Annotated in this window: 51 protein-coding genes and 2 pseudogenes (1 of these 53 running past the window's edge); 20 read left to right on the top strand and 33 right to left on the bottom strand. The window is 60.7% G+C overall.

The annotated features are described in order from the left end of the window. On the bottom strand, window positions 1-9 hold the beginning of the coding sequence (locus tag ACUN9V_RS00265) for a cytochrome b/b6 domain-containing protein (RefSeq protein WP_445509900.1). It extends 909 nt beyond the left edge of the window; 9 of the gene's 918 nt are visible here — the first part of the coding sequence; the start codon lies at window positions 7-9; the stop codon falls past the left edge of the window. Window positions 10-69: 60 nt separating this feature from the next. Beyond that, window positions 70-441, bottom strand: a complete 372-nt coding sequence (locus ACUN9V_RS00260; RefSeq protein ID WP_445509899.1) for a pentapeptide MXKDX repeat protein — start codon at window positions 439-441, stop codon at window positions 70-72. Between the two features lie 189 nt (window positions 442-630). Here ACUN9V_RS00260 and ACUN9V_RS00255 point away from each other — a divergent pair, with 189 nt between their 5' ends. Further along, on the top strand, window positions 631-1341 hold the full coding sequence (locus ACUN9V_RS00255; RefSeq protein WP_445509898.1) for a winged helix-turn-helix domain-containing protein: 711 nt from the start codon (window positions 631-633) through the stop codon (window positions 1339-1341). Window positions 1342-1343: 2 nt separating this feature from the next. Then, a complete protein-coding gene (locus tag ACUN9V_RS00250; protein ID WP_445509897.1) occupies window positions 1344-2813 on the top strand; it encodes an ATP-binding protein in 1470 nt (489 codons plus the stop codon). A gap of 104 nt (window positions 2814-2917) precedes the next feature. On the opposite strand, the gene ACUN9V_RS00245 is transcribed toward ACUN9V_RS00250, so the two are convergent. From ACUN9V_RS00245 to ACUN9V_RS00235, 3 genes and pseudogenes are all read right to left on the bottom strand, one after another. Continuing rightward, entirely contained in the window at window positions 2918-3541 is a 624-nt protein-coding gene (locus tag ACUN9V_RS00245) for a dienelactone hydrolase family protein (protein ID WP_445509896.1), read from the bottom strand. A gap of 205 nt (window positions 3542-3746) precedes the next feature. Further along, window positions 3747-3803 (bottom strand): annotated as a pseudogene (locus tag ACUN9V_RS00240) (hypothetical protein); the annotation flags it as partial. A gap of 133 nt (window positions 3804-3936) precedes the next feature. Continuing rightward, complete coding sequence (locus ACUN9V_RS00235) at window positions 3937-4215, bottom strand: hypothetical protein (protein ID WP_445509895.1); 279 nt, start codon at window positions 4213-4215, stop codon at window positions 3937-3939. A gap of 436 nt (window positions 4216-4651) precedes the next feature. Between ACUN9V_RS00235 and ACUN9V_RS00230 the strand changes: the two genes are divergently transcribed. The 3 genes from ACUN9V_RS00230 to ACUN9V_RS00220 all read left to right on the top strand — a co-directional run bounded on the left by ACUN9V_RS00230 (window position 4652) and on the right by ACUN9V_RS00220 (window position 6911). Next, on the top strand, window positions 4652-5125 hold the full coding sequence (locus ACUN9V_RS00230) for a GAF domain-containing protein (RefSeq protein WP_445509894.1): 474 nt from the start codon (window positions 4652-4654) through the stop codon (window positions 5123-5125). A 158-nt stretch (window positions 5126-5283) separates the two neighbouring features. Continuing rightward, a complete protein-coding gene (locus ACUN9V_RS00225) occupies window positions 5284-6192 on the top strand; it encodes an NAD-dependent epimerase/dehydratase family protein (RefSeq protein ID WP_445509893.1) in 909 nt (302 codons plus the stop codon). Window positions 6193-6320: 128 nt separating this feature from the next. Further along, entirely contained in the window at window positions 6321-6911 is a 591-nt protein-coding gene (locus tag ACUN9V_RS00220; RefSeq protein WP_445509892.1) for an NADPH-dependent FMN reductase, read from the top strand. A 28-nt stretch (window positions 6912-6939) separates the two neighbouring features. Here the strand turns inward: ACUN9V_RS00220 and ACUN9V_RS00215 are convergent, their stop codons facing one another. From ACUN9V_RS00215 to ACUN9V_RS00165, 11 genes are all read right to left on the bottom strand, one after another. Further along, the gene (locus ACUN9V_RS00215; RefSeq protein WP_445509891.1) at window positions 6940-8568 is read right to left on the bottom strand and encodes a hypothetical protein; all 1629 of its coding nucleotides are present in this window, start codon (window positions 8566-8568) and stop codon (window positions 6940-6942) included. Between the two features lie 52 nt (window positions 8569-8620). Further along, on the bottom strand, window positions 8621-11620 hold the full coding sequence (locus tag ACUN9V_RS00210; protein ID WP_445509890.1) for a glycosyltransferase: 3000 nt from the start codon (window positions 11618-11620) through the stop codon (window positions 8621-8623). Window positions 11621-11703: 83 nt separating this feature from the next. After that, entirely contained in the window at window positions 11704-13062 is a 1359-nt protein-coding gene (locus ACUN9V_RS00205) for an undecaprenyl-phosphate glucose phosphotransferase (RefSeq protein ID WP_445509889.1), read from the bottom strand. A 66-nt stretch (window positions 13063-13128) separates the two neighbouring features. Continuing rightward, entirely contained in the window at window positions 13129-13641 is a 513-nt protein-coding gene (locus tag ACUN9V_RS00200) for a glycosyltransferase (RefSeq protein ID WP_445509888.1), read from the bottom strand. Beyond that, entirely contained in the window at window positions 13638-14072 is a 435-nt protein-coding gene (locus ACUN9V_RS00195; protein WP_445509887.1) for an oligosaccharide biosynthesis protein Alg14, read from the bottom strand. The genes ACUN9V_RS00200 and ACUN9V_RS00195 overlap by 4 nt, the downstream gene beginning before the upstream one ends. After that, complete coding sequence (locus ACUN9V_RS00190; RefSeq protein WP_445509886.1) at window positions 14069-15856, bottom strand: hypothetical protein; 1788 nt, start codon at window positions 15854-15856, stop codon at window positions 14069-14071. The genes ACUN9V_RS00195 and ACUN9V_RS00190 overlap by 4 nt, the downstream gene beginning before the upstream one ends. Beyond that, on the bottom strand, window positions 15853-18126 hold the full coding sequence (locus tag ACUN9V_RS00185; RefSeq protein WP_445509885.1) for an alginate lyase family protein: 2274 nt from the start codon (window positions 18124-18126) through the stop codon (window positions 15853-15855). The genes ACUN9V_RS00190 and ACUN9V_RS00185 overlap by 4 nt, the downstream gene beginning before the upstream one ends. Before the next feature lie 151 nt (window positions 18127-18277). Beyond that, window positions 18278-21778, bottom strand: coding sequence for an alginate lyase family protein (locus ACUN9V_RS00180; RefSeq protein WP_445509884.1), 3501 nt, complete (start codon window positions 21776-21778; stop codon window positions 18278-18280). Further along, window positions 21775-23325 carry a hypothetical protein gene (locus ACUN9V_RS00175; protein ID WP_445509883.1) on the bottom strand — a complete coding sequence of 517 codons (1551 nt, stop codon included), beginning with the start codon at window positions 23323-23325 and terminating at the stop codon, window positions 21775-21777. Before ACUN9V_RS00175 ends, ACUN9V_RS00180 begins: the two co-directional genes overlap by 4 nt. Before the next feature lie 101 nt (window positions 23326-23426). Continuing rightward, window positions 23427-25451, bottom strand: coding sequence for an alginate lyase family protein (locus ACUN9V_RS00170; RefSeq protein ID WP_445509882.1), 2025 nt, complete (start codon window positions 25449-25451; stop codon window positions 23427-23429). Between the two features lie 59 nt (window positions 25452-25510). Then, window positions 25511-26374 carry a glycosyltransferase family 2 protein gene (locus ACUN9V_RS00165; protein WP_445509881.1) on the bottom strand — a complete coding sequence of 288 codons (864 nt, stop codon included), beginning with the start codon at window positions 26372-26374 and terminating at the stop codon, window positions 25511-25513. A 299-nt stretch (window positions 26375-26673) separates the two neighbouring features. Between ACUN9V_RS00165 and ACUN9V_RS00160 the strand changes: the two genes are divergently transcribed. From ACUN9V_RS00160 to ACUN9V_RS00150, 3 genes are read left to right on the top strand one after another with little or no spacing between them, the layout of a single operon-like run. Then, entirely contained in the window at window positions 26674-28083 is a 1410-nt protein-coding gene (locus tag ACUN9V_RS00160; protein ID WP_445509880.1) for an O-antigen ligase family protein, read from the top strand. Then, window positions 28080-29306, top strand: a complete 1227-nt coding sequence (locus ACUN9V_RS00155; RefSeq protein WP_445509879.1) for an MFS transporter — start codon at window positions 28080-28082, stop codon at window positions 29304-29306. Before ACUN9V_RS00160 ends, ACUN9V_RS00155 begins: the two co-directional genes overlap by 4 nt. Window positions 29307-29363: 57 nt before the next feature. Further along, window positions 29364-30614 carry an MFS transporter gene (locus ACUN9V_RS00150; RefSeq protein ID WP_445509878.1) on the top strand — a complete coding sequence of 417 codons (1251 nt, stop codon included), beginning with the start codon at window positions 29364-29366 and terminating at the stop codon, window positions 30612-30614. 125 nt (window positions 30615-30739) lie between these two features. Here the strand turns inward: ACUN9V_RS00150 and ACUN9V_RS00145 are convergent, their stop codons facing one another. From ACUN9V_RS00145 to ACUN9V_RS00135, 3 genes are all read right to left on the bottom strand, one after another. After that, window positions 30740-31126: an ester cyclase gene (locus ACUN9V_RS00145; RefSeq protein WP_075562482.1), complete on the bottom strand. Its 387-nt coding sequence runs from the start codon at window positions 31124-31126 to the stop codon at window positions 30740-30742. A gap of 227 nt (window positions 31127-31353) precedes the next feature. After that, window positions 31354-31587 carry a tautomerase family protein gene (locus ACUN9V_RS00140; RefSeq protein WP_075562481.1) on the bottom strand — a complete coding sequence of 78 codons (234 nt, stop codon included), beginning with the start codon at window positions 31585-31587 and terminating at the stop codon, window positions 31354-31356. A gap of 22 nt (window positions 31588-31609) precedes the next feature. Then, complete coding sequence (locus ACUN9V_RS00135; RefSeq protein ID WP_445509877.1) at window positions 31610-32350, bottom strand: SDR family oxidoreductase; 741 nt, start codon at window positions 32348-32350, stop codon at window positions 31610-31612. 167 nt (window positions 32351-32517) lie between these two features. Between ACUN9V_RS00135 and ACUN9V_RS00130 the strand changes: the two genes are divergently transcribed. Then, entirely contained in the window at window positions 32518-32850 is a 333-nt protein-coding gene (locus tag ACUN9V_RS00130) for a LysR family transcriptional regulator (RefSeq protein ID WP_445509876.1), read from the top strand. After that, window positions 32802-33479 (top strand): LysR substrate-binding domain-containing protein, encoded by a 678-nt coding sequence (locus tag ACUN9V_RS00125; RefSeq protein WP_445509875.1) that lies wholly within the window; start codon window positions 32802-32804, stop codon window positions 33477-33479. Before ACUN9V_RS00130 ends, ACUN9V_RS00125 begins: the two co-directional genes overlap by 49 nt. Here the strand turns inward: ACUN9V_RS00125 and tmpT are convergent. Continuing rightward, entirely contained in the window at window positions 33395-34072 is a 678-nt protein-coding gene (tmpT, locus tag ACUN9V_RS00120) for a thiopurine S-methyltransferase (RefSeq protein WP_445509874.1), read from the bottom strand. The two genes, ACUN9V_RS00125 and tmpT, sit on opposite strands and share 85 nt — an antisense overlap. Window positions 34073-34505: 433 nt before the next feature. Between tmpT and ACUN9V_RS00115 the strand changes: the two genes are divergently transcribed. Next, a complete protein-coding gene (locus ACUN9V_RS00115; RefSeq protein WP_075562478.1) occupies window positions 34506-34874 on the top strand; it encodes a hypothetical protein in 369 nt (122 codons plus the stop codon). Between the two features lie 28 nt (window positions 34875-34902). Here the strand turns inward: ACUN9V_RS00115 and ACUN9V_RS00110 are convergent, their stop codons facing one another. Together ACUN9V_RS00110 and ACUN9V_RS00105 are read right to left on the bottom strand one after the other, a co-directional pair. Then, window positions 34903-36603 carry a mechanosensitive ion channel family protein gene (locus tag ACUN9V_RS00110; protein WP_445509873.1) on the bottom strand — a complete coding sequence of 567 codons (1701 nt, stop codon included), beginning with the start codon at window positions 36601-36603 and terminating at the stop codon, window positions 34903-34905. A 112-nt stretch (window positions 36604-36715) separates the two neighbouring features. Continuing rightward, a complete protein-coding gene (locus ACUN9V_RS00105) occupies window positions 36716-36856 on the bottom strand; it encodes a DUF2256 domain-containing protein (RefSeq protein ID WP_445509872.1) in 141 nt (46 codons plus the stop codon). 179 nt (window positions 36857-37035) lie between these two features. Here ACUN9V_RS00105 and ACUN9V_RS00100 point away from each other — a divergent pair, with 179 nt between their 5' ends. Next, entirely contained in the window at window positions 37036-37464 is a 429-nt protein-coding gene (locus tag ACUN9V_RS00100) for a DUF2231 domain-containing protein (RefSeq protein ID WP_439285979.1), read from the top strand. Window positions 37465-37487: 23 nt separating this feature from the next. Beyond that, the gene (locus ACUN9V_RS00095) at window positions 37488-38993 is read left to right on the top strand and encodes a PQQ-dependent sugar dehydrogenase (protein WP_445510350.1); all 1506 of its coding nucleotides are present in this window, start codon (window positions 37488-37490) and stop codon (window positions 38991-38993) included. A gap of 99 nt (window positions 38994-39092) precedes the next feature. Here the strand turns inward: ACUN9V_RS00095 and ACUN9V_RS00090 are convergent, their stop codons facing one another. After that, a complete protein-coding gene (locus ACUN9V_RS00090; protein WP_445509871.1) occupies window positions 39093-40805 on the bottom strand; it encodes an FAD-binding oxidoreductase in 1713 nt (570 codons plus the stop codon). Window positions 40806-40833: 28 nt separating this feature from the next. After that, a complete protein-coding gene (locus ACUN9V_RS00085) occupies window positions 40834-41487 on the bottom strand; it encodes a glutathione S-transferase family protein (protein ID WP_445509870.1) in 654 nt (217 codons plus the stop codon). A gap of 143 nt (window positions 41488-41630) precedes the next feature. Between ACUN9V_RS00085 and ACUN9V_RS00080 the strand changes: the two genes are divergently transcribed. Continuing rightward, the gene (locus tag ACUN9V_RS00080) at window positions 41631-42527 is read left to right on the top strand and encodes a LysR family transcriptional regulator (protein WP_445509869.1); all 897 of its coding nucleotides are present in this window, start codon (window positions 41631-41633) and stop codon (window positions 42525-42527) included. Window positions 42528-42661: 134 nt separating this feature from the next. Here ACUN9V_RS00080 and ACUN9V_RS00075 read toward each other — a convergent pair whose 3' ends face one another. Further along, window positions 42662-43867: an MFS transporter gene (locus tag ACUN9V_RS00075; RefSeq protein ID WP_110657164.1), complete on the bottom strand. Its 1206-nt coding sequence runs from the start codon at window positions 43865-43867 to the stop codon at window positions 42662-42664. A gap of 62 nt (window positions 43868-43929) precedes the next feature. Here ACUN9V_RS00075 and ACUN9V_RS00070 point away from each other — a divergent pair, with 62 nt between their 5' ends. After that, window positions 43930-44949 (top strand): AraC family transcriptional regulator, encoded by a 1020-nt coding sequence (locus tag ACUN9V_RS00070; RefSeq protein WP_445509868.1) that lies wholly within the window; start codon window positions 43930-43932, stop codon window positions 44947-44949. 87 nt (window positions 44950-45036) lie between these two features. Here ACUN9V_RS00070 and lldD read toward each other — a convergent pair whose 3' ends face one another. Then, window positions 45037-46233, bottom strand: a complete 1197-nt coding sequence (lldD, locus tag ACUN9V_RS00065) for an FMN-dependent L-lactate dehydrogenase LldD (RefSeq protein ID WP_445509867.1) — start codon at window positions 46231-46233, stop codon at window positions 45037-45039. A 339-nt stretch (window positions 46234-46572) separates the two neighbouring features. On the opposite strand from lldD, the gene ACUN9V_RS00060 reads away from it, so the two are divergent. Further along, window positions 46573-48081, top strand: coding sequence for a DUF2252 domain-containing protein (locus tag ACUN9V_RS00060; RefSeq protein WP_445509866.1), 1509 nt, complete (start codon window positions 46573-46575; stop codon window positions 48079-48081). A gap of 210 nt (window positions 48082-48291) precedes the next feature. Here ACUN9V_RS00060 and ACUN9V_RS00055 read toward each other — a convergent pair whose 3' ends face one another. The 5 genes from ACUN9V_RS00055 to ACUN9V_RS00035 form a co-directional block, all read right to left on the bottom strand. Beyond that, window positions 48292-48768 carry an NYN domain-containing protein gene (locus ACUN9V_RS00055; protein WP_445510349.1) on the bottom strand — a complete coding sequence of 159 codons (477 nt, stop codon included), beginning with the start codon at window positions 48766-48768 and terminating at the stop codon, window positions 48292-48294. Window positions 48769-48875: 107 nt separating this feature from the next. Beyond that, window positions 48876-49907 carry a methionine synthase gene (locus ACUN9V_RS00050; RefSeq protein ID WP_445509865.1) on the bottom strand — a complete coding sequence of 344 codons (1032 nt, stop codon included), beginning with the start codon at window positions 49905-49907 and terminating at the stop codon, window positions 48876-48878. Between the two features lie 80 nt (window positions 49908-49987). Continuing rightward, window positions 49988-50971: a DUF1852 domain-containing protein gene (locus ACUN9V_RS00045; RefSeq protein WP_445509864.1), complete on the bottom strand. Its 984-nt coding sequence runs from the start codon at window positions 50969-50971 to the stop codon at window positions 49988-49990. Between the two features lie 368 nt (window positions 50972-51339). Beyond that, window positions 51340-51609, bottom strand: coding sequence for a RhuM family protein (gene rhuM / locus ACUN9V_RS00040; protein WP_445509863.1), 270 nt, complete (start codon window positions 51607-51609; stop codon window positions 51340-51342). 196 nt (window positions 51610-51805) lie between these two features. Then, a complete protein-coding gene (locus ACUN9V_RS00035) occupies window positions 51806-52615 on the bottom strand; it encodes a sulfite exporter TauE/SafE family protein (protein WP_445509862.1) in 810 nt (269 codons plus the stop codon). Between the two features lie 100 nt (window positions 52616-52715). On the opposite strand from ACUN9V_RS00035, the gene ACUN9V_RS00030 reads away from it, so the two are divergent. Next, window positions 52716-53522: an AraC family transcriptional regulator gene (locus ACUN9V_RS00030; protein WP_445509861.1), complete on the top strand. Its 807-nt coding sequence runs from the start codon at window positions 52716-52718 to the stop codon at window positions 53520-53522. 117 nt (window positions 53523-53639) lie between these two features. On the opposite strand, the gene ACUN9V_RS00025 is transcribed toward ACUN9V_RS00030, so the two are convergent. Next, window positions 53640-54926, bottom strand: a complete 1287-nt coding sequence (locus ACUN9V_RS00025; RefSeq protein WP_445509860.1) for an SLC13 family permease — start codon at window positions 54924-54926, stop codon at window positions 53640-53642. 311 nt (window positions 54927-55237) lie between these two features. Between ACUN9V_RS00025 and ACUN9V_RS00020 the strand changes: the two genes are divergently transcribed. The 3 genes from ACUN9V_RS00020 to ACUN9V_RS00010 all read left to right on the top strand — a co-directional run bounded on the left by ACUN9V_RS00020 (window position 55238) and on the right by ACUN9V_RS00010 (window position 57582). After that, on the top strand, window positions 55238-55558 hold the full coding sequence (locus ACUN9V_RS00020; protein ID WP_445509859.1) for an ArsR/SmtB family transcription factor: 321 nt from the start codon (window positions 55238-55240) through the stop codon (window positions 55556-55558). Between the two features lie 55 nt (window positions 55559-55613). Then, complete coding sequence (locus tag ACUN9V_RS00015) at window positions 55614-56735, top strand: mandelate racemase/muconate lactonizing enzyme family protein (RefSeq protein WP_445509858.1); 1122 nt, start codon at window positions 55614-55616, stop codon at window positions 56733-56735. A gap of 139 nt (window positions 56736-56874) precedes the next feature. Further along, the gene (locus tag ACUN9V_RS00010) at window positions 56875-57582 is read left to right on the top strand and encodes a ketopantoate reductase family protein (protein ID WP_445509857.1); all 708 of its coding nucleotides are present in this window, start codon (window positions 56875-56877) and stop codon (window positions 57580-57582) included. Here ACUN9V_RS00010 and ACUN9V_RS00005 read toward each other — a convergent pair. Beyond that, window positions 57545-57671 (bottom strand): annotated as a pseudogene (locus ACUN9V_RS00005) (IS30 family transposase); the annotation flags it as partial. The gene ACUN9V_RS00010 and the pseudogene ACUN9V_RS00005 sit on opposite strands and share 38 nt — an antisense overlap.

Below are 57671 nucleotides of genomic sequence, written 5' to 3'. Positions count from 1 at the left end.
GGATGGCATGATTCACCTCGCTGTCACGCAGACGGCATCCGGCGGCCGCGGCCGCCGGAAGGCCATGGCTCAATTATCGTGATCCATGCTGTCCTGACCCATGGCGTCGTCGTGGCTCATGCCGTCCTGGCCCATGGCGTCGTCGTGGCTCATGCCGTCCTGGCCCATGGCGTCGTCGTGGCTCATGCCGTCCTGGCTCATGGCGTCGTCGTGGCTCATGCCGTCCTGGCCTATGGCATCGTCGTGGCTCATGCCGTCCTGGCCCATGGCGTCATCGTGGCTCATGCCGTCCTGGCTCATGGCGTCGTCGTGCCCCATGCCGTCCTGGGACATGCTATCGGTCTGTGTTTCCTGAGCACTGGCGAGGCTCGTGAAGAACACGCCACCGCTCAACAACGTGGCACTCAATGCCAGCAGGAACTTCGATTTATTCGCGATCATGACCTTCTCCCTATCCCTTGTCGGTAGCCACCTCGGTAGCGAGGCGGTGATAGCAAGGTAATCGGGGATCTCGGGCCAATCATCACGAAACCATAACGTGCGATTCTCCCGTTCCAGGCGTGACATTCGCGTGATGACTCGGTCGGGCATCTCGGCTATGTTCGGTCCTTTGATCGCTCGGAGCCGCTCATGCCGCGCTCGGTACTCTGTGTGGAGGACGATCCCGATATCGGACGTCTGCTGAAGACCATACTGGCCGAGGCCGGCTACAAGGCCGATTGGGTCAGTACTGGCGAGGAGGCACTATCGCGCTGGACGGAGTCATCGATGGTGATTCTCGATCTGATGTTGCCGGGCATCGACGGCCTTCAGGTCTGCCGTGAGATCCGCCGGGAGGACGCCGCCATACCGCTGATCATGTTGACGGCGCTCGCCGGGACCCGGGAAGTGGTCGAAGGCCTGGAAATCGGCGCCGACGACTACATCACCAAGCCGTTCGATACCGACATTCTGGTGGCGAGGATCCACGCGTTGATGCGTCGCCGGGAAGCGGTCGATGCGCACAGGCGGTCCGACTCTCATCCCGTCGTCGTCATGGATCTGGAGGTCGACGCCACCCATCACCGCGCGACGCTGCATGGGCGCCCGCTCTCCCTGACCGCCAGAGAGTTCGCCCTGCTCGCGTTCTTTTCCCGCCACCCCGGCCGAGGCTTTTCCCGGGGAGAGCTGCTCGACGCCGTGTGGGGCGCGGAGTTCGACGGCTATGATCACACCGTCAACACGCATATCAACCGGCTGCGCAACAAGATCGAGGACGACCCCGCCCACCCGCGTTACATCCTAACCGTGTGGGGCATCGGCTACCGCTTTACCGACCTTCCGGCATCGGCGGCCGAGTGATCATGTGGCCACTTCTCAGAAGAGCCTATCGCAGTCTCTACGCACGCATCGTCTTCATCTATCTGGCCAGCATGATCGCGCTATCCGCGGCGACCGCGCTGATCGCTGTCGATCAATTCGACCAGCTGGGCCGCGAATGGCTGCAACGCTCCCAGATCAACATGGCGAGACAGTTGGCCCAGACCCTTCGAGCACCACTCAGCCAGGGTCTCGACGACGATCGGGTACATACCGCCATCCAGCAGATCATGACCATCAACCCGTCGCTATCGCTATACGTTCTCGATGAAAACGGCCGGGTGGTCGGTGCTTACAGCGAGGGTTCGTGCGGTCTGGGCGAACAGGTCGACCGGGGCGCCATCGCCGAACTGCTCTCGGAGATGCCGATGCTGCCGGTCTACGCGGACATGCCCTGCCAGGATGGCGAGGGCGTGTTTTCCGTAGCCCCGGTGGCCTACGGCCCCGAAGCCACACCGGGCTACCTGTTCGTTCGCTTGGAAGCCAATACCCAGGTTTCGATGGCCAATATCTGGGAGACCAGCGGCATCTCTCGCACGCTGCTAATCGCCACCAGCGTTGCCCTGCTGCTGACTCTGGTGGTGGGGCTTGCGCTGTTTGCGTTGCTGACCCGCCGGTTCACTCGGGTGACGCGCGCCGTGCGCCACTTCGCCCGCGGCGATTACCGTCAGCGCGTGCCCGACCGGATCGACGACGAGATCGGGCGCGTGGGCCGGGCTTTCAACGAGATGGCCGCCACCATCGAGGCGCAGGTGGAGGCGCTGCGTGACAACGACCGTCAGCGCCGGGAACTGGTCGCCAATCTCTCCCACGAATTCCGCACCCCGCTGACGTCGCTGTCCGGCTACACCCGACAACTGCTGCGCACCGCGACCTCGGCCGACAGCCGCGAAAATCTCGACGCCATCCGCCTGAATGTCGATCGACTGACACGCCTGGCCGCGCAGCTTTCGCAGATGTCCCACGCCAATATCTCTGATCGCGCGCTGAGCCTCGAGTCGTTCTCCTTTGCCGAATTGGCCAACGACATCGTCAGCAAATTTCGGCCCAGAGCCGAAGAGAACGACATCGTCCTCACGGTCGAGAACGAGGCAGCCATGGCCCAAGTGGCCGCGGATGTCGAGTTGATCGATCACGCCCTGACCAATCTGGTCGACAATGCCCTGTTCGCCACCAATGCCGGTGGACACGTCACGATCCGTATCCTCAACCTGGATGCCGACACCCTCAAGATCGGCGTTCGCGATACCGGTATCGGCATGAAACCCGAGGAGGTTGCGCTGGTATGCCAGCGCTTCTATCGCACCGCCCATAGCCGCGAGCGCGGTGACGGGACCGGCCTGGGTCTGGCGATCGTCTGCGACGTTCTGAAACGTCACGACTCGAAACTGACACTCGAAAGCAAGCCGGGCCGCGGCTCCTGCATCTGGTTCACGCTGCCGCTGGCGTCATAGACATTCCACGTTCTCGGGACCGCGCGGTGACACATGAGCGCCACTGCCAGCGCCTACAGGGACAGCCACGACCACGCCGGTTGCATCGATAACCGCCGGAACCATCACGCGAGATAACGGCGAAACCAGTCGATCGTCCGTGACCAGGCGAGTTCGGCGGCCTGTTCGTCGTAACGCGGCGTCGAATCGTTATGAAAGCCGTGATTGGCGCCCGCATAGATGTAGGCTTCGTAAACCTTGTCGTTCGCTTTCAATGCCGTCTCGTAGGCGGGCCAGCCTTCGTTGATACGGGTGTCCAGTTCGCCGTAATGGATCAGCAGCGGTGCCTGGATACGCGCCACATCCTCGGGATCCGGCTGACGACCGTAGAACGGCACGGCCGCGCCCAGTTCCGGGTATGCCACGGCAGCCGCATTGGCAACGCCACCGCCATAGCAGAAACCGGTGATGCCGACCTTGCCGGTGGTGGCGTCGTGTGCCATCAGAAATTCGATCGCCGCGAAAAAATCGTTCATCAGCTTTTCGGGATCGACCTGTTGCTGTAGTTCGCGCCCTTCGTCGTCATTGCCCGGATAACCACCGACGGAACTCAAGCCGTCGGGCGCCAGCGCGACGAACCCCGCCTTGGCGACGCGCCGTGCGACATCCTCGATATAAGGGTTGAGACCGCGGTTCTCGTGCGCGACCACCACGCCGGGCACGGGGCCGTTCACGTTGGTCGGGCGCACCAGATACCCTCGAACTTCGTCGTGTCCATTGGGTGAATGGATAGGTGATGTATTCAGGCAGGATGTCGGGATCGGTGAACGCTACCTGCTCGGCCAGCGCATAGTTCGGGCTCAAGGCGGCGAGCATGGAGACCGCCGCCACGCCGCCAACGATCAAGCCAGCCCGGTCGAGAAAATCTCGCCGCGTGATACGGCCATGCGCGTAATAGTCGTAGAGTTCGAGCAGTTCCGGGGGAAAGTCCTTCGCGGTGAGACGGCTCATCGGTTCGATCTCCGGTCGCGCCCCGGCACCGAATGGCGGGGTCAACCTAATCTGGCACAAATTCATGACGGCTTACAGTTTCCGGCGATTTCGACTTGGCTCGACATGATCATGGTGGGCTTCCATCCCGGCGCTAACCTGAAAGTATCTGCCAATTCCAGCCTGCCCGTGTCACGGAGCATTTCCAACGGCGACGCCAGCGGGAGTACGAAAAGCCGTCGTTCTGACCGGGCTGAACTCCCTTCGCCGTGGCGATGTCGCGTACCGTCTGGGCGGCCTGCACGTTGTCATAGTAATTCTGATCCTGGTAGCGCGGATCGTTATGCCGAAAATCGTCTTGCGGACACTCCTCCGCGCGCTTGACCTCGCCAGTCAGAAAACCCCCGCAATCGGTGAAAAAAGACTGACCCATGCCCATGCAACCTAGGCCAAGCGTCGATACCTCAAGTCCTTAATTGCCGAGCCTGCGTTTATGCAATGCCATGGTTGCTGTACTGAATGTCGAGAGGATGGATGGGGGGTTATCTTCAATCCATTGAGAAAGCGACAAGGCCACCATGAAGAGAAGGCCGCCGTGAAGATAAGATTTGCCATCCTCGGACACATGGCCAAACGCGAGCATTCCGTCTACTACGCACGTTCAGAAATTCATCGCCGGCGAGACGATGAACCGGCAGGGCCAGAAAAACCATCTTTAAAAGAACTCGGTCATTTGTAAATTTGAGTTACCGATTTTAATAACACTTGTCTTATTCATCAGCCCCTTACATAGAAAAGATCATGCCTCAGAACATTGCTCTTCTCCTTGATCGGCTCCAGAACCGCGAGGTGACATCGACTGGCAACGCTTGCTGGAAGACGTTATCGCTGCCTTCGATTGTGCTACCGGTACGCTGCATGTCCTGGACAGGCGCACGAACTTGCTCGCCTTGCAGGCACAACAAGGCATTCCGCCATTTTTACTGTCCAAGATGCAGACCATCCCCATCGGCAAAGGCATGGCGGGTATTGCCGCTGAACGCAGGCGACCTGTGGAAATGTGTAACTTGCAAACGGATCAATCCGGGGTGGCACGCCCCGCGGCAAAGGAAACCAAAGTGGAAGGCTCGATGGCGGCGCCAATGATCTTCGAGGGAAATCTATTCGGCACGCTCGGCATCGCCAAGCCTGTTCCTTACGATTTCACGCGAGAGGAGGCGCGCGACCTGATGAAGATAGGTGAAGCCATCAGTCGGCATCTATGTACCCACGCTGTGCCGGCTCGGGACACGCACACGACAGCAAACAACCGGGGCGGGCAGAATGAGGATGCTTCGGCATAACCGGTTCCTTGGCAACGAACCGCCACGAAGATGACGACCCGCCCAAAGATAAGGTATCCCGGTCTGGGATCCATGCCCCGACGCGCGCATGTCCGCCTACCCTCTTTCCGTCTACCCTACAGAGCAGTACAAATTGATCCGATCCTAAGGAGAGCGATATGGTCCTGCGTATTCTGTTTACCGGCGGCAGCGGCAAGGCGGGCCGACATGTCGTGCCCTATCTGCTGGAGCGCGGCCATCGGGTCGTCAACGTCGACCTGACGCCGCTGGACCATCCCGGCGTCGACAACCTCATCGCCGACGTGACCGACAGCGGTCAGATGTTCAATGCATTGAGCAGCTATGCCGACTTGGACGAACTGGAGCCGGGCAACGGTGTCCCGCACTTCGATGCCGTGGTGCATTTCGCCGCGATCCCGCGCATTCTCATCAAGCCGGACAACGAGACATTCCGCGTCAACACGCTTGGCACCTATAACGTCATTGAAGCCGCGGTAAAGCTCGGTATTCCCAAGATCGTCTTTGCCTCCTCCGAGACCACCTACGGCATCTGTTTTGCCGACGGTGTCGTCCAGCCCCAGGTGCTGCCGGTGGACGAGGAACATCCGACCGAGCCGATGGATAGCTATGGCACGTCCAAGGTCGTCAACGAGCGCACCGCACAGGCGTTCCAGAAGCGCTCAGGCTTCGACATCTACGGCCTGCGGATCGGCAATGTCATCGAGCCCCACGAATACGCGGAGAACTTCCCGGCCTACTTCGCCGATCCGTCGCTGCGGCGACGCAATGTGTTCTGCTACATCGATGCGCGTGATCTCGGCCAGATCGTCGACCGTTGCCTTGCGACCGACGGCCTGGGCTATCAGATCTTCAACGCCGGCAACGACGATAACTCCGTCAACCTGACGACCCGGGAGATCATCGAGCGCTTCTATCCCGAGGTACCTGTGAGCCGCGAACTGGGCGAACACGAGGCGCTGTACTCGAACCGCAAGATCCGCGACGTGCTCGGTTTCCGTGAAGCCTATACCTGGCGGCAATATATCGCCGACCCGCAAAGCGAATAGCGTGTAACGAGGCGTTCGCAGCGGGGATAACACGGGCGAGAGGTAAAGCGGTCTCGATGAGCTATCTTGTTCAGGTCACGATGATCTGCTCAGAATAGGTGCACGCCTCCCGAAGAAAGGAGCATTCCATGCCTGACCGAATCCTTGTCTTTTATGGATCCTACCGAGCCGACCGCGCCGGCATTCGGCTCGCCGACTATGCGGTTCGCACGCTTAACGAACAGGGCTTCGACGCCGAACTGATCGATGCGATGCAGATCGACCTGCCGATGCTGGACCGGATGTACAAGGAATACCCCAAGGGCGAGGCGCCGGCGGCGATGGAAACGCTAGCCGGCAAGATCCGCGAAGCGGACGGTTTCGTGTTCGTTGCCGGTGAATACAACTGGGGCGTCCAGCCAGGGCTCAAGAACCTGACCGACCACTTTCTGGAAGAGTGGTTCTGGCGCCCGGCCGGTATCATCAGCTATTCGGCCGGGCGTCTCGGCGGCGCCCACGCCAATCTGGTCTGGCACGGCACGCTGGCCGAGATGGGCATGGTGGTTATCTCCAGCACCGTCGCGGTCGGCCAGATCGGCAACACGCTGGATGAACATGGCACACCGCTCGGCGATACCGGCGCCTCGTTCGAACGCGCTTTCGGCCGGTTTGCCGATGATCTCGCGTGGTGGACTGAGGCAGGCAAACGTCAGCGCGCTCACCGCGACCCGCCGTTCTAATCCGCCCTTCTCTTAAGCCCTTCCGGCTTCATCTCGTCAGTGGAGGCTTGCCGAGGATCTCGCTGAACTCTCCCAGCGTCACGACCAGGCCTGTATATCGGTGAGTCGCGCGGTCCCCACTAAGCTTGGCGTGCTCATCGAGTTCCGCGATCACGCCATCGATTTCCGCGCTGCTACCTTTGAGACCAGCGGCGTGGTGACGAACTTTTTCGTCGACCAACGCCATGAATTCAGCCTCGGCCTCGGGATGGTCCTCGCCAGCTTCGGCTGGCGACAGGGCGCCGTGCACCTCGAATTCCGGCACGCCACGCGCGGCGAGATCCTGCGGCGACAGCGACGAGCGTTGCCGGCGCACAGCGTCGGAAAACCCTTTCTGCGGCGAATCGAACGGAAAATCGATCAGGTCGGGATCGGTCAACGACAACAGGTCGTAGATCAACTTTTCCCCCTCCTGCTGCTCGGGCTTCAGCCGGTGATAAAGATCGAACAGCTGGCGCGAAAGATGCGGCGTGAACAGGGGTTGATCCAGCTGCCGATACCAGTTGAGACCGTAGTGAAATCGGGCGCGTGTATTGATGTAGTGATGATCCAGGGCAATCGGATCGTCGACATCGACACCGACGCTGTCGAAGAAGCCGTAGAATTCGCGTTCGACTTTCTCCGCCTGCTCCCTGGACTCGAAGTGACGTGCGAGATTCTTCGCCCGTTTTTTGAGCGGCTGGATGTGATAGATGCCCGCCCGGAAGTTACCGCCGTGGACGTTGAAGGTGCTGGAAATATTCCGGTTCCGCATCGGCATGCGCACCGGCAGATAGGCGCCGAGCACACCCGACATCCAGGTCATCACGTTGTCGCGTCCCGAGTTTCTACCATTGCGGGAGGCGAAACCGTCGATCGGGAAATCGTAGTGACCCTGTATCTTGCGGACGACCTCGAAGTCTTCGCTGCGCTGCTGGTTGCTGTGGACTCGAACGCTGTCGGGGTTCAGGAACGGTCGCATCAGCGCGAAGTTCATGCGGCTATCGATCCCGCCGGAGAGACCGAGATTGAAGCGATAACCGTGGCTGACCAGCGCCTGAACCCGGCCCTGAACGTCCCGCACGTACTCCATCAGCCCTTCGGCATAATCCAGCCCTTGGCGATCGGCTCGCGTCGGCGACAGCGTCACTTGCGGCAAGCCGCCCGGTGCAATTTCCAGATGTCGACCGGCGGGAATGAAACGCACGCCGTCCACGAGGGTATTCAGTGACAGAGGCTGCCCGCCCCACAGCGACTGATTGCCGGCAAAGAACCCGAGTGTCGCGGCTTCGTGGAATCCGGGTGAAAAGCCGTCGTAGCGGAGCTGTCGCGTCAGCGCCAGCAGCGAGTTGGAGACTGCCCAGTAGGCCCGACCTCGGGAGGCATCGGAGAAGTAATAGACGGTGTCCTGGGCGAGATCGTCGGTCTTGATGACGACCCGTCCGCCTTCGTTTCTCACCAGAATGAAACGGCCCTCGGAAAACTCGCGGACATCCGCTGCCGGATGCCGACGCAAGTAATCGGCGAGGCCCTGACTACCCAGGAGCACGTCGCGTCGATGAAAAACGCTGCCCAGCAGAATATCCGGAATCTCCGAATGCTGGGTCGAGGTCAGTACAAACAATCCCTCGGGATACATGACTACTCCTGTTTACTGTCGCCGGACGGCGAGTCGCCATGCCGACGATGTATCACTGCGGCGGCTCGGAATTGACATCATTGCCGGCGGGCGGCAGCAACGAGGCGGCCTGCTGTTCGGCTCTGACCGCTTCGAGCCTGTCGGCGTGAGCGGTGTAGCCGAACCGCTCGCGCACGTAGGCGTGGGCGATTTCGACCTGCCTGGCGTAGGCCTCCGGGTCGGCCATCAGTGCCTTCACCCGCTGCTGCAGCTGCGCCGGTTCGGCGTAGATCGCGGCTTCGCCGAAGAGCGGCTGGTAATCCCAGGGCAGAAAGACCGGAAGCCCCACCGCCATCGCTTCGAAAATGACGCGACCGAACGCCTCCACCCAGTCGGGGTGGGTGTAGTAGACGAACACGTCGTAGCGGGCCAGAAACTCTCGGGGGTGCTCTGCGCCGAAAGCGGAAACGGACCAGTTCTCCGGTAACTGGCCACCCATCATCAAGGCGACCGTGTCGGCGCCGCCTAGCACGTGCACCTCGAACGCGTCGTCCGTCGGGTAGACCTGAGTCAGCGTCTCGAGGTCCGCCGGCCATTTCAACACGTGATCACGCGACAGCCGGCAGACCCTGATGCGCGAGTGCGGCGCAGGCCGTGAGCCACGTCGCCATTCGTCGACATCGATGATGTTTGGCCAGTCTTCGTCGCTCAGCACGATGTCTTTCAAATCGTCTGCATGATGTTCGACCAGCGCCTTGCGCACCAGCGGCCCGATCGGGTGCCATACGCCGCTGGTCCCGAAGTAGCGCTCGGCGTTTTCGCGACAGCGCGGGATATGGTAGAGCGTGGCGCTCTCGCTGCCGTAGTCCCGGTTGGGCGGCTGGTTGACGATGACCCGAACGGCGCCGGGACGAATCTCGGGCAGCCAGGATTGATAATCCTCCAGCACCCAGGGCTGCCGGATGACGAGGACGTCACAGCTTGCGCTCTCACCGAACACGATGAGCTCCGCCTGACCGGCTTCGATCAGCTCGCGAATCTTGGGTTCCATGCGACGGTCGATGCGCAAGCCGTAACAGGACATCTGCACGATCGCCGTCTTCAGCCCCATGGCGTGATTGGCCTTGATCTCTTCGGCATTGGAAGAGGTCGTTCCGCCCGAGAGCCGAAAATCCGACGCCAGCACGACATCGTAATGACGTGCTTCGGGTTTCCGCGGCCGCATCGACCCCGGCACGAAGAAGTGACGCTGCTGCTTGTCGGGATCGTCGTAAAGATCGACCGGCTTGTCGTACCAGGCTCGATGGGATTCTTCGTAGGCCGCCCTGGCTCCATACTTGTAGCCGTTATAGCCGGAGCCTTTCGAACTGGTCAGGGAATCGGCCGACTGTCGCTGGAACGAGAGCGGCCCGGTATCGAGATGGACCAGTGCCTCCGGATCGAACGCCTTCTTGATCCGGGCCAGATACTCGGAGTCGCCGGCAAAACGGACGGCATCCCAGTAGCCGATCGTCTCGAGCGCCGACTCGCGCCGGAACATCAGTGACGACAGATTGAACTGGATGTAGTAGCCCTTGTTGCCACGACGATGGAATCGCAGATCCTCGAACGCCCGCGCCTGCTGCGAGGTGTTGGCGAACACCGCCGGCGAATCCACCAGATGGCGGGCCTGATGCTCGATCTTGCGCGGGTGCGACCAGTCGTCGGCATCATGACAGGTCACGAAGTCTCCGGTGGCGATCTTCAGGGCGTTGTTACGGGCGACATAAGGTCCGGAGTTCTGCTCGTTGCGAATGACGATCAATCTTTCGAACCGGCTTTCGTACTCCTTGACCCGCTCGAAGGTGCCATCGGTACTGCAGTCGTCGGAAACGATCACCTCCAGATTGGGCCACGTCTGCTTGAGCAGCGACTCCATCGCCTGCTCTACGGTCGCTACCGCATTGAAGACGGGGACGATCACCGTGACCCGCGGGAGCTCGCCGAGCGGATCGGCCATGACCTCGCAGCCGTCGACCGCGATGCGATCGTAGAGCGCATGGCCATCGTCGGGCAGGAAGCGGATCGTCTCGATCGCCGACTGTGCGAGACACTGATTGATGGAGGCGAGCTTGTCGTCACCGTCTTTCAGATTCGCCAGCCCCAGCAGCACGTCACCGTCGAGCCTCGTCGAACGCAGGCTTTCCAGTAATGCCACGGCCTTGTCGCGTTCACCGATGGCTTCCAGACATTCGGCCTCGACCACGGCGATGGCGGACTCGTTGAACAGCTCGAAATCATGAGCGCGATAGCGGCGGATATGCTCGAGGGCCTGACGCTTGGCGCTGACCTCGGTATGGGAGGCATGCCAAAGCGCCAGCTCCCATTCGGCCCACGGCGCCATGAACGCGTTGACGCGATCCTCGGTCAGCAACTGGAGCTCCTGCACGCCGCGCTCCACGAAACCGAGCGTATAGAGATGCACGCGCGCATGAGTCACGCGCTTGCGGGCGTGCTTTTTCTTTTCCTTCAGATCCTGCTTGCGCTCGGCGCGGACCGAGACTTCGCCCGTCGGCTCGGTATTCTCGTCGAGACGATGGAGTGCCTGACGCTGGCTCTGCAGCCGCCGCTTGCCGCCGAACATCACGGCGGCACCGCGCAAGGGCGCGGTGACGCGCCACGAGCGGCTGGCAAGAATGCTGCTTTGCTTGCGCCGCAGCTCCTCGATCTCTTTCTGACTCCGAGCCAATCGTCGCTGAAGTCCCTCGATTTCACGCTCGGTAGCCGAACGCCTGCCTTGCGGGACGGTGCCAGCCGCTTTTTCCGGCTCGAGGCGGCGCACGGCGTTCGGCTTGGCAGACTCTTCGCGGCTTCCCGGTTGGCGTTCGAGCTCGCGTGCCAGTTGCTGCAGTAGCTTCTGCTGGCGGTGCAAGCGCTGGAGCGTCGGGTCCGAGCTAGCTCGACCCGAATCCGCTTCGCCGGCAGGTTTGCCGTGCGCGGGGGAAGACTTGCCCCCCAGCTCGCCCCGAGCCCGTCGCGTCTCGGCAATAAGCCTTTCCAGCGCAGCGATCTGATCGTCCGTCTCGTTGTTCATCGTGCATCCTTTCCCAATTCATCGTTCGCCGTGCGACCACTGTGTCGTCGGGCAGGAGGGCGCCTGCCGGCGGCGCCTCACCTTCAATAAACGTTCTTGCCGAAGAAGCCTTTGATGGCCGTCAGAAAAATGATCTTCAGGTCGAGCTTCAGCGACCAGTTTTCCAGATACCACAGATCGTACTGCACGCGCTTTTGCATCTTTTCGATCGTGTCGGTTTCCCCCCGATATCCGCTCACCTGCGCCCATCCCGTGATCCCCGGCTTGACCTTGTGACGCTGCATATAGGATTCAACGAGCTCTTTGTAGTGCTCGTTGTGGGAAAGCGCATGAGGTCGGGGGCCGACGATCGACATCCGCCCCTGCAACACGTTATAGAACTGCGGCAGTTCATCCAGCGACGTTCTTCGCAGGAAGGCGCCAATCCGCGTGAATCGAGGGTCGTCACGTCGTGCTTGAAGAAAGCCCCGCGTATCGCCGTGCAAGCGCATCGAACGGAACTTGTAGACCTTGAAACGCTTGCCGTTGATCCCGGTCCGGTACTGCTTGAACAGAATCGGCCCCCGGGAGGAGCATTTGATCGCAATCGCGATGACCACGCAGAATGGCAGGATGCAGATCGTGATCAAACTGCCCAGCACCAGATCCTCGAGCCGTTTGGTGAACCGCGCCGGCCCGGTCATCGGGCTGACGCTCAGGTCGATGGCATAGAGACCGACCACCTCACTGACCTTGTGATTGAGTATCGGCAGATCCGAAAGCTCGGGGAAAAATCGAATCTCCACGGTCTGATGGCGCAGCGAGTGCATGATCGCCTTGATCGCGTTGCCCATGTTGAGCGGCATGCAGATCCAGACCTCCTGCGCTTTCGACGCTTCCACCCGCCGCGCGAGCGCGTCCAGTTCTCGGGTGCTGGGCGTTCTTGCCAGGCGTAGCACGCCGCAGACCGAGAAACCGGCGCTCTGTTCGCGTCGCATATGGCGCGTCACGTTGAGCAACGTCTTCCCCGGCCCGATCATGAACACACGGCAACGGTTGCGGCCCTTGAGTCGAAACCGGCCCATGGCCGTGCGCAGCACAATTCTGCCCAACGCGCTGATCGCGAACGACATCAGGAACGTGAGCACCAGCCACAGTCGCGAGTAGCGCTCTGCCGCATGGATGAAATAGATGACCGTCGTCGATACGGCGGCCGCTATCAACCAGATGATCACCTGGTCGGCGAGAATTCGCCCCAGTCGCTTGACCCGCCAGTTGCCATACGCATCGATCAGCACGCCGACCAGAATGATGATGATCGCGATGACCTGAATCGCCCACTGATAACGCTCGTGAAGATCGAACGTGCCGAAGCGGTGGCCATACATCAACACCCCGGATACCGCCAAAGCGGCGATATCCATCAACGAGATGAACAGCAGTAATACGTTTCTTTGGCTCACGTCCGCGGGCACTCCTTACCCTTGACTGAAAACCCTAACCCGGGTGATTGGCGAGATACTCTCACGTCAGCGCACCCGACTCTCCAGCATTCCCTGCAATCGATGTCCAAACTCCTCGCGTCGCCGCTCGATAAGTTCCAATTTACTGTCGTCAGTGGCAGACGGCGTCTGCGCGAGCTGTGAAATCAGCGCCTGCGACTCGGTATAGAACGCCAGGCCGAAGCGTTCACGCATCGCTATCGCCGTGTCCAACTGATGGTCGTTGCGATGCTCTCGGTAGCGCTTCAGGCGCGGGAAAACCAATACCGGCCGTGCTTGCTCCAACAGGGGCAGAAGGCTTCCCATGCCGGCGTGGCTGACTACCCAGCGCGCCTCGACCATCAGCTTCCGGTGGCGACCCACCTCCATGAATTCCTCGACAGCCAGGTTGGCCGGCACGTCCCTGTGCTCGAACCAGGCGGTGCCGCCTGGCCCGGCCTGATAGATGACCGGCTCTTCCGGTAACGAACGCGCGCCTTCCAGAGCGACTTCGGCCAGACGATCGAAAGGCAGCTGGCCACCCGCGGTCAAGAAAATCACAGTACGCTTCCCAGATAGGAGACGCGCCGATGACTGGCGGCGACTTCCGGCCATTGCGTCAGTGTCTCGTGGCACATCCATGTCGCTAGCCGTCCGGAGAGCGATAGCCGCCTGACATTGGCCACGCTATCGATCCAGACTGTGTAGCTGCCCCCGAGCCGGGCCAACGCCAGACACAGTAGCCCCGGTGCGGCACCCGTGCTGATTGCCGCATCGCAGCGTTCGTGGCGCAGTATCCGCTGGATATCGACGGCGCAACGCCCTGCTCGCCAGAGCGTGGTCTTGTTGAAATCCGTGATCACGTGATGGGGCTGATCCATCGATGCCGGCCGGGTCGTGGCCCAGACGGTCGAGCCCAGCGAGAGATGCGCCGCAATCCGTTCGAGCTGCACCAGATGTCCGCCGAAGGAGGCAACCAGAAGCGCTCTCATGAGGCGCTCGCCGGCGTGGCTTCCGGTGGCGGATAGACATCCTGCAGCACGTGCTCTATGTGCCTTAGTGCCCGGCGATACTGCTGGCGTTCGATCAGTCGCTCCAGCTCATGCAGCCCGGCAGCAAGCAGAAAATCTCGGTCGGTGACCTTCTGCGAAATTTTCCGGCGCTGTCTCAGCGCACCCATCATCTCACCCTCCCGGGCCTGGACGAGATAACGTGGCGTCGCGCCGGCACCAATCGGTTCCAGGCTCCATCGCCCCCAGCACAGCACACAGGGCGAATCCTGCTCGTCGAGCAGGATGTTGCGGTCGCTGACATCGGGGTTGTAGATATGCAGCGGTACCGCCTTCAACCGACGCTGCATCTCCTCGAGTCGGCGCTGGAAGGCTTCCACCAGCTCACGTTCCGCTGACTCCTCGGCGGCCAGCAGCACCTTGTCCACCAGGGCACGATCGACGCGGGCCCACAGCGGCGGATGGGAGCGCAGATAACTATCGACGATCTCCTCCGGCGGTACGTAACACCAGAGATCGAACAAGATTCTGCGCTGCATTTCACCCCGCCGCTCGCGCGGAACCGCTGCGCCTGGCGGACAGAGCAGGTGCAGCCAGAGAAACTCCTCGATCTGTCCTTTGTCGAGAAGACGCGGCGCGTGAACGGCCCCCAGATCGATCCGCTCCAGCAGGTAAGTCTCGTGATTGCCCTGAGAGCGCTGTCTGGGAAGATAGATCTTCTCGAGGATCGACTCGCGATCCGACGGCTCGCGAGTCGAAGCCTCACGAACCGATGACTCCTCAGCCAATGCGAACCAGGCCACATTGCTCTGGCCGCCATCCCACCAGCGAGACGATGCCACGGCATCGCGGCCTCCTCGTGCGCGGATCCATTCACGGCTGCGCGCGAGCCGGGCCGCGGGTGCGAAAAGCTCCCAGAAGCGCTGACCGCCGCGCGAGGTGTCACTCTGCAACTGGCGTTCATGGAAAAACAGCGCATCGACCCGCTGACGCTGCTCGGCCAGACGAATCTGTCCGTTCACGAAATTGGTCAGCGACTGAAAGATGCGTCGGCTCAGAATCAGACTGATGATGGCGATGAGCAGATTGAGCTCGCTCAAGCGGTAGAACTCGAAGACCAGAAACAGGAAGCCCAGCAGGAAACCCGAAGAGCCCAGAATCCGCAATAGCCCCTTGCTGTTGGCGTTGAGCCAGCGCTCGACCCGATGCCGGTAGTCGGCGCTGCCTACCGATGCCAACCCCAACGTCGCACCGGCCATGACCACGACCACCAGCAGGAGAAAGGCGAACAGAGTAGGAAACAGATACAGCCCCACGCCGAACCCCACCAGGGCCATGGCCCCCTCCGCCATCGCCTCGCAAAGCCGGCGGTACTGTTCGCGCACACCGGCATCCTGATCATTGAACAGCGTGATCTTGCGGGCGTTATCCAATACGACCAGCGCGCCCCGCTGGCTTTGCCGGTCGGCCAGCCAATCCATGAACTGCGACACCGCAAAGAGCAGCACGGCACCGGCGCAGAGCAGCACGATCCAGAGCGAACGCGTCTCCATGGTGACGAAACCCTGGAAATAGCGGGGAATCCCGTTGCCACCCAGCAACAGGATCACCTTCAAAGGCAGCAGAAAGGCGACCACCTGAGCGAGCTGCGAGATCAGCAGCGTACCCGCCGTCATCGGCGCCGCAAACGGCGTATGCCGAATGAGCTGCCGCCAGACGCTGGCGAACCAACGCAAGTGCCGCCAGCTAGCGCGATAGAGATTCATGAGCCTCGCCGTTGTGCATCGAAATCGTCGTTACCTCTTCCCTCTCGCCCCAGAAACCACCAGGGTCGAACGCCGTCATGAGGATGATACAGGCGGATGGACTGGCGGGACGCGGGGATATCGCCGCTGACCGAAGCCGGATGATAAGCGTAAGCATAAGCGGCACGCAGCGGCTGAAAGCGATCAGTGTCGAAAGTATCGATCTGGCGCCATGGCCAGTCGCGTCCCTCGAAACTCAAAAGCCATTCGAACGCCTTCTCGAGACCGCGCCCCCGGTCGTCACGAAAGTGCCACAGATCCTGACCGTGGCGCTCGGCCAGCAGTGCCAGGTAGACCCAGCCCTGCAGGTTGAAGCAGCAATAGTGCGCGGTCGTCGTGCGTTTCAGCTCCTCGGGCTGTGCACCGGCCTCGTCGAACTGCTCGAGAATACGCTCCCGACTGTCGCGTAACGTGGTGGAGACTAGCGCGTAGTCCTCCAGGTACGACGCGATCGCAGCGACCTGTAAATCATAGTAGGTACCGTGATTGTTGGCCGAACGCCGCTCGGCACGACCCTGCGAACTCGTCCGCAGCCACTCGAGATAGCTTCGCAACCACAGTCTGAACGCCTCGCGATCGGCGTCTGCCAGCGCCCCGCCTCTTTCGATCAGCCGGACGGCATCGAGCAGGAAGTAGATATCTTTCATTTCGATGATACCGGACTTGCTGCCCCGATTGCGGTCGTGGCCTTGACGCACCTGCGCGTACTTCAAGTGCGGATTCATGCGCGTAGTGGGATCGATAAACCACACCCGAATCAGGGTCGCAGCGTGTTGTGCATAGCGAGCCTCGCCGCTTCGGGCCCAGGCAATGGCGCAGGTCGTGACATCGTCGAACAGGCGCTGGAGACGAGTGCGGTCGTACTGATCGCTTTCGGGCGCGTAAAGCACGGTGCCAGGCACCCTGACCCCGTCGCGCGGCATATAGGGCAGCCACTTGGGGAGGATCGGGCTGGGCCAGTAATAGGGCGCGGGATGCCAATAGTCGTGCGGATCCCCGCTAGGCGCCAACGTGCTCTTATCGACGACCGAGAACGGCCCGCGAGCGAGCGCGGCCGCGGCCTCCTCGAACAATTCCGCGTCCCCAGCCCGGTCTCCCGGCGCGAGCAGCGCATTGCCGTCGTAGAACAGTAGCGACCCGGTGCTGCGGTGACTTGCCATGAATCGTGCATCGAGACGATCCAGCAACCCCGTTACCGCCTCGACTCGGGCGACGCCCCGATCCACCAACCCCCGCGAAGGGTCGCCTTCCAGATGCGCCTTACCCGATTCCAGCCTGGCCACCCATCCCGCCTGAGCGAACTGCCCGGCCTCCGGCGCATAGGCCGGGCAAGGCAGATCCCACGGTTCGATCTTCCAGCGATCCCAGCGTCCGGGCACGCCAAGCCGCCACAACAGTTCCACCTTCGGACGCCGCCCGTAAGGATGGCGCTCATCGAAACGTTCGACCGCGTCGCGGCGAAAGACGAGCTGTGGTTCTTCCTCGGCAGAGGGGCGAAAGTCGGGTGCCAGCAGCTGCTGATTATCGGTGATCCGGGCCATCGGCACGACGTGATAGCGCTGCTGCGCCGATGCCTCGATGCCCGTCCGGATCGCCGTCCATGCCGCGGCCGTCACGAAACAGTTGCCATCCCACGGCAGGACCCAGTCGGCGAGCTGGCAGCCCTCGTCGAGGGCCACGTTGCGGGCACCGTTGTTATTCATGATGTAAAGGTTGCGATGGCGATAAAGCCGCATCATCACTCGGCCCTTTTCCGCCTCGCTCAGCGCGTGGAAATCCTCGGATCGGGTGAAGCCGGGAAACGACAACCCCTCGAAGTCCCACGGCGTAGACGCGTACGTCTGCTCGTCGAAGGGAATGTCGATGTAGGACTGACCGTTCGACTCGAGCAATTCCACGATCGCCGCGTGCTCATCGGGATTGACGATGCGATTGACGATGAAACGCTTCTCGCATCCCTCGAGCACCGGCTCGTTCTCCAGAATGAAACGCAGATTGTCGCGTGACTGCCCGCGCGCGTGTCGCGGCTCCAGATCGTTGCCGATGATCCGATACAGCACGAAGCGAAACGGCTTGGCACCGTCGCTCGCCAACACGCTTCCCTCAGCCGCAACCGGGGGCGCGCCTCGATCAGCGGGCGTCGGACGATTGCGCTTTTCGTAGAGCCGACGCGCCACCCGATAGCGCTTCTTGAGCCGCTCACTCAGCATCCTTGCCAGTTTTCTATACATTATCTAACCGTAAAAAGAGCCAAGTCCTCGTAGCCCAAGCAGCATGGACGTCTCCGCCACCGGGGATTCGATCGTTATCCGTTGGTGTGACAACCTTTCTCGCGATTTCAACTCGATTCAAAGACCTTTGGTTCACATCATGGATGCCGGATCACGACTCCGGAAGGTCATCGTTATCTTCGCGTTGCTTCGCATCCGTGCTGTCTAGCCCCAGGTCACGCTCACTGACTACGCTCCGGGTCAGGTTACGCGTCAAGGCCTCTCGTTGCTGATAGAGCTGTGCCAGTGACTCTTCCGGTTCAGTACCATGGCGAATCTGTTCTCGCCTCGCCGCCACGATCACGTTCTCCAGCTCCTTGAGTCGAACCGAGACCTTTGCGTCGCCCGACAATTCACGCGTCCCCTCCAGCTTCAACCACTGCTTCAGCAATTCATGATCGATATTGAAACGAGAGAGAAAGTCAGCGTCGACGACGTAGGATTTCGCGGATCGAGACAGTTCATCGATGCGATGATAGACAGAGGTATCTGCCAACGAATGAATGGTATAGAGCCATTGAGCCTCATCAGATTCTAGATAGGTCAGCTCACCTTTCTCTTCTCTAAAACGCTGCGGCAGTTCCATGTGATTCTGAAAGAGATCGATCCAATCACGCCGCCTGAATAGGAAAGACAACCCGATGCCCAGCGAGTGATGATCCTCGGGCACTACCTTCATATTGCTGGGTATCCAGCGATAGCCCGAGCGAACGGCAATCACGCCTCGCTCGAGTCCTTGTCGTATCAGTTGGAATGCAGCTCGCTGAATATGATGAAAAGTCTTTTCGGTCAGGGCATCATCATCATCCAGCCTGGTAGCAATAACTAGATCATTAGGCGATCCCTGTCCTTCAGTGACGGCCTGTTTGGCGTCCCTAGTCTTGTCGGTATGTAAAGCGAGATAGCGAACTTCAGCCTCAGGGAAACTGACCAGCTCTTTCTCGATGACGGCCAGGTAGTGGGCCGGCAGTCGGCGATCCACCTGAAGGATCAGTTTGAATGATACGTCTTTCTGCGCTCTTAGCGATGGCAGAGCCACAGACTTCAAAAGTCCGAGGCGATGCTCGAGCCAATGCTCGTCGAAAATCCCGATCCCGAAGCGCATGAATACATAGTGCTGACCGATCTTCTGACGCTCATCGCCACCGACCGGCTTGGCTGCTGTCTCGTTCCGCTTTTGGTCCCAGTCAACCAGCTGCAGATTCCAGTACGGCATGATGCCATCATGAGGATGGAAGATAGATTTCAACGACAGAGAATCATGCTCGAGATTGGCATCTCTTTCGAGGCCGAGACGCTTGGCCATAAGGTAAATCGGATAGAAGCGCTGGTAATCGAACGCATCTACTTGCGGAAAGGGCCAAGTCGATTGGCTCAGCGACAGAAGCCAAGCGACGCCACCCGAGAGAGAACTTCCGTTATGGGCGACATGACGCCATAAGTCGACGCCCCAATGATCTGCCAGTTCGGCGATGTTGAGCCAACCCTGCAGGTTATAACAACAGTAATGAGCCGTGGTCGTTCGTGTCAGTTCTTCGGGTTGAGAGCCATCGGGCGCGAACTGACAAGGGATGCGAGACTGCGCGCGCAACAGCGTCTCGTAGAGCACTTCCTGGCGTTGCAGAAAGGCCGCAATCGACGCGACCTGCAGGTCATAGTATGTGCCGTGATTGTTGCCAGCCTGACGCTCCTTCATGCCTTGCGCCGAGGTCAGTAGCCACTCAAGGTAATCATTCAGCCAGGCGCGGAAAGCTTCGAGATCGCCATGCGTGAGGGCCGGTGAATTCGAAAGGATGCGAACGGCATCGAGGTAAAAGTAGAAATCCTTGAACTCGATGATGCCGGTACTCATTCCCTGGTTCTTCTTGTGACCCAGACGTACCTGCGCAAACTGCAGATGCGGGTTCATCCGCGTCTCGGGGTTGATGAAGAAGGTGCGCAGGCTGCGTATCGCATGATCCGCGTAACGATCGTCGCCGGTAAAGCGCCATGCCAGCGCCAGCGTCAGTCCGTCGTCGAACAGGCGCTGGACGCGCGTGCGATCGTACTTCTCGCTGTCGGCCTCGTACATGCGCGTGCCAGGCACTCGCTCGCCGTCACGCCGGATGTAGGGCAAACCGTCGGGCGTTTCGGGGTTGGGCCACCAATACGGTGCGGGATGCCAGTAATCCTGCGGGTCCTCGCTGGGTGGCAATGTCGTCTTGTCGGTGACCGTGAAAGGCCCACGCTCCAGCGCCTCGTCGGCGCCAAGCAGCAGGTCCTCGATCCGTTGTTGCAATGATTCGTTGTCGCCCGCCTGATATTGACGCGCTTCTTCATCGAGCATCAGCGGATCGAGGACGCCGTAACGCTCGCTGTCGGCCGTCTCCGGTCGATGTGAACGATCGAGCCACTGCAGGGTCGAGACGATCGCCTCCTGGCGGGCCAGGCCACGCTGCTTGAAGCTCGCCTGGTTGTCCTTCTCCAGACTTCCCATACCGGAATAGAGCCTGGCGACCCAGCCGGCGACACCGAACTGACCGGCCTCCGGCCCCAGTTCCCGGCGCGGCTGCTCCCAGGCGTCGTCCTTCCAGCGGTCCCATTTTCCCGGGATGCCCAGACGCCAGAACAGCTCGACCTTGGGCCGACGCCCGTAGCAGAACGCTTCGTTGAAACGCTCATCGGCGTCATTGCGGAAGATGAGCTGGGGTTCTTCGACGGCTTCGGGTTCGAAGTGGTCATCGATGAGCCGCTGATTGTCCAACACACGCGTCATGGGTACGGCGTAATAGGCGAGCCAGGGCCTTTCGCGCACGTCCTCGACGATACGGTTCCACGCACGCGGCGTCAGAAAGCAGTTGCCGTCCCATGGCAGCACCCACTTGGCCTCGCCGAGTCCCGCTTCCAGCGCCCGGTTGCGCGCGCCGTTATTGTTCATGACGTAGTTGTTCTTGAACCGGTACAGCGCGGTCAGCAGTCGCTGGCGCTGCTCAGGCCCGAGCTTGGCGAATTCGGCACTGGCCAGATAGCCCGGCGAAGGCAGACAATTGAAATCGAGCGGAATCCGGCGGTACTCTTCGGCCGAAAACGGAATGTGAATCCACTCCTGATGATGCGCTTCCAGCAGCGTCAGAATGGCGGATTCTTCCGCCGGATCGGCAATACGATTGACAACCCAGCGCTTCTTGCAGCCCTCGAGAGGCTGCTCGTTTTCCAGAATGAATCTGAGGTTGTCGCGTGACTGCCCCTTGCGATGGCGGGGATAAAGATCGTTGCCGATAATACGGTAGAGAACGAAATCGTCCGGTTCTGTCGCCAGCGCGCTCGCTCCATACTGTTTCTTCAACGTCTCAGGGAAGCGCGGTTTGATGTCCATCATCGCGATGGCATCGAATCGCCGCTCGAATCGCCGGGCGGCGTCAGCCAGTTCGTCTTCCAGTTTCGTCAACGACTGGTGCTGTTCGGCGAGTTCCTCGGCCAGGGCTTTATTCGACCTTTGCGCTAAGCCGGACGCTTTCGATGCCTTCAAGGCCTGGATCTGGCTTTCCAGCTGAGCGATCCGGCCGGAATTTTCGGCCTCGATCGAATCCCATAGCACGTCTTGAGCGGACGGCGTCTTTGGACTCTGACTCATGATGTTCTCACTTCCCTGTCGGTTCCATCGACGGCGACTTCGCGTCGATCCAGCTCCGGGTAGCGCAGCGCGAAAATATCGAGCGCCGCGGGCGATTCGAGCTTATATCGATGGACGAATTTGCTTTTGCTGTTGGCGCGACCGTCATTCTCATGGCGATAGTTCGACCACTGGTTCTCGCCATGATTGACGAGATACAGCGCCATGTCGTCGACCCAGGAGGCCAGCGGCCTGCCCTTGATCTGGGCGAGAGCGGCAAACTGCTCATGCATCCGCTGGCGCTCGAAATAGCTCTCGTCTTCGCCGTCTCGATTGAAGTCATCGGATTCGAAAAAGAGCACCGCGCTCGAACCGCACTGATGCCAGAACGGCACGGTTTCTTCACTACAGCGGGCGACGGCGCGCTTCTCATAGTCGAAGATATAGCCGTTCTCGATTAGGTAGCCGCGGCGGTTGTCGTCGCTCGTCACGGCCAACACCAGCGAAGGATCGAGCAGATCGTCGGCATCGAGCTGCATGTAATAGAAGCCAACCGTCACCGATGCCTTCAATGCCTCACCCAGCGCGTTGCGCTTACGGCGCTTGTCGTTGCCGAACGTCCCATCGGCGCGAACCGGGGGCTCGAAATCGACGACGACATACTCGACATCCAGACCGAAGGTTCGAATCTCGGGCCGTTCGTGAGCGGCAATCCAGACGCGAAAATCACGTGAGCGCTGACGCGCGAGGTTTTCGAGCGTGCGTTCGAGATTCTGACAGGTCAGCGCCCAATTCTGGGAGCAGGCCTTGGCCCGCAGGCAGATACCGAAATGAAACGATGACGTTTCGGCCCGCCCGATCTCCGCCGAGCGAACATCAGATGGCGAGTGGAGATGAGCCACGCTGGTCGATTCCAGCGCCCAGCCGGCACGATGGCCCGCAACGCTCGTATCGGTCATCACGCTCACAAGAGTTTCGTCCCCCAGGCGTCGCGGCAATACCGGCAGCATCATGCCGCTCCAGGCGAAATCCGGCTCCTGACTTCCCGCGGCGCCAGCGACACTTCGGCGAAGCAGTGACAGGTGCAAGCCGTCATGGCTGGACCGGGCGAGATCCAGCAGCAGATCTCGTTCCGCCACCGCCGGCAGCGCGCAATCCCATGGCCAGATCATCAGCCATTCAAACGCCCGATCGGCATGAGCATCGAGAAAACCCAGCAGCTTGGCATCGGGAACGAACCGCCCCGCGGTGCTGTTGTCGCGATGCGCCGCGTCATCCGCGAAGTGATGGGTGCCACAACGCGCGGCGCTGTCACCGGCATCGATCCAGCGCACGCCATATTGCTCCAGACAGGCGATGAACGCCGGGCGCAACGTGCGGTCCTCGAACCGGCCCATGACCCAATCCCGAGCGATTCGGGGCTCGCCGGGCTCGTTGTCGAGCAGATGATGCAGGCGCTCGAGGGCCCCCGCACCAGTTAGCCCGCCGAGCGTGCTCTGGTCCAGGACGCGATAGAGAACGGCCACCGACTGGGATGCAGCGGGCTCCTCTTGCTCCCCGCGAAACATGCGCTCGACACCCGGTACTGACTGGGCGCCAATGGCCGGGCTCTCCGAACGAGAAACGGACTCCCGAACTGAAGTGTCACCCGCTGACTCTCCTGTCCGGGTCAGCGCTTTTTTCCCGAATCGCCTCCGGTCAGCTTGCGCAGGACGGCGGTCATGCGCCAGGAACGGCTTTTCAGAATTTTGTCGCTGCGTTCCTTGAAATTATCGGCACGCAGTTTCTGTCGATCCGCGGTCTCCTGCAGACGTGCCACCTTGCGCTGCTGGCCTCGCAACTCCTGCTTGAGCTTCTTGATCTCTTCGCGCTGCTTCGCGTCATCGACTGCACTCGCTTTCGGGCGCTCCCGGAACGCCTTGAGCAGCTTCTCGAGCTCTTTTTCGTTGCTCTTAAGCAGCTCGCCAAACCGCTTCTCCTTTTCCTTCAGTTTCTGATTATCGGTGTCACGCTGCTTGAGTTCGCGTTCGAGCCGATCATTCTCGCCGGCAAGCGCGTCTTTTGCCGTTTCCGACTCTGCAAACCGCGTATCGAACTGACGTTTGGCGTCTCGAAATCTCGTTTCGAGCTGGGCCAGTTTCTCTTTCTGATCCTTGACCTGCTGCTGAAGCTCGCGCTGCCTCTCACCATCGCGGGCCTGTTCCTCCTGGCGATGAATGACGTCCTGAAGCTCCTTGATACGCGCTTCTCTCGCCTTGACGAGCTCTTTCTCCAATCGCTCCAGACGAGCGCTGGCTTGCTTGTTCTCTTCCATGATTTGTTCCGCTTCCTTTCCCTGCTTTTGCGTCAGCGTCTTCAATTTTTTCTCGCTGCTTGCCAGCTCTCGCTCGAGCTCTGCAATGCGCACCGTTTTCCGTTTCGTCTGTCGATCTCGAACCTCGAGCATCCGCCGACGCGCATCCGCCAGCCGATTGACCATGGCCAATTGCAGAACCAGGTCTCCGGTTTCGCCGAGTCGTGACACGACCTGACCCTGCTGATCCGAGGATCTTGCCTCGTCCAGCAAGCCTTGACTGGCCTCACGACTCTCTTTGACCTCGGCCTGCTGGATGAACCACTCATGCGCGCGCTGGAAGCTGCGTCCGTCGCCGTCGGTCTGACTCCAGATCGGCACGCCCGTTGCGTCGCCGTACCGGGACAATTGAGACATCGCCGCCAGCGTGAAAGCGACGTAATCCATCGGGTTGGCGCGGTCGAGCTCGGCCGGCAACGAACCGTCGAGGTCGACCTGATCTTCCCGCCGCGTGACAGCCACCTCAGTGACGATGTATTGCACGAGCGTATCGTCATCCACGAACCAGGCGTAAGCGAGACACTGCAGATCGTACCAAAGCGCGACATTGTTACTCGCCTTGCCGGCGGCCAGCCCCTTGTCGCTGGTCCGAAACCACGCGAGCAGTTCACGGAACCACTCTCTCAGCGCTGCCGAGAGCGATGCCGGCAAGGCGTCGGCGCCTTCCAGCAGCAGGATCGATTCGGTGACGTAGATCAGGTGCCGCGCTTCGATCAGGCCGCTCGGCTGTAAGCTAGATCGACCTGGGATGATCTGAGCGAACTGGAAATGCGCAGACTGACGCGACTCGGGGGTGACGAACCAGGCTTCGAGTTGTGCCACGGCGCGCTCGCGATACGCGGCGTCTCCCGTGAACCAGGTCGCAAGAGAGAGCACCTGGAGCGATTCCGCCAGAAATACCATTCGGCTGGCATCGAAATGATCGGCGTAACAGGCGGGGTTGACCTCGCCATCGCGGCGTATATAAGGCGCCCCGTCATCCGCGGCCGGATCGGGCCACCAGTACTTGGCCAGACTGCGATAGTCGTTAGGGAACTCGCCGTTGGGAGATTCGCCGTTGGGAGACTCGCCGCCCGCCACCGGACCCTTGTCTGTCACACGCACGACTGGCTTCTCGAGAATGGCATCGGCGCGCGCCTGGAGACTCCGGACGATCTCCAGCGCCTCGGCGTCGCCTTGACGATAAAGCGCCGCCAGCTCCGCAAGCTGACGTCCGTCGAGCAGGACGGTCGGCGGGATGCGATCGTCGGACACGGGAGCGGAAAGCCGCCTGCGCCATTGGTAGCCGGCCGAAAGGCCGCTACAGAGGCTGAGAAAAAGGGCCTTTTCGATCGCCAGCATGGCTCTGTTCCTTCCTTGGCAAGTCCTGGATGGGCTTCGATGAGAGATCACTGGTCGATTCAGCGTCTCTCAGCCGGCCCTCCTTTAAGAATTCTGTAAATCTCCGGCATCTCTGCCATCCAGAGCCGGCACTGTATCACCCCGGCGATCAGGCGGTAGCGCCTGGGCTGATCGCGCCGGCACCATAGCCGCTTCAGTGGTAACAACGGCGGCGCGAGCGCATAGGCGATTCTGGCCCAACGTTTCCAGCCTCGGCTGCGGGTGATCTGCCCCCCTCTCACCCGGCACGTTTTACGCAGAACTTCATCGAACCCGGATCGTGCGGGGTGATGAACGCGGGCGAGCGGCTGATATTTCAGCGCGTAACCATGACGTCGCGCCTTGAGACAGAAAAGCCGATCCCCGCCGGAAAAGGCAGCAGCATCAAAAGCGCCGACATGGCGAAAGACGTCGGCCGCAACCGCGAGATTGGCGGTTGCGCCGAACCCTCGCTCCGAATACTCCCGTTGAGGAATGCCCTTGACCAGATCATAGATTTCCGCCCAGCCTGGATGCGGCTCGCTGGGGACCATGACGACGTCCCCGCTGATCAATCCTGGATCTTCTCCGCAATCATCGATAGCCGCCAACAGCTGCTCCAGCCAGTCGTTTTCCGGCTGGCAATCCGCATCGGTGAAGACGAACCAATGCGTTTCGTCGATCCAGCGATCCACGGCCAGATTGCGGGCAGCGTAGGAACCGGGGATGCGGCATTCGAGCACCTCGACATTACCCTTCACGAAGCCACTGGCATCGAAGTCCTGTTCGTTGTTGACCAGCACGATCCGGAAGCGATCAACGGGCAGCGTCTGACCAAGCAGACATTCGAGTAGCTTTTCCACCATCTGCCATTGACGATAGACAGGGACCACTATCGTCAGCATCTTCTTGTAAACCACCTGCTTGCGAAACGTTGCATTGGGCTCTCTCGAAACCTTGCCAAGGCAGCCAGACGATACCGTCTTTCCTTCGTTACCCTCGTCGGCCGCATCACTATTGCCATGCGGTTCCTGGAGCCAATATTCGTCTTCGCAGGAAGTCACGGGACGCGCAGACCATGCCGCGCGAGTCCTCTGAATAATGTCACAGCGAGTATCGGCGCGCGTAACAAGCAGCTAACATGGTGCCACATCCCAAGCTCGTCGCACACCGCAGCCGCCCTATCCGTTTCCCGGAACACCCCATGCTCGTACCGTCACTGCCCATTGCCTGGCACGCCAACAAAACGACGCGCTGGTGCCATGCCATCGGCCTGATTTCGCTCTTCTGCTATCTATCGACCTGGGTCCTGGCCTTCGATTTCTCGCGCAGTTTCGAACCGCTGCTGATGTTGACCTACGTCGTCGCCCTGGCGAGCCAGCCAAGGCGCGGCAGCGCTTTTCTCGACCCGTTATGGGTGTTGCTGGGCTTATGGCTACTCGTCCAGCTGGTCACGTTGCCTCCAGCCATGGCGCTGTTTCCCGACTATGCCGGCGGCCAGATAGACGATATGCGGGGGTTGACGAAAGTCTTCATGATTCTCCCCATCGCCTGGATTCTGGCCGGGCGAACCTCGCTGACGCTTGCGGCACTGGCCGTGCTCATCGTGGGTATGGTGGTCGGATCGCTGGTCCGCGGGGAGCCACCCCACGAACTGATGCAGCTCATGGCGGCAGGCGAGCGCCCCACGCTGGGATTCAAGAATTGGCAGCACGCCGGCGTCTGTGCCGGCGTCATCATGATCGCCCAGGCCTGCTTCGCGCGGCGCTTCTTTCGCGCCACCGCGAACTCGCACGGATGGCGCCAAGGCCTGGCGCGGTCTGCTTTTTTGTTGATCGCGATCTGGGCTGTCGCCGCCTGGACTTTCAGCATGACGCGGGCGGCCTGGCTGGCGATCCTGGTGGTCGTCGGCGTGGCGCTGCTGGGCGCGCTTTTGGCCTGGCGCCGCGGGCTGACCGACCAGGGCAATCTGAACCGCTACCTGATCGTCGCGATCCTATGCGGCATCCTGATCACGCTCGCCGTGGCCATGGCTTTCGGCGACCGTATCGTTCAGCGGCTGAGCGCCGAGCACGAAGTGATCGGTGCGGTCCTGCGCGGCGATCTCAGTGCCGTTCCGAGCAGCAGTATCGGTTTCCGCATTCATGCCTGGCACTACGCGTTTCAGCTATTCCAGGAAAAGCCCTGGTTCGGCTGGGGGCCCAAGAGCCACATTCCTCTGCTGCTGGAAAGCACCAATCCCGTCGAGGATACGACGCTGGGCGCGGTGGTCGAGCGAAGCGGCCTGCGCCACTTCCACAGCAGCTACGTCACGCTGCTCATCGCTAACGGCGCGGTGGGCGCACTTCTCTACGTGACGACCATCGCGGCGGTCGGAACCGCCGCCTGGACGAGCTGGAAACGTCGTCTGATGCCGACCGATATCGCCATTTTCCTCGCGCTGTTCTTCCTGTTCTGGGCAGTGGTCAACGCCTTCGAGAGCTATGTTTCCTACTCCACCGGTATCTATCTCGTCGGCGCAATCGGCGCGATCGCCTACACCTACCGAATGCGTGAACGCCTGAACCGTTTAGAGCGTTCTAGCGCCGCGTCTCGGTTGCCGTCTCCACCATGAGCGATACTCGTCTCTTCCGCTCGCTGCGAATCTACAACTACCGGGTCTGGACGGCCGGCGCGCTGGTTTCCAATATCGGCACCTGGATGCAGCGCGTCGCCCAGGATTGGCTGGTGCTCACGGTGCTCACCGATCACAACGCCAGCGCCGTGGGCATCACCATGGCACTGCAGTTCGGCCCGCAGCTGTTGCTGTTGCCGTTCACCGGCTACGCGGCGGACCGCTTCGACCGCCGCCGGCTGATCATGTTGACCCAGGCACTGCTAGGCCTGCTGGCGCTGGGTCTCGGTCTGGTCACCATCACCGGCGTGGTGACGCTGTGGCAGGTCTATGCATTCGCCCTCGGCCTTGGCTGCGTCACCGCCTTCGACGGCCCGGCTCGCCAGGTATTCGTCAATGATCTGGTTGGCGAGCGCTATCTCGCCAACGCCGTCGCGCTCAACTCGACCTCGTTCAACAGCGCCCGCATGATCGGCCCGGCAGTGGCCGGCATTCTGATCGCCGCCATCGGCACCGGCTGGGTGTTTCTGATCAACGCCGGCTCGTTCGCCGCGGTGCTTGGCTCGCTGTTCCTGCTGCGCACCGGCGAGCTCTACACCTCACTGAAGCCCGGTCGCCGCGCCGGCGGTCTGCTGGAAGGTTTTCGCTACGTGTGGCGCCGCCCCGATCTGAAGGCAATGATGGTCATGCTGTTTCTGATCGGCACCTTCGGCTTCAATTTTCCGATCTACATCTCGACGATGTCGGTCTCCATCTTCCACGGCGGCGCCGATCAGTACGGCGTGCTTACCTCGGCCCTGGCGATCGGCTCGGTGGGCGGCTCGCTGATGGCCGCCCGTCGCGAACAGCCGAAAATGCGGCTACTGGCCGTCTCGACTCTCGCTTTCGGTATCTTTTGCGCCTTCGCGGGGGCGGCGCCCAACGTGGTCGTTTTCGCCGCCATGCTGACGCTGACCGGCTTCACCGCGCTGACCTTCAATACAGCGTCCAACGCCTTGATGCAGCTGACGACCGACCCTGCCATGCGCGGACGGGTCATGGCTTTGCGGATGGCAGTAATCATGGGCGGCACGCCGCTCGGCGCCCCGATCGTCGGCTGGCTGGCCGACCACGCCGGACCGCGCTGGGCGATGATGGTGGCTGCCGCTTCCGGCTTGATCGCAGCGGCGGTCGCCGCACGGTTGATCCTGCAGCAACGGCGTCGCCAGTCTTCAGTGGATTGACCGCGAGCCCCGCGACGAATCTTCTCCAAATCCCAACCCGTCACTCAGGACTCCCTCATGGCGCCTTCATCCCCGAGCGCGACGAATACGCTTTCGGCTTCACCCTCGAGCGAGCACGCTCAGCCTCCATCGGTACCGCGCCGTCTGATCATCCTGCTGGCAATCAGCGCCGGGCTCAGCGTAGCGTCGCTCTACTACGTGCAGCCGCTGCTCGGCATTCTGGCCGCGGATATCGATATCGACGCGCGCACGGCCGGCCTGATTCCGACGTTGACCCAGCTTGGCTACGCGCTGGGCATTCTGTTGCTGATTCCGTTGGGTGATCGCGTCGATCGCCGCCGGCTGATCGTGATCAAGGCCGCGCTGCTGGCCTTGGCGCTGCTGGCAACCGCGCTGGCACCGTCGATCGCGACGCTGCTGGTGGCGAGCCTGGCAGTGGGCCTGACCGCCACCATCGCTCAGGACATCGTGCCCGCCGCCGCCATGCTGGCTGCCGACCGCGAACGCGGCAAGGTCGTCGGCACTGTCATGACCGGCCTGCTGCTAGGCATTCTATTGTCGCGAGTCGTCAGCGGCGTGGTGGCCGAGGCGTTGGGCTGGCGCGCCATGTTCTTCATCGCCACGGGGTTGATCGTGCTGATCGGCGTGGCGCTGTGGCGTGGCCTGCCGCGGTTCGAGTCGACCTCGAGTCTCAGCTATCGCGCGCTGCTGGCGACGCTCTATCACCTCTGGCGTGATCAGCCGGAGCTACGTCGCGCTGCCACCGCGCAGGCGCTGCTCTCGGTCGCTTTCAGTGCCTTCTGGTCGACACTCTCGATCCATCTGCTCGACGCCTATCAACTGGGTAGCGCGGTCTCCGGTGCGTTCGGGCTGGCCGGCGCCGCCGGAGCGCTGGCTGCCCCGCTCGCCGGGCGCATGGCCGACCGCCGCGGCCCGCATCAGGTCACGCGGATCGGCAGCGCGATCGTGGTGGTCTCGTTTCTGGCAATGGCCGCCGAACCCTGGCTGTCGGCACCATGGGCTTTGGGACTGATCGTGATCGGCGCGCTGGGCTTCGATTTCGGCATCCAGGCCACGCTCGTCTCCCACCAGACGTTGATCTACGGCCTCGACCCCGCCGCCCGCAGCCGGCTCAACGCGGTCATGTTCACGCTCGTCTTCATCGGCATGGCGGCAGGGTCCGCGCTAGGCAGCTACCTGCTCGGTGCGTGGGGCTGGCCGGGCGTGATCGCGCTGGCCACGGTATCGGCACTGGGCGCCCTGATGATTCGTCTGTTCGCTAGAACGCCGACGCCCGCTTCTAGCTAAGCGCTAAGCACAGATGATCGAACGCCGCCGATTGTCGGCGGCGTTCCATCATTTGCATCAAAGTGACGGGCCTAGGCGCGTCGTTCTGCCAAACATCAGCTCTCTATACCCAAATACGACAACCCTCAAAGTTGGGCCTCGATCGCCAGCTTGTCGATTATCGACCAAACCTCTGCAATTTTTCCGTTGTTGAAGGCGTAGAAGACATTCTCGGTAAAAAGCACCTTCTTGCCGTTCACTTGCAGACCGAGGAAGTTTCCTCTGGGCGTACAGTGAAAGCGAAGCCGGCTGGCGACGCTTTGCGCGTCAGCAACCAGCAGCTGAATCTCGAAGTGAAGGTCGGGGATTTCCGAGAAGTCCCTTTCCAGCATTTCACGGTAACCCGAGAGCCCGATTGGGCGGCCATTGTGATGTACGCCATCATCGACGAATACGCCTAGATTCGGCCAATCCTGTCCATTGAGACACGCGATATAGCGTCGGTAGAGAGTGGAAAGTTCTTCTTCGGTCATGTCGTTATTCCGTAGTCGAAAAAGCGAGGATCGTGATACTTGAGAGCCTGGCGCGCGCGGCCTCTGCGCGCCAGCAGGAAGAAGCGAATTTTTCCGATATTCTCTGCGATGCCCCGTCGTTGACGATCATACCGGTATCTGTCGAGCATGAGGGTTCGGCGATCTCGAACGTCTGGAGTGCAATGAGGTCGTGCGAAACGCCGCCGGTCGTGACCGGCGGCGCGGTCTCACTCAGGGGCAGGAGATCCCTTGCCGGGCACCAGGCCCATCTTCTCCAGCGTCAAGGTTTCATCGGCGCGCCCCCAGCCACCATCGGCGACCTCCTCCACTAACACCATGGTGTAGGGGCGAACCGCTTCACCGAAATACTCGACGAACATTTCTGTCGTGCGATGAATGATCTCTTCCTTACGCGCGTGATCGAGAAGACCCACCGGAAGTTTATAGTTAGCAAATGGCATCAGGATTCTCCATTGAATGGCGTCAAACCATGCCGCCGTTGACGCGCAGGATCTGACCATTGATCCAGCGGCCCTGCGGCCCGGCCAAAAACGAGACAACGTCGGCGATTTCCTCCGGCTGGCCCAAACGTTCGAACGGTGACAGGTTGGCGATCGACTGGACCTGTTCTTCGCTCTTGCCTTCGAAGAACAGCTCGGTGCCCACCGGCCCGGGCGCCACGGCGTTGACGGCGATCTCGCGACCCCGCAGCTCGTTGGCCAGAACTTTTACCAGGCCTTCGACGCCTGCCTTGCTGGCGATATAGGCCCCGTAGCCGGGGAACGACTTGCCCAGCACCGAGGAGGAGAACGCGATGATACGACCGCCCTCTTGCAGCACCTCGGCGGCCTTCGCCATCACCAGCCAGCTGCCGCGCAGGTTGGTCGCCAGCGTCCTGTCGAGAATCTCGACGTTGTCGGCGGTCATCTTGGCCATCTGCATCATGCCGGCATTGTTGACCACCACGTCGAGCCGCCCGAATGTCGCCAGCGTCTGCTCGAACAACTGCGTGACGGCGCTCGTCTCGGCGATATCGGCCTGGACCGCCAAAGCGCGGCCACCCTCGATTTCGATATCGGCAACGACCTGCTCGGCGAGCGTCTTGTTGCCGGCATAATTGACCACCACGGCGAAGCCATCGGCGGCCAGCTGCAGCGCGATAGCACGGCCGATGCCCCGAGAGGCGCCGGTGACCAGGGCGACTTTTTGTACGGTATTCGTCATCAATCGACTCCTATTGCTTTCCGATAGACAGAGATTTCAAAAACATGCCTGGCAACCGCGCTTTGCGGGCGAACAGGCCAAGCGAACCAGATCCAGTATTGGTGTTTCTTTGAAATGAATAAATCGGCTAATCTGCCAACACTATTCAGCACAGGCCAATAATCTCGATGGACAGATTCGAGGCGATGACGCTCTTCGTGCGCATCGTGGAAAGCGGCAGTTTCACTCGAGCGGCCAACGCGCTGGATATTCCCCGTGCCACGGCGACGCTGGCGATTCAGCAACTGGAAGCCCGGCTCGGCGTGAGATTGCTGGAACGCACCACGCGTCAGGTCCGCCCGACACCCGAAGGCGAGGCCTTCCACGAACGCTGCGTGCATCTTCTGGCGGAACTCGAGGATGCCGAGGCCATTCTGCAGCCGGTCGCGGACAGCCCGCGGGCGTATTGCGTGTGGAGCTGCATGGCACGCACGCCAGCCGAATCGTGCTGCCGCGGCTAGACGCCTTCCACGCGCGCTACCCCGCACTCGAGCTAGTCATCACCACGGGCGATCGACGTGTCGATCTGGTCGGGGAAGGGATCGACTGCGCGCTGCGCAGCGGCGAACCCGAGGATTCCAGCCTGATCGCCCGGCACCTGGCGACACTGGAGCAGGTCATCTGCGCGAGCCCGGCCTACCTGGCACGGATGGGAACGCCGGGCACGCCCGAAACGCTCCGCAACCATCACGGCATTCATTTCGTCTCCGGGTTCAAGGCCCCGGACAGAACCCTCGACGTGATCGTCGACGGCGAGACACGTGCCTTCACCACCGGCGGCTGGCTGACCGTCAACGATGCCGAGAGCTACGTGGTGAGCGCCGTGGAAGGCTTCGGGCTGATCCAGTTACCCCGCTTCAGCCTGGCGTCTCATCTTGCCAGCGGCGCGCTGGTGGAAATTCTGCCCGAGTGGCAAAAGCCGACCCTGCCGCTTTACGCGGTCTACCCGCAGCGGCGCCAGCTCTCGCCCAGAGTTCGCGTCTTTCTGGAGTGGGTGACGACGCTCTACGCTGACTGTTTCGGCGACAGCCGCCACGCGACTTCGACGAATCGCGTCACGCCGGCCTCGCGAAAGTTGAGCGACGATTGAAGCACGTCTTTTCTCGACAGCTCCTCGAGCGTGTAGCGAGAGGCATAATGCCGTTCGATTTCGGCGGGTAGCACCGGGAACGGCGGGCCATCCTTCTCGGCGGGGTCGTATTCGAAGGTGATCAACAACTGCGGCGCGGCATCGCTCAGCGCCAGTATCTGCTCGGCGTAGCCGGACCGCATGGCGGGCGGCAACGCCACCAGTGCGGCGCGATCATAAACTAGATCGATCGGGCCTATTTCCACCGGTCTCAGATCCTGCGCCGTCAATTGGAAGATATCGCCCTGAAACACGGTCAGACCGGCATGCTGCCAGCGTCGGCCACCGGCCCACTCATCAATCACGGGTTCGACCTTCAAATCCTCGAACAGCTGGGCGACCGCGATCTCGCTCAGTTCGGCGCCGACCACGCGATAGCCTTGATCCAGCAACCAGCCGATATCCAGCGTCTTGCCGCAGAGCGGAAGAAAGATCCGCGCACCGGCCTGCAGTCCGAAACTCGCCAGGTTGCGCTTGAGAATCGGATGAACGAAGGCGAGATGAAAGCCGAGCTGATCGCTTTCCCACCGCGCCTGCCAGAAATCGTGCTGCATATCGCCGCCTCCCTCGTCGATCGAATCTGGAGCTTAACCGCTTTTGTTCGAGCCGGCTGCTCGCCCAGGCATGAGCTTTTCAGGCCCCGCTCTTCCCGGAACCCTGCCCCTCCCATGACGTTGCCGAGTTGCCAAGGGCCGCTGAGCAGAAAAATATCAGCCATGGCAGCGACATATAAACATCTAGATAAAAAACTCAAATCCTAATTAAAGCTTGCCACCCGCCGGGCCGATGACTAGCCGCGAATCCAGCGGTCGCTGGGTGCGGAATCGTCTGGGTATCAGCGGGCTGAAAGAGTCCATCTGACATCGACCAGGAAGACGGCTCTGCCATTACCGTGACGCCAATCTTTGGCCGATACCCGAGGACTACCCCATCAAACGCTCGACACTGACTCGCTCGCTACTCTTCACGGGGGCCGCACTGACGGCCGTGACACTCAGCGGCTGCGCGACGACCCGCGGCCCCGGGCTGGGAACGGCGCTGGACGCCTCCACCACCGCCTACGCCCTGGATCACGGATATACAGAGGCCAACCCGATACTCTCGCCCATCGGCGATCCGTACCTGTCAGCGCTGGCGGTCATTGGGGTGAAGCAAGGCATCAAGTATTCGCTGCATGAATATGCTGGCGTCGATGAGGCATGCGCCCATTACGGCGTGGAAACGGCCGCCATGGGGGCGGGCGGCTGGAACCTGGCCGTGCTGGCGGGCGCCGCGACGGGGCCCGGTCTGATCGCGGGACTGCTGCTCGGGGCCGGTTACTGGCTGTGGGCCGACGGCGAGGAAGCCTGCCGTTGATCTCAGCTCTGGACGGACCGTCAGACGTTCACGCCGCAGTCTCTCCTTCATCGCCGGTGGCGTGCCCGCGGGCGATATCCCGATGGCTGATCACGACCACATCTCTGGGCCACCATTCCGGATGCTCGTCGCGGATGAAGGCGAGCAACTTCTCTCTGACACTGACTTCGGCGGCCCAACCCGAAAGCGGATCGACCGTCATCAGATAGCAGGTCACGGTCTGCGCCGGACCGGTCTGGTCGGTCACGCAGCAGAGCAGCTTGTGATGCTCGATGACGTTGTCTTCCGCCTTGGCGTACTCGAGGAACTTGTCCCGCAGAATCGAGATATCAGCGCTCAGATGTAGCGTCAGCGCCAGACTCCGGTACTCCTTGGTGCTCTTGGAGGAGAGATTCTCGAACGCTTTCGACGCGAAATAGGTGACCGGCACGATCAGCCGTCGCTCGTTCCAGAGTCGCAGCCGAATATGGGTGTAGAAGATTCCCTCGACGTAACACCACTGGCCTTCGAACATCACCAGATCGCCGACCCGGATCGGTTTCGCCAAGGACAGCTGGAACGACGACAGAATATTGCCGAGCACGGCCTGACCCGCCACACCCACCAGCACCGCGAGCACGCTGGCCGAAGCCAGAATCGACAGCCCCATCGTCTCGAAGAGCTGAATCTGCCCCAGCACGTAGAGCGTGACCGCCGTCACCAGAATCAGAATGATGATCCGGCGCACCGCGTAGAGCGTGGTCAGCAGTTTGCGATCGTCCTGGGGCTTGGAATCGTCGATCTGGCCGGCAAGACGCCGCGTCATCTTCAGCATCATGGTATCGACCAGACGCAACCCGACGGCCCCGGTGCCCCAGGCCAGAATCGCGATCAGCACGACTCGCAGCGTAATGGTGGCCGCCGCCGAAAAGGAGACGACGTAATCGAGCAGCGCCTGCGTCAGCAGCGACATCACGATGAGCGCCACAGGCCCGCGAATCTGCTTGGCGAAGATGCTCGGCGAGCCGGAAGGCAACCAGCGCGTCACGACTTCGATCAGCCGGTAGACGCCCTTGCCGATCAGCGCGATGCCCAGCAGCACCAGCGGGATGGCGATCCACTCCCAGATACGGAGCAAGCCGAAGGAGTGCTTGAGGCTTTCGGGGATATGGCGCTCGAATGCCCGCGGGCCATACTCTTCATAGAGCGGCGGGATCGCTGCCACGCTTTCGGGCTTGATCAGCCAGACCGGCTCCTCGTTCCCGACCTGATAGCGACCCAGCCGGATGTCGTAGGTGTCGCCATCTGCCTCGAGAGACGCCAGCTCGATATCCCGGCGCGGCTCGCCGGCATGAGGGCTCTCTCCGGTAGGATCCTCGATGGCAGCATCCTGACGCCCCGACAGACGGGAAATCCGGATCGACTTGCCCCGCTGAAATATCTCGGAGAGCTGCTGCGCCAGTTCGGCGCCCCTTCCGCGCTGCTCCGCCGGTGTCAGATCGGCCAGATTGAGGAGATGTGCCGCCGCCTCGAAGTCGCCCTTGTCGGTCAGGTCGCGAAAGCTGCGCATCGCTTCCCGGGGCGTTCTGAGAGAAACGGATCCCGACGCCTGGCTCAGCCCGGCGTTGAGCGAATCGACCCGGTACCACTGTTGGCCGCCCTCGTCCTGCGACTGCGCCATACACAGGCCGGAAACCAGCAATATCGATACGGCCACCAACCATTGCCGCCATGAGCCCATTCTTTTCATCCGCGCGTCACCGATCCCGTGAATCGTCCATGTATCTCAGTCGGATCATCCCGCCTTCGCCGGGGCGCGTCCATCACGTGGGTCAATCCCGCGTGCGGGATCGCCTCGACAATCAACCGCGCCCTTGGCGCCGGCAGCGCTCGGAACAGTAGACAACGTTCTCCCAGTCGCGCGCCCACTTCTTGCGCCAAGTGAAAGATCGCTGGCAAACGGGACAAACCTTGGTCGGCAGATTGGGCTTTTGATGGGACATAACGCTTCGCATGTCGGTTAATCGGTAGCGATCCTGTGTCGCACTATCATGACCGCAGGAGTTTGCACTGACGCCCGCTTGCCCGCCAGTCGACTACACTGCAGTCGGGCACTCTGATATTCGCGCTGCGGATCCCCTGCTCGAGCGACGTCTGCGACCGACCGCAAAAGGAATTTGCCATGATAGCCACTGCCGAACGACCCGTCCGAACCGGGCCGAATCCACTCCATGGAATGTTGCTTGCCGGCGCCTTTCCCCTATTCCTGGGGGCCGCCCTGAGCGACTACATGTACTCGACGAGCTTTGAAATACTGTGGAGCACCTTCTCTTCCTGGCTGATTGCCGGCGGGCTGGTTTTCTGTGGCTTTGCGATGATCTGCGCACTGATCGGGATCTTTAGACCCGCCGGTAGTCGCGGCCTTTCCGTACTCTACTTCGTGTTGTTGCTGGTGACCTGGGTTCTCGGCTTCATCAATGCACTGGTCCACGCCAGGGACGCCTGGGCGATGATGCCGACCGGGTTGATCCTGTCAGTCGTCGTCGCCGTGCTTTCCCTTATCGCCATCTGGATCGGATTCACCAGCCGCAAGACCGGAGGTCATTCATGAGACACATCAACCGATCTGCCCGCATGCGTTACGCCGCACCGCTTTCGATCCTGTTGCTGGCCGGCGGCGCTAACGCCGCTGAAGGGGAGCCGCAATACGGCGCCAACCCAGAGCTGCCCGACCCGCAGCGGGGGCTTCTGCCCAACATGGGCGTGCCCGAAAAGGCGCCCTGGGATGACAAGCTGCCGACGGTGCCGGATGGCTACAGCATCAAGGCCATCGCCACCGACCTCAAGATCCCACGCCAGACGCTGGTGCTGCCGAACGGCGATATTCTGGTCGCCGAGGGCAGTGGCGGTCACGCCCCCAAGACGAAGCCGAAAGATTTCATCGCCGGCGTGATCAAGGCCAAGGGCAAGAGTTCGGTCAAGGGCGGCGATCGATTGACGCTGCTGCGCGACAGCGATGGGGACGGCACCTACGAGGAACAGACGGTCTTCGCCGACGGCCTCGACGCGCCCTACGGCCTCGCCTTGGTCGATGACGAACTCTACGTCGCCAACCAAGGCTCGCTCGTCCGGTTCGATTACCAGGAAGGTCAGACCGAGGCCAGCGGCGACCCCGAAGTCGTGACCCCGCTTCCCGAGAAGATCAACCACCACTGGACCAAGTCGCTGGCGGCAAGTCCGGATGGCCAGACGCTCTACGTGGGTATCGGCTCCAACAGCAACATCACCGAGCGCGGCATGGAAGCCGAAGTCGACCGGGCCGAAATCTGGGCGATCGACGCCGAGACCGGCGCACATCGCGCCTACGCCACCGGCGTACGTAACCCCACGGCGCTGGCGATGCAGCCGAACACGGATCGACTTTGGGCCGTCGCCAACGAGCGCGACGAGCTAGGCCCCGAGCTGGTTCCCGACTATCTCACGTCGATCCAGGAAGGCGGTTTCTACGGCTGGCCCTACAGCTACTGGGGGCAGCACGTCGACCCGCGGGTGAAGCCGCAAGATCCGGACAAAGTGAAATCGGCCATCGCACCCGACTACAGCTTGAGCTCGCACGTTGCCCCGCTCGGCCTCGCCTTCTCGACCGAAGCCGTCGGCGGTGAATTTACTGACGGCGCGTTCGTCGGCGAGCACGGCAGCTGGAACCGAGCGGATCCGAGGGGCTACAAGGTGGTGTTCGTACCGTTCCAGAACGGCGAACCGGCTGGTGATCCCATCGACTTCGTCTCCGGCTTCCTCACCGATGATGGCCGCACCCGTGGCCGCCCGGTCGGCGTGACCGTGGCGCCGGATGGCTCGGTGATCATCGCCGACGATCTAACCAACGCGGTGTGGCGTGTCACGCGGGACGGTGCCGGCTCGTCGCAGGGCCAAGGCACAACCGCCGGGACCTCCGCCACGGCGACGGATAACGCAGCGCCCTCTGATAGTGAATCCACAGGGGAGAACGATGACGCGGCTGACGAAGCGTCTGTACAGCCCAATAAGGATGCGACCGGGGGAGAATCCGAGATGCCGAAGGAAGGATACTCCGGCGTCAACCAGGGGTCCGGCTCCAACCAGGAGTCCGACTCCAACTGAACCAGTCGTCATTTCACGATGACTTGATGCAGTAATGCGTTAGCACGACACCCCGACGGGATCCCTCTCTCGGGGTGTTTTTATTGATCTCCGCACTTCTCATCCCGCCGGCCCGAACGTCTCGAAATCGATCCGATTCGCATTGACACCAAGATCCTCCAGCCCGGCGCTGATCTCGGCGAGAAACCGGGCCGGGCCGCAGAGCAGATAGCTCGCCTCTGGCCCCGCGCCGAGTTCGAGCAGAGAGTCTGCGATGATTCGCCCTTCGATGTCGTAATCGACACCTGCCGTGTCATTCGGGCGCGGTGCACTATAGAAGATACGTCGTGTCACGCTGTCGGATTGGGCCAACAATGCCCCGACCTCGGCCTGGAAGGCGTGCGTCGCGCCGTTACGCGTGGCGTGCACGAACCAGACCGGTGGCCCTTCGTTCTCCGCTTCCGCTACCACCGCGTGCAGCATGGCCAGCATTGGCGTGACCCCTACCCCGGCGCTGACCAGCAACAGCGGCCCTCGCCGGGACGGCAAGACGAACTCCCCCGACGGCGGGCGTGCCGCGATTCGGTCGCCGATCGCGATTCCGTCGTGAAGGAAACGCGACGCTGTGCCCCGCTCCTCGCGCTTGACGCTGATGCGGTAGGTCCCGTCGGTTGGCGATCCCGAGAGCGAGTAGCTGCGACCGACCCGACCCGAATGCTGGGGAATATCCAGTTCGACCGCCAGATGCTGGCCGGCCTGGAATGGCGGCAGCGCGCCACCCTCGGGCTCGGCCAGGTAGAAAGAGGTGATCTGGTCGCTTTCTGCCACCTTGTCGATGACCGTCAGCCGCAGCGGGGCCTCGTCTTCCCGACGCCATCGAAGGGCCAGCGTGGCCGGCCGATCGACGACCTGCTCGACGCTCACCTCGATCCAGCGCTTGGCGTTCGGATCGAGGCTCTCTCCCTGGCTCTCCTGCGGAGCCCAGTCGATGCGGGCCCGGCCAGTGATCTGCAGCAGGCCGCCGGTTTCGAAATCGACGAACAGCAGTCCCACCCGGGGATCCTGAATCAGGTTGCCGAGGGTGTTGAAGAAGTTGTTGCCGGCGTAGTCCGGGATCCGCAGCGTTCCGGTCTCGGTCACTTGTACGAAGCCGGGCTCGCCGCCGCGATGAGAGGCGTCGTAACCCCGGCTCGCGCCTGGCTCCCGGTTCGAATCGTGGGCCGAACCGGGATCGGAAACAGAGCCGGAGACGGAGCCGATGAAGAAGGTATCAGCCGCGGCGATTCGCGCACGCTGCCCGCTATCGAGTCGCTCGGAGACGGCGGCGGCCGGCGCGGCCCCGGACGCGACGCGCCGCCACACGCGCTCGCGGATGTACTGTGGGCAGTTGCCGAAGCTCTGTTGCACCTCGACGACCAAACGCCCCTGCGCTGATCGAACCACTCCGTTGAGCCGGTTGCGGCGACGCGTTGCCAGCTCGATACCGAGCAGGCCCACATCCACCCCGGCCACGACTGCCGAGGCTAGCGGGTCCTGGGCATCGGGCGCAGCTGCCATCGTCAGCGTCCGCGCATCGGGCGTCTCGATGAAACCCTCGTCGCCCTCCAGCAGCGTGACCCAGGTGCGCCCCCGCGCATCGCCGGCGGCCATGACGATGAACGGCAACTGAGCGAAGAACTCGCGATGCTGCTCGGGCATGTGGTCACGGATGAAGCTGCCGGCCGAACTGGCCAGACTTTCCACGCCGGCGCGCCGCTGCGCTTCGAGCTCGCCTTGGTGGAACGGCGTCTCCTGGAGAGTCGTCTCTTGGGAAAGCATCGTTTCGCGTGTCATGACCGACCTCCGTCCGAACGTCCTCGATTCAGGCCAGCACCGGCGAGCGCGCCATGCCGATGAAGCGGGGCAGCGCCTCGATACGCGCTAGCCAGGCCCGGACGTGCGGATAGGGATCGAGACTCACGCCGCCCTCCGGGGCGTGGGCGATATAGCTGTAGCCGGCGATATCGGCCAGCGTCGGCCGGTCGGCTACCAGCCAGTCGCGGCCGTCGAGATGGGCGTCCATCATCACGAAAAGTTTATGCGCCTTGGTCTTCGCCGCCTCATGATCGAGCGCGGCACCGAACACGGTGACGAGGCGCGCGGCGCAGGGGCCGGCGGCGATTTCGCCCGCCGCAATCGAGAGCCAGCGCTGCACCTGAGCTTTTTCGAGCGGCTCGTTGCCGATCCAGAGGGCAGGATCACCGTAACGCTCGACCAGATAAGTGATGATGGCGTTGGAATCCGCCAGCGTGATGCCGTTGTCCTCGATCGCCGGCACCTGCCCCAGCGGGCTGAGCTTCAGATAGGCGGGCTCGCGGTGAGCGCCGTTGGCCATGTCGAGATCGACGGTGTCGTAGGGTACCTCCAGCAGGGCCAGCATCAGCTCGACGCGGTGGCAATGGCCCGACTTGGGGTTGCGATAAAGCTGTACGGGCTGATCGGTAAGGGCGTTGGTTTTAAGGTCGGCGTTCGACATGACAGGCTCCCTCATGGCGATGATGATCGGGTGATCGGAGCCGTCACTCTAGAACCACTTGGATTACGAAAGAATAGGCGTATTTTGAAAGGAACTATTTTATATTCTGAAATTATCACTCCTCTCGAGCCAAGCTGGACATCATGGACCGCCTCCAGGCCCTCAACGTTTTCGTCGCCGTTGCCGAAGCCGAGAGCTTCGCCAGAGGAGCCCGCGCCACCGGGCTCAGCGCACCCTCCGCCACGCGAGCCATCAACACCCTCGAGACCACCCTCGGCGCACGGCTTTTCACCCGCTCGACACGACAGGTCAGGTTGACCGAAGCCGGCCGGGCCTATCTCGGGGAAGTGCGCGACATCCTCGCGCATCTGCAAGCCGCCGACGACATGGCCTCGGGCGCGGCCAACACGCCGGTCGGACAGCTGCGAATCACCTGTCCGCAAGAGTTCGGGCGAATCCATGTCGCGCCGCTTCTGACCAAGTTCCTCGACCAGCATCCCCGGGTTCGCGCCGACGTATTGATGGTCGACCGCATCGTCAACCTGGTCGAGGAAGGCCTGGATATCGCCGTGCGTATCGGCCACCTGCCCTCATCCGAGCTCTCCGCCGTCCGGATCGGCCAAGTTCGCCGCGTCATCTGCGGCTCGCCGGACTATTTCGCCACGCGGGGTCGCCCGCAGACGCCGAGCGATCTCGTTTCTCATCGGATGGTTGCGAGTGGATCAACGCCTCCCCTCGACGAGTGGCGACTTGGGCGGGAAGGAACACAGAGCATCAGGGTGAATCCTCGACTCACGGTCACCAGCGTAGCCGCATCCATCGATATCGCCAGACGAGGCTGGGGCCTGTGCCGCGTGCTCTCTTACCAGGTTGGGCCCGATCTTGAGTCCGGCGATCTCCAGGCCGTGCTGGAGGAATACGAACCCGCCCCGTTGCCGATCCATTTCGTACATGTCGAAGGGCGCCGAGCTGCGGCAAAAGTCCGAGCGTTCATAGACTTCGCAGCACCGCGACTGCGCCAGATCGAGGGTTTGCGTTGAGGTCAAAGAGGAGCCGACCAAAACGATGGCCCATCTTCGAACTTGGGCGAGTCCCCGGATGATGCCGGCTTTCAGGCTTACCGCCACCCTCACCGCGCCCTTCGCCATCTCCCATTGCCCTAAAACTTACGTCGCTATGCCCTGACCCATAGGGTGATCAGCAGCGATGCAAGCAGCATGATGACGGCCCCAGCTATGAATACACCAGTGATGCCACTAACGCTGAACATGGCACCGCCCGCAGCAGCCCCCACTGCGATGGAAGACTGCACCGACGCGACCACCATGCCGCCAGCACTCTCTGTCTGATCCGGCACGGCATTCGCTACCCAGTTGGACCATGCAACCGGTACACCACCGAATGCCATTCCCCAGAAGGCGACCAGTAGCGCTTGGCTCATGACCGAGGAAGGCAGTAACACCAGCGCCAATGCAGATACACCAACCAGTAGTGGCATCAGCACCAGAGCCCCTCTCAAACTGTGTTCCATCAACCAACCGGTCAGCAGCGTTCCCATAAAGTTCGCCACGCCGAACCCCAGCAGCATGAGTGCGAGGGCATCCGATCCGACACCTGTCGTACTTTCCAGAAAGGGGCGAATGTAGGTGAACAAAGCAAAATGGCCGGTGTGAGCCAGTATGCAACCCAACATGCCCACGCCAATTCCCGGCCGACTCAACACTTCCAGTACGGTTTGTAACCGGGCGGTTCTTCTGGGTGTCATTCGAGGGAGCGTGAACCACTGGAAGACGAGCGTTATCATGCCGACCGCAGCTGCCGCCAGAAAGGCACTACGCCAGCCATAGAGCCCGCCCATATAGCTGCCAAGCGGTACAGCCACGACCGTTCCCACAGCGATGCCACTGAAGATAATCGATAAAGCGCGTGGCAGCAGCGCCGCTGGCACTAACCGCATGGCCACCGCCGCTGCCATGCTCCAGAAGCCGCCAAGGGCGATTCCCAGGAAAACCCGCATGATCAAGAGAACGGTCAAACTGGAAGACAGGGCGACCAGCAAATTCGAAACGATCATCATCATGGTGAAGCCCAGCAACACCAAACGTCGGTCGATGCGACGCGTGAGCCTTGGAACCAATAAACCGGCAAAGAGCGCCACCACCGCAGTTACCGTTACGGCTTGCCCCGCCATCGATTCTGACACCTCAAGCGCAGAAGCCATCGGCGTCAACAAACTGGCAGGCAGGTACTCTGCAGTTAGTAACCCAAATACCCCCATCGCCAGAGAAAACACTGCCATCCAGGCTGGTGAGGTAGGCTCTGTCTCGATCGCTCGCTCCAGGTTGGCGTCAGATACCGCACCGCATGCACTGCTACTCATCAGAGAATATCCCTTGGAGTTCATGATGAGCGGCAGTCTATGATCGGAGCACAGGATGATCCATGACACCAAACCCTAACTTTTTGATCGAAACCCCGGAGGTGGTTACCACTATGGCAACGACAGATCCTATTGCCCTCTCCTCCGATCTCATCAGCGAAATGCTCACCGGCATGCGCTTGAGAGGCGTCCAGTACCGGCGCATTCAGACAGGATCTTCATTTGGTTTCAGCTTTGAAGCCAGGCCTAACCACGCCCATTTTTACTTCCTCGCGGTCGGCTCCGCCCTATTGCGCACTGAAGATGGCACGCTGTATGAGCTGTCAGCGGGCAATGCTGTGCTGATGCCGCATGGCACCGCACATCAGTTGCTATCCGGCCTTGATCTCGCGATTCAGGACATCTCCAGCTTCGAGGTGGCATCTCTCGGTGATGCGGTTGGCGCCATCGATATCTGTCCCAGTCAGCAGGAAACACCCGGCGCGATTCTCTTTCACGGCTGCATGGAGTTCGATCTTGGTGGCATGCAGGGCCTGAGCCGGCTGATGCCCGACGTGATGATGGTCGATGCCACGGGGCAGCGATATCCCGATCTCGTGTCTATCCTCACCTCCATGAAACGTGAAATCTGCTCTGGACGGGTTGGGTTCGCCGGTGTCCTCGCCCGGCTCGCCGACGTGGTGGCCACGATGGTCGTCCGCGGATGGGTGGAATGCGGCTGCGATAATGCCGCGGGGCTGGTGGCCGCGCTGCGCGATCCCAGATTGGCTATGGGCATCCTCGCGTTACATCGGGACCCTACCCACAACTGGAGCGTGGGAGAGCTGGCAGCCAAATGCCATATTTCTCGTTCGGTCTTCGCTGAGCGTTTTCAAGCCACCATCGGCACGCCACCGCTGCGTTATGCCACAGAGCTGCGAATGCAGCTAGCCGGCCAGTGGCTGACTCAAGACAGGCTTCATATTGAAGACGTGGCGCTGCGTCTCGGTTATCACTCGCAGGCAGCCTTTAGCCGCGCCTATAAGCGCGTCACCGGACAACCTCCGGGGGCCAGTCGCAAGAAGCATCGTTTAGCGTCGTGACCCGTTTGGTTCATGATCAACCAGCCGGCGCGTAAAGCGAGCTGCTGTCCTCAACCTATCAGGGGACGATGCAGCGACAAACGCCAGTCAGAACGCCGCTGTATCGGGCTCCGCGACCGCAGGGCGCTGCTCGCTCTTCAGCTCTTTCGCGACCGATTCCAGATGATCGGCGCTGATATCCGCCGGCGAATGGGCGCCGATAAGCGTCATGGTCACGCGCATGTCGGCGGCGATCAGCTCGAGCAGATGCGAGACGCCCCGCTCACCTTCGGCCGCCAGCGCGTAGGCGTAAGCGCGGCCGAGCAGCACCCCTTTCGCGCCCAGCGCCAGCATCCTGACCACATCGAGACCGGAGCGAACGCCGGAATCCGCCAGCACCGTCAGTTCGTCCCCGACCGCCTCGACGATACGTGGCAGCGCCTGGGCGGTGGGGATCGCGCCGTCGAGCTGGCGCCCGCCGTGATTGGAGACGATGATCCCATCGGCTCCCATGCGTACCGCATCCCGCGCATCTTCCTTGTCCAGCAGCCCCTTGATAATCAGGTTGCCCTTCCAGCTATCCCGAATCCACTCCAGCTCGCTCCAACTGATGGAGGGGTCGAAGTTCTTGGCCAGGAAACCCATGTAGTCGTCCATGTTCATCTGGCGACCGGTATACGCTTCGATATTGCCGAACGACAGCGGCTTGCCCTTGAATGCGACATCGAATGCCCATCGGGGATGCATCAAGGCCTGAGCGGCCTGACGAAGTTTGGCGTGAGGACCGGACATACCGGAGTGGCGGTCGCGATAGCGCGAGCCCGGCAGCGGCATGTCCACCGTGAACACCAGCGTCTTCATGCCGGCTGCCCAGGCGCGCTCCAGCGCGTTCTCCATGAACCCGCGATCCTTGAGCACATAGAGCTGGGACCAGAGCTCACCCCGGGCGCCTTTCGCGACCTCCTCGATCGAGCAGACCGACACCGTCGAGAGCGTGTAGGGAATACCGGCTTTCTCGGCCGCGCGCGCCGCCTGCACTTCACCGCGACGGGCATACATCCCGGTGGCGCCGACCGGCGCCAGTGCGACGGGCATCTCCCAGCGGCTGCCGAGCACCTGGGTTTCCAACGTCGGCGTACCGCCGCCCTGCAGCACTCGCTGACGCAGCGGAATGGCCTGCAGTGCCTCGACGTTGCCGCGCATGGTGCTTTCGGTCACCGCCCCGCCGTCAAGATAATCGAACAGGAAACGAGGCACACGACGCTGGGCGGCGCGCCGGTAATCGGAAGGACCTGAAATGATCATGGATTCGCCTTACTCTCGGTTCGGGAGCGGTGAAAGAGACGCTCGATGCGGGGGTGATGAAAAAGACGCTCGGTTCGGGAGCGATGAAAGAAACGCTCGCCGCAGACAGCGATGAGAAAGAGAGCGTTCGAACGTAGCGTATCAACTCCTCTCGCAGAAAAGCGGGAGGAGATATCGAGACTTTAGTCGAACACCGTCAGCCGACGCGCTTCTTCGACGGATACCTGGCGCCTTCGCTGCTGCAAGGGGCAAACATGCGTTGTCCCTTCAACTCGGGCATGCTGGATACATCAACGATCCATCGACATCAGCCGCAAACCGGACAGGTAAGGAGCGCCCATGACGCAGCAAGCGAACCTCACGCGCCAAGCGCTTTACGAACGCGCTCAGCAGCGTGATATCCCGGGGCGTTCTTCGATGAGCAAGGCGGAACTGGCGGCCGCACTCGAACGCGATTTGCCCCAGAACACAGACCCGGTTGCCGCGACACGCTACGAGACTTTTCGCCGGTTGGCGGAAGCGGTGGCTGCCGGTGAATTCGTGCTACGTCCGCGGGCGCTGACTGGCTTCGAGCGGCGCCAGCATGTGCGCCAGACACTACGCGAGGACCATCAAACGCGTATTGCGACCCATGCCGAAGGTGCCGATCTCAAGTTCGCCAAGCTGTCGGACTCGCTGTTCTCGTTCTTTCGTGGCACGGCATTGCTGTTCTATCGCGACATGGCCGGCGACGACGCCTGGATGCCGACCGTGCTGGCGCTGGGCGACGTTCACCCCGAAAACTTCGGCGTCATGCCCAATGCCGACAACGTACCGATCTTCTCGGTCAACGATTTCGACGAAGCCTATTACGCGCCATTCACCTGGGATCTCAAGCGTGGCGCCACCGGCTTCATGATTGCCGCGAAAACCGAAGGCGCACTCAAGCGCAAACACCAGATCAAGATCGTGCGCCATTTCGTCAACGGCTACATCAGGAAGATGGAGCGCTTGGCCCGCGAAGGCAATGAACAGAAAGGAGAGATGCGCTTCGACAACGCCCCCAAGCTGATTCGCAAGCTGTTCGAGGACGCCGACGAGAACCGCGCCGACTGGCTTGCCGATGACTATCTCGACGAGAGCCGCCGCGGGTTCCGCCCGACCAAGAAGCTGGTACCGATCTCGTCGCGCCGGGACGAGTTCCAGGCGATAACCGACCGGCTGATCGAGGAGAACCACATCGACGTGCCGGCACGGGCCCGAGGGCGAGATAAGAATGGTATGCACGTGAAGGACGTAGCGATACGTCTCGACCAGGGCACCGCCTCGCTGGGGCTCAACCGCTACTACGTGCTGATCGAAGGCCCACAACGTGACGGAACGGATGACCTGATCATCGAGTACAAGCAGGCCCGGCGATCCGCCCTTTCCTGCTTGGTACCGCCTTCCGTCTACGAGATGGACACGCTTGCCGAACGCATCAGCCACGCCCAGGCCGTCCATCTCGTGCGCGGCGATGTCTTCTATGGTCATGCTCGCTTCGACGGGCAGAGCTACATGTCGCGGGAGCGCGCCCCGTTCCGGGACGATATCGACCTCGACGATCTCTCCAAGAGCGAGTGGAAGGAGTACGCCCGTATCTGCGGCGGGGTGCTCGCCCGCGTGCACGCCCTCTCCGATGAGTCCGGCAGGATCGACTACGACGTCGAGCCTGCAATCGTCGACGCCATCGGCCCGTCGGCACTGTTCATCGAAGACATGGTGGAATTTGCCATCGAATCCGCCGACCGCGTGCGCCGCGATCACGCGATATTCCGCGAGGATCACGCCCGCGGCGCGTTCGAGCATCTGGACTGGGTGCATCGGTGAGATGACACCGATGCGCGGCGGCCCACCGGTGTCATCGAACGAGTAAGGATTCCTGAGCAGTTCGATTTGGCGTTGGCACCGTCAACCGAGAACCGTCGAGAATTCCTCGGTCGTTCGTGGAGCATTCCATGCCGGTGACAATCAGCTCGGCTGAAATGGAGGCATTCACGCTTCGCTCGATGACACCGGCCGCCAATTTCCGGCTCCACCTCAACCCAGCAGCAGATCGCCCTCGATGGGGATGAACTGGCTGGCGGCATTGATGAGGGAGTTGGCGGTGAGCCGGGGTACGCCATAAACCTCGACGCGCTTGCCGTGCACCTCGCGAATCTTCCGCGCCAGCAGGTCGAAGTCGCCGTCGCCGGAGGCCAGCACGATGACGTCCGCCCGGGCCGCGAACTCGATGGCATCGAGCGTGATGCCCACGTCCCAGTCGCCCTTGGCGGAGCCATCCGCACGCTGGATGAATGGCTTCAGCTTCACCTCGAAGCCAATGCTGCGCAGGGTGTTCTGAAAGCCGCGCTGCTTGGGATCATTTTTGTCAGTGGCGTAGCAGCGGGCGGTCAGCACCTCGCGGCCCGCCGTCGCCCGCGCCCAGAAGCAGCGATAGTCGAACTGCTTGGCGTAGGCGTCGCGCACGGTGTAGTAGACGTTCTGGGTGTCGACGAAGATGGCAACGGTGGTCATGGCAGGGGTTTCCGAAAACGCTTGAAGGCCGGTGCCGGCAACGTGTTGCCAACCACCGGCCAGAGTCTTGATGACCACCGCCGCGTCTTTCGCCGCCTGGAACCCCGCTATCGAGCCGCGAGCTCCTTCCGAACGATCTCCGCGCCAGCACTCAGAGCGCTGAGCTTGCCTTGGGCCACCCGGCGAGACAAGGGCGTCATGCCACAATTGGTACACGGGTAGAGCTTGTCGGCATCGACGAACTTGAGCGCCTTGCGCAGCGTCTCGGCGACCTCTTCCGGCGTTTCGATGGTGTTGGTGGCCACGTCGATCGCCCCGACCATCACCTTCTTGCCGCGGATCAGTTCGATCAGCTCCATCGGCACATGGGAGTTCTGGCACTCCAGCGAGACGATATCGATGTTCGACGCCTGCAGCTTGGGGAAGATCTCTTCGTACTGGCGCCACTCCGACCCCAATGTCTTCTTCCAGTCCGTGTTGGCCTTGATGCCGTAGCCGTAGCAAATATGCACGGCGTTCTCGCACTCGACGCCTTCGATGGCTTTTTCCAGCGCGGCGATGCCCCAGTCGTTCACCTCGTCGAAGAAGACGTTGAAGGCCGGCTCATCGAACTGAATGATATCCACGCCGGCGGCGGCCAGGTCGCGGGCTTCGTGGTTGAGGATCTTGGCGAATTCCCAGGCCAACTTTTCGCGGCTCTTGTAGTGGCCATCAAAGAGCGTATCGACCATGGTCATGGGGCCCGGTAGCGCCCACTTGATCGGCTGGTCGGTTTGCTGGCGCAGGAATTTGGCATCTTCGACAAACACCGGCTTTTCGCGCGCCACGGGGCCGACCACCGAAGGAACGCTGGCGTCATAGCGGTCGCGGATCTTGACGATCTCGCGCTGCTCGAAATCGACGCCGCTCAAGTGCTCGATGAAGGTCGTGACAAAGTGCTGACGGGTCTGTTCGCCGTCGCTGACGATATCGATCCCGGCCCGCCGCTGATCGTGCAGGCAGACCCGCAACGCATCCCGCTTGCCCTCGGCCAGCTCCTCGTCCTGCAGTTTCCACGGCGACCAGAGCGTCTCGGGCTGGGCCAGCCAGGCGGGCTTGGGCAGGCTACCGGCCGTCGACGTGGGCAACAAAGTCTTCATACAAAATGACCTTAATAACGGGTTGATCAAAGAATGTCGTTGTAACGGGTTGACCAAAAAGAGTCGTTGGAACGGGTCGATCAAAGGGAATAGTTGGCCGACCACTGCTCGAGCACATGGCGGTAGGGCTTGATGAAGTGCCGCTCGGTGAACTTGCCCTGCTCGACGGCCAACTGACCGCGCTCTTCGCGGTCGTAGACGATACGCGTCAGCGAGTAGTCCTGATGCTTCAGGCTGGGCTGGTAGATCTTGCCCGCCAACGAATTGGCGTTGTAGATCTCGGGACGATAGATCTTCTGGAACGTCTCCATCGTGCTGATGGCGCTGATCAGCTCGAGATCGGTGTAATCGGCCAGCAGATCGCCGGAGAAATAGAACGCCAGCGGCGCGACCGCATGCGGCGGCATGAAGTAGCGCACCTGCAGGCCCATCTTGCCGAAGTAGAAATCCGTCAGCGAGGACTCGTCGTTCTCGTACTCCACGCCCAGCACCGGGTGGCGATTGTCGGTCTGGCGATAGACCTTGCTGCTGGAGACGCTGAGGCAGATGACCGGCGCCTTGCTGAAGGAAGCCCGGTACGCATCGGAGTCGACGAAGCGCTTGAACAGCTTGCCGTGCAGGTCGCCGAACCCCTCCGGGATGCCGAATTCGGCTCGATCCTGGTTGTGCTCCGAGAGCCAGACGCTGAAGTCGTAGTCGCGCACGTAGGAGGAGAAGTTGTTCCCTACCATGCCCGGAATACGCTTGCCGGTCTGCTTGTCGATGATCGTCGTCTTGAGCATCTCGATCGCGGGGAAGGTGTCATCCTCGTCCTCGGCCCCCACGCTCAGCTCACCGGTGATGATGTCGAGCTCGACGGCGTAGCGATCCGCCTTGGGGTTGTCCCAATGTGCCAGCGCGTTGAAACGGTTATCGATCATCGTCAGGGTATTGCGCAGGTTTTCCTCGCGACGACCCCCTCTTGCCAGGTTGGCGAAGTTGGTCGTAGTTCGCGTGTTCTTGGCCGGACGGTAATGCTCGTCGAACCGCACGCTCTTGATATCGAATGTGAAATCGTGACTCATCGCGAACAGGCACCCTGGTAATAGAGAGGCGCTGGTACCGTCAGAAGGCCCAGCGCCCGTCAATGCAATATCTGACGTATCGACCGACAGGCCCATGGCGGCTGTCAGCGAAGCGGATGCGCTCTTTATGCCAGAGCCTGTGGATGCATGAAAAGCGATATGATTTCACCCGAACATGAGTCAGGCTCATGATGCGGTATGAGGCAGGTGTTGGTGTGGCTTCAGTATCAGGGACAGATCTGCATCGAACGTAATACCCAAGTCCCAATCGCCCCCTAACGGAGCTGCTCCAGCGAATTCGCCTCGAAGCGCTGCTGATGCAGCATCCAGCCCTGATTGAGATGTTCTCGGAGAACTCGCGTCGCCCATTAGTGGATACGAACCGCATATCGAGAATTGACGCGGTATATGACAGAGATGATGGCATCGAGGTAGTAGTGCTGGACTTTACGGCGCACCGCACGGCGACCTTCCTGTCGAACTAATAAGAAACCCTTAGTAGTTGCCTTCTCGGCCAACTCCTCGTCATTGAAGATGTTCTTGAGGTGCATCAGCACGTTCTCGGGCGTGGTCTCGAATACCTCGCCCATCTGCCGCTGCGTCAGCCATACGGTCTCGCGCCCTTCATCCAGGCACACGCCCACCGTCTCTCGGCATCTTCGTAAATCAGAATTTGTGGTTGTTCGCTCATGTTGGCTTGATCCAGATGCGTTTAGCGTCAATGGACCATATCACGCACTCTTTGACGAATCCGCCGCCAGAGACCAGGATCACCACGTTCCAGTCGCCTTTGGCGGAGCCAGCATCAGGCGGGGGAAGAGTCGTTGGCGAGACTCAGCTCATGACAACCATCACCACCAACACGACCGTCAGCAGCAGCAGGTAGACCCCTGCATGAACGCGATCGGGAATGCGCCCGATCCATCGCGACGCCAGGCGGATACCGAGCCATGACCCCAGCGCGAGCATCAGCAAGGCGCGCAGATCCACATACCCGGCATACCAGACGCCCAGCGGGGTATCGCCGGCCGACAACAGCACATAAGTCGCGGTGCCACTGATAGCCATGGGCAACGACAACGGATTGGCCATCGCCGTCGCCGCCGTCATACTGGCGCCTCTGCGACGCATCAGCGGCACGGTCATCACGCTCCCGCCCACGCCCAGAAGGGCGGCGACCATGCCGATGAAGATGCCTGTCATCCCCGTCGTCAGGCGGCCCATGGGGCGAACCTCCCCATTCGCCCGATGCAGGAAGCCCGGCCGCAGGATGGCATCCACGATCGTGATCGCCAGATAGCCGACGAACATCCAACGCACCCACTCCCCGCTCAACGATACCGCCGCTGCCGCGCCGAGCACGGCACCGATGGCGATATAACCGACCAGCGGACGCACCAGACGCCATTGCACGGTCCGCCGCCGGTGGTGACGCCATGTCGATAGAGAGGCAGCAAAGATCATCAACGCGGTCGAAGTGGCCACCGCGATATGCATGGCCGCTTGGCCGGCCGCGCTATCCGGCCCATGGATAGCAATCAACAAGGTAACCATCAAGGGAACGACGACGAAGCCACCACCGAAACCGAACAGCACCGTGGTCACGCCGGCCAGCCCGCCGCAGAGAAGCAATACGCTATACACCGGAACACTCCTGAGGAACCCAACGACAGGAACGATATTCCGATAAGAAGTGGCCGACATTCGCCCGTTGGCCAATAATCGTCGTATTTCGGCCACGCTGATGACTATGCTTAATATCCCACTGGCGGACGTGGATCATGTCGCCCGGCTCGTCGTGGCCATCGGCACCGACTACAGCTCCGGCACCCTGCTCGACTTTCATACCCATCGCCGCGCCCAGTTTCTCTACGGCATGACAGGCTTGATGGAAGTGAATACCGATAACGGCACCTGGATGGTACCGCCCTACAGCGGTGTCTGGTTGCCGGCAGGCAAGCGCCACCGGGTGCGGATGAACGGCGTCAGTACTCGCAGCCTGTATATCGAACCGGTTGCGGCGCCACGCCCCTCACCCAGTTGCGAAGTGCTGGTCGTGGCGCCGCTGCTGCATCAGCTGCTGCTGGCCTCCGCCAACATGCCCGCGCTCTATGACGAGAGCGGCCGCGATGGCGCCCTCGCCCAGCTCCTGCTGTACGAGCTGCACCTGGCGCCGTCGCTGCCGCTGTTTGCGCCTCTGCCCCAGGCTCCCGAACTAGCGGGCCTTTGCAGAGACTTTCTCGCCCAGCCGCATATTCATAGCTTGCCCGAAGACTGGGCGCGGCAACTGCACCGCAGCCAACGCACCTTCAACCGCCTGTTCCGTCAGCAGGCCGGCATGTCATTCGGCGAATGGCGCCAGCAGGCCTGCCTGATGGCCGCCATTCCCAGACTGCTATCGGGCAGTTCCGTTACCCGAACCGCGTTGGAACTCGGCTACGACAGCCCCGGCGCCTTCTCCAGCATGTTTCGCAAGGTGCTCGGTCAATCCCCGACCAGCTTTGTCCGCGCGGCTACTCGTCAGGAGGAGGAATTGCCCGGCCGTTGCTGATGCAGGAGAAGCCGAGGACCAGGCCATTGCGGACATGCGTAATTTGACGTGACTCTTCGCAAGAACTATCCGGAATTTCCGGATAGTTAGCCTCGCTTCAGTTCCTCGAGCCGCAAATCACATCAAAATTATTGGCATTAGAGCTACTAGCGCTGGTAACAGAACTGTTAAAAAACCGACCACAACAAATAATCTTCGAAGCAATATCCGCTCATCAATTGGCGTAGCGTTACCCATAATCATCGCGCCCCCGACATGAACCGGGCTTATCGTTGTAGTCGACCCAATCAATCCGATCGCAATGAGCATACCCATACCGGCAGAGGGCATATTATGCGTCGCTGTCAGTGCCAAAGGAGCTGCAATCGTAAGTACAGCTAGGGTAGACGAATCGATATTTCCAAGTACTGCCGTGAGGTAGATGATGAGTAGCACGCTCACGATGGGGGCCATCGAGCCTTGAAGTAAGGTCGCTAGTGTATCTATCGTTCCTAGTTGACCAAGCAGGCTGATGTATATCAGCAAACCAGACAGCAGCAGAATAACAGACCAAGGTACTGCGCTGACAATTGCCTTTTCGCTCGGGCGGAAAATTAATTGCAAGGCCAAGGAAAGCGATAAAGCGACCAGGCCAATGTCAAGAGGAAAAATCGCAACCAGACCGACAAAAATCAAAATAGCGGCCAGTGACGTGTAGCGATAAGCTTTTTTACCGGTTGTAATATCGACCAAAGAGGCCCCAGCATTGTGTGCTTGGTAAGCATTCTTAGAACTATCGCAAGATTCCATGTGGTGACCGAGCCGCCGCCCCATTTTCGGTAGGATCACGCTGGCTACTAGTGCGAGTAATAGTTGTATGGCTAGAATGGCACCAAAGAGTATCCATGGGTTATAAGCAAGCCCCGCTTGTTGCGCTGCCGCCCGAAACGCGGCGCCATAAGGACTTATGGGTGAGAATGCGCCCGAAGTAGCTCCCCATACACCCAAAATTGCTATAGTCATATAATCAATACCACTCGATCGCGCAAGCTTCGCGGCAACAGGTGTGACAATAGCCACGACCGCACCGGGAAAGCCACCCGCGCTCGACAGCACAGCACCAAGTATAAACGGTACCCACATGAGAATTCCGGTTCTCTCGCCGACAATTCTTAACACCCAGCCGAGTAGCCATTCGATTGCACCGCTACGCTCACCATGAGCGAAAAGCATCGTAACGCCAATGATCAGCAAGCACAGATCGGCCGGAAAATTCGTAAGGTAGTTATCTGGCGGGATATGTGCCACGGCACCTATTACGAATGCCGCAGCGAAAGCTAATATTCCAAGATTGACTGAGCGCCATATCGAAACACTAACGGCGACTGCAAGCAGCACGATTGAACCGAGCTGTATGGGGGACATGCTTCACTCCTCTCATAATTTAGAATAGGGCCGAAAACACCCATGAACTCATTGACTCCAGAACTACTCAGCGCTTAAACGCACATATGCTCTAATTCTGGCACTTGTTTAAACGCCTTCTGTTAACCAGATTTTGAGCAAGGCATTCTCTCCGAACACCCCATGCGACATCCTCCTACTCCGCTTTCAGAGACCATCAACAGATCGCTGTCGACAGTAGGAGGATGGCGGTCACTATCCCTGTTGCACTGGTACGATTGATATAGTACCTTAGTGGTACGATTGATTGCGTACCTATGTGAGAGATCTAGATGAATCAAGAACTTACAGTCCCCGACATGAATGATGTCTCGCTTAGCGAGGTCCTTAAGGCACTAGCAGACAAGGGCCGGCGAGGCGTCATTCTCGATTTAATGAACCGTTCGTCTGAGGAACATCCATGCTCTTCTTTCGAACTGCCAAAGGCTAAGTCCACGCGAACACACCACTGGCGAGTTTTGCGCGAAGCGGGATTGATCACACAGCGCGAAGCTGGTAATGGGAGTTTTGTGCGGTTGCGGGCGCACGAATTCGAAGAATGTTTTCCCGGCCTGCTACAATCGATTCGGGATGCCAATAAGAACTGCGTTTAAATATAGAGACCGATCATTCAAACCGTTTAACATAGACTTTATGGGGAAAATTAAAATGCCGGCAGCACAAGTATTGACTAACCAATCCAGTAAGATAGCGCGCGCTGAAGTGCGATTAATCGATATACCTTTGGAATCCGCACGCGGCGGTTCCGGTGCAACGCAACTTCAAGTAGCTATCGTTACGGTAACGGATAAGGATGGAGCCTCTGGGACGGGATATACCTATACCTTGGGGCCGGGAATGGCTGCGATAGTTGCGCTGCTTGAGGAGCTGCATCTTCCTGCAATTGTCGGGATGGAAACTGATCAATGGGATCAGGAATGGTATCGGATGCGTGATATCACCCATCGGCTGGGCGATAGCGTGCCATTACTCGCCACATCGGCGGTCGATATCGCAATATGGGATTTACGTGCGATGCGGCAGGGGATGCCTCTGTACCGTCTCCTGGGGTCACAGCGAGAGCAAGTACCCGTTTACGGCAGCGGGCGGGCAACGCACACCATGACGACCGCGCAACTCATCGAGGGGGCGGTTTCGTATGTGGAAGAGGGGTTTTCAGCCGTCAAGCTTAGAATCGGCGCCCGGCGCCCGGAAGAGGATCTTAGCCGCGTTGCCGCTGTACGAAAGGCAGTGGGTGACGATGCCGGCATCATGATCGATGCCAATGAACGGTTGGACCTGCCCACTGCACAGTGGTTTGCACCGAGGCTAGTTGAATTGGGAGTACGCTGGTTCGAAGAACCGCTTAAATCTCGGCATCTCGATGCATACCGTGTCCTCAATGCGGGAGTTACGCCACCTTTGGCCATTGGAGAACATATTCTCGGTTTGAGCGCTTTTTCGAACTATGCAGGAGTGGCATCAGTTTGGATGCCAGATGTACCGCTGACTGGCGGCGTTTCCGAATTTCGTAGAATTGATGCGCTTGCCGAAGCGCATGGGATGGTCGTGACACCTCATTTTTTACCCGAGCTACATGTACACATGGTCGCGGCCGGCCGAGCGACGACTTGGCTAGAGCATTTCCCGTTACTCGATGAATTGTTATCTGAGACACTCGAGATCAAGGAGGGCTGGGCGACGCCACCTGATCGCCCGGGCCATGGATTGAGATGGGACCAAGAAAAAATTGAGAGGTTCACGGTACGGTGTGAAAAATTCGGTTCTTAATAGAGAAACTGGATGGTTTTTATACCTTATATTCGTGGACAATAAAGATAGGGTTGTTGATATACACTAACCTTGTTCGGTGCAGAAGAATTAATTATTTATAGCATTCGAATTAGTATGTCCGCCAGGAGAGTCAATCATGAGAATTGGGATTATTGGTGCGGGAGGCGTTGGCGGTTATTTTGGCGCAAGGTGGGCTGCAGCCGGCCATGATGTTACTTTCGTCGCCCGCGGCTACCATTTGGCTGCGTTACAAAACAATGGTTTAATGGTGTACAGCCCACGAGGCGACCTCAAGATCAATTCGTTTACTGCCGTTGAGAATCTTGACGACGCACCGGATTTGGATCTGGTTATCATTGCCGTCAAGCTTTGGTCCACAGAACAGGTTGCACGCGCGGTGCGTGCACGTGCCGAAAAAGGTACGGCTATTGTGTCGTTTCAAAACGGAGTGACACAATATGATATTCTGCAGCGCGAACTACCCGAAGCTTCGCTTTTCGGCGGGGTAGCATTTATTTCTGCCACGATTGAAGCGCCAGGAGTGATCCGTCACCACAATGAGTTACAGGCCTTAAGTTTTGGTGAATTTGGCGGTCACGAAACCGAACGCGTAAAGGCGTTCAAATCAGCATGCGACGATGCGGTTATCAACGCCGAAATATCCGCGGATATTGAATCAGCGCTTTGGCAGAAGTTCGTTTTTCTCACCGGGCTATCAGGCACGACAGCAGCTATGCGCCAGCCAATTGGTCCAATTCTTGAGAATAGCCAAACACGAACGGCGGTCTCAAGTTCCAAGTGCAACGCTATTGAAGGGTGCTCGGTCCGCCGACGGATTTCTTGAGCACCTCGGCGTAGACTTCCAGTGGGGTTCGCCAGTCCAACGTCTGGCGAGGCCTTGTGTTCAGTGAGTCGGCGATCTCATCGAGCTCT

It is taken from the genome of Salinicola sp. V024, assembly GCF_052645315.1.
Note: the sequence above shows the minus strand (reverse complement) of the source record. Positions and strands in the feature narration are given on the sequence as shown.

Coding starts and splice junctions, on each gene's coding strand:
- ACUN9V_RS00170 (WP_445509882.1), bottom strand. CDS start 25,451: ATGCTGGCGATCGAAAAGGCCCTTTTTCTCAGCCTCTGTAGCGGCCTT.
- ACUN9V_RS00140 (WP_075562481.1), bottom strand. CDS start 31,587: ATGCCATTTGCTAACTATAAACTTCCGGTGGGTCTTCTCGATCACGCG.
- ACUN9V_RS00100 (WP_439285979.1), top strand. CDS start 37,036: ATGATAGCCACTGCCGAACGACCCGTCCGAACCGGGCCGAATCCACTC.
- ACUN9V_RS00250 (WP_445509897.1), top strand. CDS start 1,344: ATGTGGCCACTTCTCAGAAGAGCCTATCGCAGTCTCTACGCACGCATC.
- ACUN9V_RS00050 (WP_445509865.1), bottom strand. CDS start 49,907: ATGAAGACTTTGTTGCCCACGTCGACGGCCGGTAGCCTGCCCAAGCCC.
- ACUN9V_RS00180 (WP_445509884.1), bottom strand. CDS start 21,778: ATGAGTCAGAGTCCAAAGACGCCGTCCGCTCAAGACGTGCTATGGGAT.
- ACUN9V_RS00080 (WP_445509869.1), top strand. CDS start 41,631: ATGGACCGCCTCCAGGCCCTCAACGTTTTCGTCGCCGTTGCCGAAGCC.
- ACUN9V_RS00220 (WP_445509892.1), top strand. CDS start 6,321: ATGCCTGACCGAATCCTTGTCTTTTATGGATCCTACCGAGCCGACCGC.
- ACUN9V_RS00145 (WP_075562482.1), bottom strand. CDS start 31,126: ATGACCGAAGAAGAACTTTCCACTCTCTACCGACGCTATATCGCGTGT.
- ACUN9V_RS00130 (WP_445509876.1), top strand. CDS start 32,518: ATGGACAGATTCGAGGCGATGACGCTCTTCGTGCGCATCGTGGAAAGC.
- ACUN9V_RS00215 (WP_445509891.1), bottom strand. CDS start 8,568: ATGTATCCCGAGGGATTGTTTGTACTGACCTCGACCCAGCATTCGGAG.
- ACUN9V_RS00185 (WP_445509885.1), bottom strand. CDS start 18,126: ATGTATAGAAAACTGGCAAGGATGCTGAGTGAGCGGCTCAAGAAGCGC.
- ACUN9V_RS00020 (WP_445509859.1), top strand. CDS start 55,238: ATGAATCAAGAACTTACAGTCCCCGACATGAATGATGTCTCGCTTAGC.
- ACUN9V_RS00010 (WP_445509857.1), top strand. CDS start 56,875: ATGAGAATTGGGATTATTGGTGCGGGAGGCGTTGGCGGTTATTTTGGC.
- ACUN9V_RS00015 (WP_445509858.1), top strand. CDS start 55,614: ATGCCGGCAGCACAAGTATTGACTAACCAATCCAGTAAGATAGCGCGC.
- ACUN9V_RS00235 (WP_445509895.1), bottom strand. CDS start 4,215: ATGGGTCAGTCTTTTTTCACCGATTGCGGGGGTTTTCTGACTGGCGAG.
- ACUN9V_RS00195 (WP_445509887.1), bottom strand. CDS start 14,072: ATGAGAGCGCTTCTGGTTGCCTCCTTCGGCGGACATCTGGTGCAGCTC.
- ACUN9V_RS00025 (WP_445509860.1), bottom strand. CDS start 54,926: ATGTCCCCCATACAGCTCGGTTCAATCGTGCTGCTTGCAGTCGCCGTT.
- ACUN9V_RS00095 (WP_445510350.1), top strand. CDS start 37,488: ATGCGTTACGCCGCACCGCTTTCGATCCTGTTGCTGGCCGGCGGCGCT.
- ACUN9V_RS00055 (WP_445510349.1), bottom strand. CDS start 48,768: ATGACCACCGTTGCCATCTTCGTCGACACCCAGAACGTCTACTACACC.
- ACUN9V_RS00190 (WP_445509886.1), bottom strand. CDS start 15,856: ATGAATCTCTATCGCGCTAGCTGGCGGCACTTGCGTTGGTTCGCCAGC.
- ACUN9V_RS00150 (WP_445509878.1), top strand. CDS start 29,364: ATGGCGCCTTCATCCCCGAGCGCGACGAATACGCTTTCGGCTTCACCC.
- ACUN9V_RS00045 (WP_445509864.1), bottom strand. CDS start 50,971: ATGAGTCACGATTTCACATTCGATATCAAGAGCGTGCGGTTCGACGAG.
- lldD (WP_445509867.1), bottom strand. CDS start 46,233: ATGATCATTTCAGGTCCTTCCGATTACCGGCGCGCCGCCCAGCGTCGT.
- ACUN9V_RS00090 (WP_445509871.1), bottom strand. CDS start 40,805: ATGACACGCGAAACGATGCTTTCCCAAGAGACGACTCTCCAGGAGACG.
- ACUN9V_RS00210 (WP_445509890.1), bottom strand. CDS start 11,620: ATGAACAACGAGACGGACGATCAGATCGCTGCGCTGGAAAGGCTTATT.
- ACUN9V_RS00105 (WP_445509872.1), bottom strand. CDS start 36,856: ATGTCCCATCAAAAGCCCAATCTGCCGACCAAGGTTTGTCCCGTTTGC.
- ACUN9V_RS00075 (WP_110657164.1), bottom strand. CDS start 43,867: ATGAGTAGCAGTGCATGCGGTGCGGTATCTGACGCCAACCTGGAGCGA.
- ACUN9V_RS00160 (WP_445509880.1), top strand. CDS start 26,674: ATGCTCGTACCGTCACTGCCCATTGCCTGGCACGCCAACAAAACGACG.
- ACUN9V_RS00060 (WP_445509866.1), top strand. CDS start 46,573: ATGACGCAGCAAGCGAACCTCACGCGCCAAGCGCTTTACGAACGCGCT.
- ACUN9V_RS00085 (WP_445509870.1), bottom strand. CDS start 41,487: ATGTCGAACGCCGACCTTAAAACCAACGCCCTTACCGATCAGCCCGTA.
- ACUN9V_RS00135 (WP_445509877.1), bottom strand. CDS start 32,350: ATGACGAATACCGTACAAAAAGTCGCCCTGGTCACCGGCGCCTCTCGG.
- ACUN9V_RS00155 (WP_445509879.1), top strand. CDS start 28,080: ATGAGCGATACTCGTCTCTTCCGCTCGCTGCGAATCTACAACTACCGG.
- tmpT (WP_445509874.1), bottom strand. CDS start 34,072: ATGCAGCACGATTTCTGGCAGGCGCGGTGGGAAAGCGATCAGCTCGGC.
- ACUN9V_RS00165 (WP_445509881.1), bottom strand. CDS start 26,374: ATGCTGACGATAGTGGTCCCTGTCTATCGTCAATGGCAGATGGTGGAA.
- ACUN9V_RS00175 (WP_445509883.1), bottom strand. CDS start 23,325: ATGTTTCGCGGGGAGCAAGAGGAGCCCGCTGCATCCCAGTCGGTGGCC.
- ACUN9V_RS00255 (WP_445509898.1), top strand. CDS start 631: ATGCCGCGCTCGGTACTCTGTGTGGAGGACGATCCCGATATCGGACGT.
- ACUN9V_RS00225 (WP_445509893.1), top strand. CDS start 5,284: ATGGTCCTGCGTATTCTGTTTACCGGCGGCAGCGGCAAGGCGGGCCGA.
- ACUN9V_RS00260 (WP_445509899.1), bottom strand. CDS start 441: ATGATCGCGAATAAATCGAAGTTCCTGCTGGCATTGAGTGCCACGTTG.
- ACUN9V_RS00070 (WP_445509868.1), top strand. CDS start 43,930: ATGACACCAAACCCTAACTTTTTGATCGAAACCCCGGAGGTGGTTACC.
- ACUN9V_RS00030 (WP_445509861.1), top strand. CDS start 52,716: ATGACTATGCTTAATATCCCACTGGCGGACGTGGATCATGTCGCCCGG.
- ACUN9V_RS00110 (WP_445509873.1), bottom strand. CDS start 36,603: ATGAAAAGAATGGGCTCATGGCGGCAATGGTTGGTGGCCGTATCGATA.